Origin of the sequence: Clostridium algoriphilum, assembly GCF_020443705.1 — a bacterium.
Classification (GTDB): Bacteria; Bacillota; Clostridia; order Clostridiales; family Clostridiaceae; genus Clostridium_AD; species Clostridium_AD algoriphilum.
This window is the reverse complement of the sequence record NZ_JAIZZK010000029.1, coordinates 1-46,363: the sequence shown is the minus strand read 5'-3', so window position 1 is coordinate 46,363 and position 46,363 is coordinate 1. Positions and strand designations below refer to the sequence as shown.

Below are 46,363 nucleotides of genomic sequence, written 5' to 3'. Positions count from 1 at the left end.
ATGTTTGACATAAAAATACTCCTCCTTACAATCTTTGATAATCACTTATCTCAATTATTGCCAAGAAAGAGTACATTATATTCTGTTTACACAAAATTATTTACAGGCCCTTACAACTATATATATAAGCAATAAATTTAGGGATATCTTATCATTTTATGATTAGATATCCCTAAATCTATGTATGCTAATTAATTATTTTACTACATTAGTAGGTGTTTTATTTATAAACTTTACTAAATTGTCTACAGCTATATCCATAAGACGCTCTCTAGATTCCTTTGGCGCCCATGCAATATGCGGTGTAATGAAACAGTTTTTAGCAAGCATTAGTGGGTTATCCATTTCAGGAGGCTCTGTAGACATAACGTCTACTCCTGCGCCAGCGACTTTTCCACTGTTTAGTGCATCTGCTAGGTCATTATCAACGATTAAAGGCCCTCTAGAAGTGTTTATGATAATAACTCCATCTTTCATCTTATTAATAGTTTCTTTGTTAATCATTCCCTTAGTTTTTTCAAATAAAGGACAATGTAAATTTACAACATCAGACTCTGCGAATAATTGGTCTAGTTCAACATACTTAAAGGAATCTGATTTTAACGACTCATCCTTAGATGGATTATAAGCTAGAATAGACATACCAAATGCTTGTGCAATTGTTGCAGTTGCCTTTCCTATGCTCCCCATACCGATAATACCCATTGTTTTACCAGCTAGTTCTATTAATGGATAATTCCAAAAACAAAAATCTTTTGAATTTGTCCAATCTTCTTTGTGAACTGCTTCATTGTGTTCTCCCACATTATGGCAAATCTCAAGTAGAAGTGCAAATACAAATTGAGCAACAGATGATGTACCATAAGATGGAATGTTCGTTACGCACACACCCAATTCCTTAGCTGCCACTACATCAACAACATTGTACCCTGTTGCAAGAACTCCAATATATTTAAGCTTAGGTAACTTTTTTAAAGTTTCCATATTTAATGGTGTTTTATTAATTAAAACCATTTCGCAGTCATAAGCTCTGTTTACAATTTCCTCGTCTTTAGTTCTATCATAAACTGTTAAGTTTCCTAACTTTTCAAAACCTTCCCAGGTTAAATCCCCTGGATTCAAAGTAAAACCATCTAATACTACTATTTTCATATTACCCTCCTACATAATTATTTTACAATTTTTATTACCATAAAAATAAGGTATAGTGCTTCCACTATACCTCAAACATCATTTCAATACTTGCACCAGGTGGAACCATAGGAGACGCCATCTCATCGGCTGCAACTCTAAAATCAATTACAACAGGTCCATCCCAATCTATTGCTTCTTTTAATGCATCCACAACCTGACCGTTATGCTCAACTCTAATACCTTTTACTCCGAAACCTTCGGCAATTTTTACAAAGTCAGTATACTGCTCGAGTGTAGTACTTGAAAATCGTTTCGAATGAAACAAGTTCTGCCACTGCCTTACCATACCTAAAACCCCATTGTTTAATAATATTATCTTTACAGGTATATTATATCTTGCAACAGTTCCAAGCTCATTAAGGTTCATTCTAAAGCTGCCATCCCCTGCAATATCAAATACCATTTCTTTTTTTCCTATACTTGCACCTATTGCAGCTCCAAAGCCATACCCCATAGTACCTAACCCACCTGAACTAATAAAAGTTCTTGGTTTTGTATAAGTAAAAGCTTGAGTTGCCCAAATTTGATTTTGACCTACCTCAGTGGTTATTATAGCATTTCCTTCTGTAATTTCATATAGTTTTTTAATTACATAAAGAGGATTTACAGTCTCAAATTCATTTACTTTTATAACCTTTTCTTTGTCTTTTTTAATTAATCCCTTTGCGAGCATTGTCCATTCATTCTCTTCTCTCTCTGGAAGCGATTGTAATAAATTTTTTAAGACATCTGCTACATTTCCAATTATAAAACTATCTGCCTTTATATTTTTTGAAATTTCTGCTTCATCTATGTCTATGTGAATAACCTTAGTATTTGCTACAAAAGATATAGGATCACTGATAACTCTATCACTAAATCTAGCCCCAATTGCAATAATTAAATCACTTGAAGTTATACATCTATTAGACGCAAATGTTCCATGCATACCGAGCATTCCTGTATACATGGGATGTAGTCCACTAAATGCACCTAGACCCATCATTGTATTACATACTGGGCATTTTAATTTATTCTGAAGTTCAATCAAAACTTCCTTGGCCTCTGATATATTACATCCACCACCAACCACAATTATCGGTTTAGATGATCCCTTAATTGCACAAATTGCATCCATAATTTGATCAACGTTAACAGGTTTTCGCTTAGTTACCTTCGGAATTTCGGGAAAATATTCACCCTCTATTCCAGTAATATCCTTAGGTATATCCACAAGTACAGGTCCAGGCCTTCCACTTTTAGCAATTTTAAAAGCACGCCTTATAGCAGGAGCTAAGTCCTCTATCCTTTTTACTAAAAAGCTGTGCTTAGTAATAGGCATTGTTATGCCTACAATATCAACTTCTTGAAAGGCATCCTTACCTATTAATGGCGTTGCTACTTGACCAGTAATTGCAACCATAGGTACAGAATCCATATAGGCAGTTGCAATACCAGTTACAAGATTAGTAGCTCCAGGTCCTGACGTTGCAAGGCATACCCCTACTTTACCAGTTGATCTAGCGTACCCATCAGCAGCATGGGCTGCACCTTGTTCGTGAGAAACTAAGATATGCTTTATTCCCTCAAACGAATAAAGCTCATCGTATATATTTATTACACTTCCACCTGGATAACCAAAAATAGTATCTACATCTTGCTCTTTGAGGCATTCTAGTAAAATTCTTGCACCCCTGTATTTCATGTTAATACCTCCTTAAATGTGGCATAAAATGTTGTTTTTATTTTTTATTCTCATTTTTTCATCATAGATAAGTTTATATTCTACAGAATCCACAAGCGCTTTAAAACTTGCTTCTATAATGTCATAAGATACACCAACAGTTGTCCATGTAATAACTCCATCTGTAGATTCTATTAGAACTCTAACTTTCGCACTAGTAGCTTTATCCCCACCTATTACTCTAACTTTATAATCCGATAGATACATAGATGAAGTAGATGGGTAAAATACACTTAAAGCTTTTCTAAGTGCTTTGTCTAGTGCATTTACTGGTCCAAATCCATCTGCAGCTGTTACTTCCATTACTCCGTTAACCTTAATTTTCATAGTAACAGTAGAACTGCAATCTGTTCTAATTGGTTGATCTATCATAACCCTGTATTCTACTAATTCAAACGAAGGTTTAAAAAGTCCTAATTCCTTAATTACCAAAAGCTCAAAACTTCCCTCGGCTCCTTCAAACTGATAACCCATATGCTCAAGCTCTTTAAGTCTTTTCATTATCCTAGCTGTGCATTCACAATCCTTTGTGATAGATGAATCAACTTTATTTATAATTGACATTATTGTGCTACGTCCAGCAACCTCTGACATAAGCATAGTTCTTGCGTTTCCTACCTTAACAGGATTAACATGTTCAAACGAAATAGGATTCTTTTGAACTGCATCAATATGCATTCCACCCTTATGTGCAAAAGCACAACTCCCAACATATGCTTCACGATCACTCGGAATAATATTGCTTACTTCACATATGTATCTATAGTTTGCCACTAACTTTTCAAGGTTCTCATTGGGTATTGCGTCAAAGTTCATTTTCAGCATTAGATTTCCAATTATAGTACTCAGGTTTGCATTTCCACAACGTTCTCCAAGGCCTGTAAATGTTCCTTGAACTTGACGAACACCCGCTTCAACTGCAATCAAAGAGTTAGCCACTGCAGTTCCCGCATCATTGTGACAATGAATTCCTAAATTGTTAAAGCCTTTATTAACCAATAAATCTACTATAGGTTTTATAGAACTAGGAAGAGTTCCTCCGTTAGTATCACAAAGCACTAACCAATCTGCCCCTGCAGCTTTTGCGACAGACAATACCTTAAGTGCATACTCAGGATTATTTTTATAACCATCAAAGAAATGTTCAGCGTCAAAAATAACTTCTTTATTCCATTTTTTCAAATATTCAATGCTCTCTTTTATCATCGCTAAATTTTCTTCTAGAGTAGTTTTTATTATTTCTGTTACATGAAAGTCCCATGCTTTTCCAAAAATACAAATGACATCTACACCTGAATGGAGTAAAGCCTTTAAATTGCTATCTTCTTCAACTTTTAAATGTGCTTTTCTAGTACTTCCAAAAGCGCAAAGTTTAGAATTTTTTAAATCAATTTCTTTAACCTTTTCAAAAAACTCTGCATCCTTAGGATTAGAGCCAGGATTACCTGCCTCAATGTAGCTTACGCCCAATTCGTCAAGTTTTTTTGTAATTTGAAGTTTATCCTTAACGCTAAATGATATTCCTTGAGCTTGTGATCCATCTCTTAGAGTACTATCAAAAATATATACCTTATTATTCAAAGTTTTCCACCATCCTCTAAATTCCCTCTAATTCAGATGTCAAAGAGAACCAAGTTCAATTTTATTTTATAGAACTTGGTTCTCTAAATAGCAATTTTTTATGTTATTTTAAGTATTAAATCATTTTCTTCGAAGCTGTTAACTGATTTTATTTTTTCAACCAAGACATCATTTTTCTAAGTTCTGCGCCAACTTCTTCAATTTGATGTTCACTTTCTATTCTCTTTGTTGCATTAAAGAATGGTTTTCCAACTTGATTCTCAAGAAGCCAATCTCTAGCGAAAACTCCTGTTTGAATGTCTGTCAATACATCTTTCATAGCTTTCTTTGTATCTGCAGTTATTATTTTATTTCCTGTTATATAGTCACCATATTCTGCAGTATCACTTATTGAATATCTCATCATGCTTAAACCACCTTGGTTTATTAAATCTACGATAAGTTTCATTTCATGACAACACTCAAAGTATGCCATTTCTGGTTGGTAACCAGCTTCTACAAGAGTTTCAAAACCTGCTTTTATAAGTGCTGAGACACCACCACATAGAACTGCTTGTTCTCCAAACAAATCTGTTTCAGTTTCTTCTCTGAAAGAAGTCTCCATAACGCCAGCTCTTGCTCCACCTATTCCTAATGCATATGCTAAAGCAACCTCTTTTGCATGTCCTGAAGCATCTTGATGTATAGCAATAAGACATGGTACACCTTTGCCTTCTAAGAATTGGCTTCTAACAGTATGTCCTGGTCCTTTAGGTGCTATTAAGAATACATCTATATCTGCTGGAGGAACTATTTGACCAAAATGAATTGCAAAACCATGAGCAAATACTAAAGCTTTATTTTTTGTAAGATTTGGCTCAATGCTTTCTTTGTATAATTGAGCTTGCTTTTCATCGTTAATAAGTATCATGATAATATCAGCTTTCTTTGCTGCTTCTGCAGCAGTCATAACTGTGAGTCCTGCTTCTTCAGCTTTTGCCCAAGATTTACTTCCTACATAAAGACCAACAATAACATTAACGCCACTCTCTTTTAAATTTAAAGCATGTGCATGTCCTTGGCTACCATATCCTATAACTGCAACCGTCTTTCCCTTTAAGTTCTCTAAATTACATTCGTTTTCATAATACATTTTCGCCATTGTTAATTCCTCCTAATTTTTATATGTATATTTTAGATTATTGCGTCTGAACCTCTTTGCATTGCAATAAATCCACTTCCAACTATTTCTAAAATGCCAAATGGTTCAATTAAATTTTCAAAAGCACATAATTTACTGTTATGTCCTATAATTTGAATAATTAAAGTTGTTGGTGTTACATCTATAATAGAAACTCCAAATATCTTACCGATATTTATGATTTCCTGTCTGTTACTACCTTCTGCTTTAACTTTTATAAACAACATTTGCTTACAAACAGAGTTTTCATTATCTAATTGCTCAACTTTGTGGACATCTTCAAGTTTTCTTATCTGTTTAATTATTTGATCGATGCCTGCATCATCACTAACCTTAGTCAATAATGTTATTCTAGCAAATTTTTCATCTTCAGTATGTCCCGAGGAAACAGTGTCAAGATTAAAACCACGCCTATTAAATAATGAGCACACTCTTGTTAATACTCCTGGGTTGTTGTCAACTAAAATTGACAATACATGTGAAATCAAATAATCGCCTCCCTTTCCACGTGTAAATAATACCAAGTTAATTTGTAATTCGTACCAAACATTTTATGTATCGTAACATTTTAAAAATAAATTGTCAACGATATTCAGAATATTTTTTTTATTGACACATTGACTTATTTTATTATTCGTAGTATATTGTGGTACAAGCAATTTTAAAAAACGTTACTTATAATTTAAAAAGCTATGATAGGGAAGAGTAATCATTATGATATTCTAAAAGAGAGTGGGACTCGGTGAAAGCCCATGAATAATCAAATGATAAAAATCACCCTTGAGCTGCAGGCTGAAAAGAAGTCATAGACCTCATGTAAGCTGCGCCGGCAATGCCGTTAATTAATTAAGATATATTTGGGTGGTACCGCGGACAGACTCTCGCCCCAGGCTGGAGTGCTGTTTTTTTTATACAATTTTATAATCAAAACCGTAAGTTACAAGCTATACTTCCTCTTATAGAGGCATTTTTAGTAAAGAAGGTAATCCTGCACGAAAAAGTAATTGTGGTGTTTTATATCTATATAGAGCCAATTAATTATTTATAGGTTTAATAAGGAGGTAACAAATTAATATGGGAATGACGATGACACAAAAAATACTAGCATCACATGCTGGTTTAAAAGAGGTAAAAGCTGGTCAATTAGTTATGGCCGATCTTGATCTAGTCTTAGGTAATGATGTAACAACACCGGTAGCCGTTAATGAATTTAATAAAATGGGTGTTGATAATGTTTTTGATAAAAAGAAAATTGCTATTGTTCCAGATCATTTTAGTCCAAATAAAGATATTAAATCTGCTGAGCAATGTAAATGCATCCGTGAATTTGCATATGAGAAAGGGATTGAAAATTTCTTTGAGGTAGGCCAAATGGGTATTGAACATGCCCTATTACCAGAAAAAGGGCTTGTAGTAACTGGTGATGTTGTAATTGGCGCTGATTCCCATACTTGTACTTATGGTGCTTTAGGTGCTTTTTCAACTGGTGTTGGATCGACTGATATGGCCGCAGGAATGGCAAGTGGAAAGTGTTGGTTTAAAATTCCCGAAGCAATAAAATTTGTTTTAACTGGTAAAATGCAAAAATGGATTTGTGGTAAAGACGTAATTCTTCATATCATAGGAATGATAGGAGTAGATGGTGCACTGTATCAATCAATGGAATATACAGGGCCAGGTCTTGCTAATCTATCAATCGATGACAGATTTACAATAGCCAATATGGCAATTGAAGCAGGTGCAAAGAACGGAATATTTGAAGTTGATGATAAAACACTCGAATATGTAAAAGAGCATTCAACTAAAACTCCGATGATTTTTAAAGCTGATGCCGATGCCGTCTATTCTAGAGTAATTGAAATAGATTTAAGTACTATAAAATCAACTGTAGCCTTCCCTCACCTTCCTGACAATACTAGAACTATTGATGAGGTTGGCGAAGTAATCCTAGATCAAGTAGTTATCGGTTCTTGTACTAATGGAAGAATAGAAGACCTTAGAATGGCTGCAAGTATCTTCAAAGGTAAAACAGTTAATCCTAAAATAAGAACATTAATCTTCCCAGCTACTCAAAAAATATATCTTCAGGCACTTAGAGAAGGTTTAATTGAAATATTTATAGAAGCTGGAATTGCTGTAAGTACTCCAACTTGTGGGCCTTGCCTTGGCGGACATATGGGAATACTTGCAAAGGGTGAGCGAGCTCTATCAACTACAAACAGAAATTTTGTTGGCAGAATGGGTGATCCTGAGAGTGAAGTATATCTTTGTAGTCCAGCAGTAGCTGCAGCATCAGCAATAACAGGAAAAATTTCTTCACCAGAGGAGGTAATGTAATGTTTAAAGGAAAAGCTATAAAATATGGTAACAATGTAGATACTGATGTTATAATTCCTGCAAGATACCTTAATACATCAAACGCAAAAGAACTTGCAGCGCATTGCATGGAAGATATAGATAAGGGTTTTATAGGTAAAGTTAAAGATGGTGACATAATGGTTGCTGGTAAGAATTTTGGTTGTGGATCCTCAAGAGAGCATGCACCTCTTGCTATAAAAACTGTTGGAATTAGTTGTATAATTGCTGAAACTTTTGCAAGAATATTCTACAGGAATTCAATTAATATAGGTTTACCAATACTCGAATGCGTAGAGGCTGCCCGTGACATTGAAGAAGGTAATGATGTATCAGTAGATGTAGTTTCTGGAGTTATTACAAATAACACAAAAGGAAAAACTTATAAAGCAACACCTTTTCCAGCATTTATGCAAGAGATTATAAGTGCTGAAGGACTTGTAAATTATCTTAAAGAAAGGACTGAAGTTTAATGACAAAAATAGCTGTTATAAAAGGAGATGGAATTGGACCAGAGATAGTTCTTGGTGCAATTAAAGTATTAGATGTAATATCTAAAAAATATAATTTTCCTGTGCAATATACTGATGTTTTAATGGGTGGAATAGCTATAGACAAGACAGGAGTACCTCTTCCACAAGAAACCTTAGACATTTGTAAAAGAAGTGATGCAGTTTTACTTGGTTCTGTAGGCGGTCCTAAATGGGACAAACTTCCAGGTCATTTAAGACCAGAAGCCGGATTACTTGGAATTAGAAAAGGACTTGAGGTTTTTGCAAATCTAAGACCTGCAATTCTTTTTCCACAATTAAAGGAAGCTTCAGCGCTTAAACCAGAAATTCTTAAAGATAACATTGATATTATGGTTATACGTGAATTAACTGGTGGAATATATTTTGGTGAAAGATCCAGGATAGACCTAGAAGATGGTGGCCAAAAGGCATGGGACACAATGGCTTATTCAACTTATGAAATAGAGCGAATAGCCCGTGTTGGTTTTGAAACTGCAAGGAAAAGAAGTAAAAAGCTTACTTTAGTTGATAAGGCTAATATTCTTGAAAGCTCAAGACTTTGGAGAGAAATAGTTACTAAAATGGCAGCTGATTATCCAGATGTAACTTTTGAAGTACAATTAGTTGATAGTTGTGCAATGCAGCTTATACGTAACCCAGGTAGTTTTGATACAATTCTAACAGAAAATATGTTTGGAGATATCCTAAGTGATGAAGCTTCGATGCTAACTGGATCTCTTGGAATGCTTCCTTCTGCAAGTTTAGGTAATACAAAACTTGGCATATATGAACCAATACATGGTTCAGCACCAGATATTGCGGGCCGTGACATTGCTAATCCAATTGCAACTATAATGAGCGTAGCAATGATGCTTAGGTATAGCTTTAATATGGAAGACGCTGCAAAAGATGTTGAAGATGCAGTATCTAAAGTTTTAGATAAAAAGTATAGAACCGTTGATATTATGGCGCCTGGCATGAAATCCGTTGGAACTGTTGAGATGTCAGACCTTATAGCAAAAGAAATTAAATAATTAATTTAACAGATTTTGTGTTACAATAACTATAATAATAAATGCATTGAACAGAAGTAGTAAAAATCTCCAGAAATTCTCAGAGAGCCGAGGTAGCTGTGAATCGGTAATTTCAAGATTTTGAACTCGTCTGGGAGCTATCGCCTGAAACTAAGTAAGGTGGATCGTCTGTCCCTCGTTAACAGGACATTAAGTGAGTTTTAGAAATAAAACTAACTAGAGTGGTACCGCGAAGAAACTTCGCCTCTTGATTGAGGCGAAGTTTCTTTGTATTTATTCTAACTAAATTTAAAAGGGGTGTTATAAATGTCTTATAAAAAATATAAACCATATGGTGGTATAAATATTAAAAATCGTCAGTGGCCTGATAAACTAATAGAAAAAGCGCCAACTTGGTGTAGTGTTGATTTAAGAGATGGTAATCAATCCCTACCAATTCCAATGAACGTAGATGAGAAGGTTAAGCTTTTTAAATTACTTGTTAACATTGGCTTTAAAGAAATAGAAGTTGGTTTTCCTTCAGCCTCAAATACAGAATATCAATTTTTAAGAACATTAATAGAGGATAACCTTATTCCAGATGATGTAACTATCCAGGTTTTAACTCAATCAAGAGAACATTTAATAAAAAAAACATTTGAAAGTCTTAAGGGAGCAAAAAAAGCTATCGTTCATCTTTATAATTCAACCTCGGTTTTACAACGAAGAGTTGTTTTTAAGAAAAGTAAGCAAGAAATAATTGATATTGGAGTTACCGGTGCAAAACTTCTAATGATAGAGAAGGACAAATACCCTGAGACAGATTTCACATTTGAATACTCTCCTGAAAGTTTTACTGGTACTGAACTTGAGTATTCACTTCAAATTTGCGAAGCTATCTTAGACGTCTGGAAGCCAACTTCATCAAAAAAAGCAATTTTAAACTTGCCATCAACAGTTGAAATGGCTACTCCAAATATTTATGCTGATCAAATTGAATGGTTCTGCGCAAACGTTAAGAATAGAGAAAATATTATTATAAGTCTTCATACTCATAACGATCGTGGTACTTGTACTGCAGCCTCAGAACTTGGTGTTCTTGCAGGAGCTGATCGAGTTGAAGGCACCCTATTTGGTAATGGTGAGCGAACTGGAAATCTTGATCTTATGGTAATGGCCATAAACATGCATGTTCAAGGAATAGATCCTGAATTAGATTTTTCAAAGCTTTATGAAATTGTAGATGTCTATGAAACTTGTACTAAAATGACAGTACATGATCGTCATCCTTATGCAGGTAAACTTGTATATACTGCCTTTTCTGGTTCGCATCAAGATGCAATCAAAAAAGGTCTTAAAGCTAAACAAGATGAAGATAACAATTTTTGGGAAGTTCCATATCTTCCAATTGATCCACACGATGTTGGACGGGACTATGAAGAGATTATCCGTATTAACAGTCAATCTGGTAAAGGTGGTGCTGCCTTTATAATGGAAAATGATTTTGGTTTTATTTTGCCAAAAGCTATGCAAGGTGATTTTGGTGCTCTTGTAAAACGCAGCACTGACCTTCTTGGCACAGAACTCTCTGCAAATCAAATTTATGATTTATTTAAAAATGAATACCTAAATATAAAAACGCCGAATTTATTAAAAAGTTATACTATACAATCAGTGCAAAATGTTGAAACTGATGAAAACATAGTAAACATTCAGGCATTAATATCAGTAAGTGGGAAAGAAATGAATATTTCCGGGGTAGGTAATGGTCCTGTAGACGCCTTCTTCAATGCTCTACATGCTTCAAATATTAATGGTTATAACTTTATATCTTACGACGAACATGCTCTAGGCAGTGGTTCAAACTCCAAAGCTGCCACATATATACAGATAGAGTACAATAATAAAAGGTATTTTGGAGTTGGTGTTTCTGCAAATATAGATACAGCATCGCTAAATGCATTATTTAGTGCTATTAATAGGAAAGGTTAATATAATAAAAGGAGCTTAAGCATTTTGCTATGAGCTCCTTTTATTACTTTTATAGGTTTAATAATCACAACGCGATTGGAGGAAATTAATATGAAAATTACTGATATTGAAATAAGCTCTATTTCCGTGCCTTTAAAAAGACCCTTTAAAACTTCTTTAAGAACAGTAAATTCTGTAGAAGATATTGTTGTTATGATCAAAACAGATTCGGGTAACGTTGGTTTTGGTGAAGCCCCACCTACTGGAGTTATAACTGGAGATACTAAAGGAGCTATACTTGGAGCAATTGACGATCATATTAAAAAGACTATTATTGGTATGGACGTCGAGCATTTTGAAGAGATTCTTATTAAATTAAATAGATGTATTGTTAATAATACTAGTGCAAAAGCAGCTATAGATATTGCTCTTTATGATCTCTACGGACAGTTATACAAAACGCCTCTATATAAGTTACTCGGTGGATATAAAAAGGAACTTATAACTGATATTACTATAAGTGTTAATGAACCTAATGAGATGGCAAAAGATAGTCTCCACGCAATAGGACTTGGCTATAAAACTTTAAAAGTAAAAGTTGGGAAAGATTCAAGGACTGATATATTAAGGTTAAAGGCGGTGCGAGATATTGTTGGATATGACATAAATATAAGAATTGATGCAAATCAGGGCTGGAAACCTAAAGAAGCTATTTTGACACTTCGAAAAATTGAAGACGCAGGGCTAAATATTGAGTTTGTTGAACAACCTGTGGATGCTCATGACATAGAAGGATTAAAATTTGTAACCGACAATATTTCTATTCCAGTTATGGCTGATGAGAGTGTTTTTTCACCTATGGATGCTTTGAAAATTTTGCAAACTCACGCGGCAGATTTTATCAATATAAAATTAATGAAAACTGGTGGAATTTATAATGCTTCAAAGATATGCTCTATGGCAGAAATATATGGCACGCAGTGTATGATTGGTTGCATGCTAGAATCAAAGATTAGTGTTACAGCCGCAGCACATCTTGCGTCTGCTAAAAGTATTATAACAAAAATAGATTTGGATGGCCCAATACTATGTAGTGAGGACCCAATAATTGGTGGTGCAGTTTTTAACGAAAGTTTTATAGAACTTTCAACTGCACCAGGCCTTGGAATTAAAGGGGTAAAATCTAATTTTCTAGTGTAGATGTATTATCTGTTTTTAATGTATTATCTATTATTGATATATTAGCTGGCCTTTTGTCAAATATGTATACTAGAAAGAAAGTTACAAGGCAAAGCGGCCATTCTAAATATATTGGATGAGATACTATATGAGTTTGTGGGATAAATACCCATGCCACAAGTATTAATATACCAACAGATAAAGTCCAGACAGCTGCACTCTTTTTACATAGTTTTGGTGCAAACATCGTAAATATCACCAAAATAGTAAATGCAGTAGTTAAAGATAATCCTATAAGTAATGTATTTAAAATTCCTACAACGGTACTTGCAAGTAAATAAGTTATAATACTTATTATTAAAATAATAACGCGTGAGTATAGTAATTCTTGTTTTTTAGTTAAATCAGTTTTTACATATACTTTCATTACATCGTTAATTACTAGTGTTGCACTTCCTAAGAGTAACCCCACAGCTGTAGATACATCTGCAGCCCATAATCCCGAAAGAGTAATTCCTGCAACAAACGGATTAAGTGACATAACAACTTTGGGCAGAGCCATTGCAGCGTTTGGAAGTCCTGGAAACTCAGCGGCTGCGACAATACCATATAACGCTGCTATAAATCCCACTGGTAGTATAAACAAAGCACCAAGTAAATATCCTTTTCTTGCTGTGTTACCATTTTTAGCTGCAAACGATACTTGAACAACTGCTTGATTAGACATTGATTGAGTAATCATGACAACAAACCAAGCGAGTACCACTGCTCCACCTACACCTGCAACAGGATTGAACCAAGGAGTATTAGGATTTAGTTTTAATACTATATTACTCATTCCTCCAACATTATGAACTGCAGCTATTGCTCCTATAATAAGTCCTATATAAATAACAACAACATTTATAATATTGCTGAGCCCTGCTGCCCAATATCCACCTATAAGAGTAATACTAACAAAAACCACAGCTGTCGTAAGCATTCCAATTTTAAATGAAAATATATCTGGTAGTAACGCATTTAATATCGATGCCCCTGCAATATATTGAAGAGAAGTAATTACCATCTGAATGACTAGTTGTCCAACTACCCCCAGTAACTTACCTGATTTACCATAACAGTTACCTAATAATTCAGGAACAGTGGTTATAGTCATTTTTCTAAATTTCTTAGCTACAACTAATCCTGCAAAAGCTGCACCTGCAGCCCACGCTGCATTATACATACCTGCCGAAATTCCTTTTGTATAAGCACTTTCCGCAACACCAACTGTTGATGCACCACCTACTGCAAGTCCTGCAACCATAACAGCTACTACGGTAGCAGGCATACCTCTACCTGCTAATAAAAAGCCCTCAGCCCCTCCCTTTTTAGATAATTTAGTAGAATACCATGAAACTCCAAATAACATCACTATGTACAGTATTACTATGATCAACGGTATATTCATTATTATTCCTCCTTTATTTATCTATTATTATAGCATACCGTTGCAACTATTCTGCTCCTATCTGTCAATTTAGTGAAAATACAGAAAGTTTCACTTTGTTACTTATTTACTGTTGCTGGTGTTGCAGCATCAGGATTTGCTGAATTTGTTGATTCTGAAGGACCACATCCAATAAAAGAAAAAGGATAGACCTCATAAGGTCTATCCTAAAGTATATATATAACAAAAGCTTGATTATTCAAAAATCGACTCCCCTTTTAAATGATGCAACCTAGGAAATCTTTAACCCGTGGGTTTTCTGGGTTAATAAAGAAGGAATTCGGATTACCTTCTTCTACAATTTTGCCTTCATCCATGAATATTATTCTGTCTGCTACTTCCTTTGCAAAGCCCATTTCATGAGTTACAACTAGCATTGTCATCCCTTCCTTTGCCAACTGTTTCATAACATTTAATACATCCCCCACCAGTTCTGGATCAAGTGCAGAGGTTGGTTCATCAAACATTATTAACTTCGGTCTCATAGCAAGTGCCCGAGCAATAGCTACTCTTTGTTTTTGACCTCCTGAAAGCATTGCAGGGTAAAAATCTTTCTTATCCAGTAATCCTACTTTATCAAGTAATTCCTCAGCAAGTGCTACAGCTTCTTGCTTTTTTATTCTTTTCACCTGAATAGGTCCTTCAATGATATTTTCCAGAACTGTCATATGTGGAAATAGATAGAAATGCTGAAATACCATCCCCACGTTTTGACGCATTTTGTTAATAGCATTTTCCTTATGTACAACTAACTCTTCTTCAAAATATATTTGTCCACTCTCACTCTTTTCAAGAAAATTAACGCATCGTAGTAATGTACTCTTTCCAGAACCACTAGGTCCTATAATTACTACAACTTCTCCTTCATAAACCGTCAAATCAATATCATGCAAAACTTGATTTTTTCCAAAGCTTTTATTAATATTAGAAACTCTTATCATTTTTTTATCACTACTTTTGACCACTGTAACCACACCTACCTTTCACTGACCGCAAGCCTTTTTTCAAGTTTATTTACAAAAATACTTAAAACTCCTGTTATTATTAGATAATAAATTCCAGCAAGCACTAAGTACTCCATAAAACGAAAATTAGAAGAACCTAACTGTTGAGCTTTTAGTAAAAGCTCACCAACAGCAATAGTACTTGCCAAAGATGAATCCTTTATGGCAATTATAAATTGATTACCAAGGTTTGGAACTGCTCGTTTGAAAGCCTGTGGAAGTACAATTCTCCTCATAGCTAGAAAATTAGACATTCCTATTGAGCGTGCTGCTTCCATCTGTCCCTTGTCAATAGATAGAATTGAACCACGAAATATTTCCGCTATATATGCAGCATTATGAGCTCCAAATGCAATTACCGCTGATGGGAATGGGTCAAGCCTTACGATATTTGCCAGACCAAAATATACAATAAAAAGCTGTAAAATGATTGGAGTTCCACGAATTATAGTTACATACAGCGTTGAAATATAATATATTATTTTAATTTTTGATAGTCTACCAAATGCAATAATTAATCCAAATATTACGCCTACTAATATAGCAGCTGCTGAAATTTCAAGTGTTTCAATAGCAGCTGGAATAAATATAGGAAACTTCTCAAAAATTATACTAAAATCATAATTCAAATAAATTCCCCCTAGAGTATAAACCATTCTAACAGAATATGTTATACCAATTTTCTACTTTAAATCATTTATACTTTTTATCTTTGAGTCTTTTGGTACAACTAACTGAGCACCTGAGTAACAATATGGATCAGTGAAATTTACTACTTTAAGTCTTTCAGGAGTTACCGCCATACTACCAAAAATAGCATCATAACGACCGCTTCTTAAGCCTTCCAGAATTCCACTCCAATCAGTAGTTACTGCTACATACTTAACACCTAATCTTTTAGCTACTTCTTTTCCTATTTCAACATCGAAACCTGTTAATTTGTCATCAGACGAAATAAAATTAAATGGTGGATAACCTCCACTTAAAGCAAAAGTAATTTTTCCTGCCTTCTTTACTCGTGCCAAACTACTATCCTCTGCGGGCACATCCTTTGCTTTTGCAATTGTTTTTTCATATTTTACTCCTTCAAGAATATCTTTACCAAAATACTTTTTGCTGATTTTCGCATATGTACCATCTTCTATTATTGTCCCTATGGTTGTGTTAATCGCTTGGCGCAGACTATTATCCTCTTTCCTTACAGCAACTGCAATTGTTTCCGTATAAATCAAAGCTCCAGCAAGTTTTAAATCTTTATAATTTGCTTGTTTAATTCCATAGAGAGCAACTAGCTTGTCTGTTATTACACCGTCAATCCTTTTGTTTGCTAATTCCTGTAGATTTAAATTATCATCCTTATATGACTTAACTTCTGTTATTTTACTGTATTCTTTTGCTTTTTCTCCATATGTAGTTCCAGTAACTACACCAATTTTTATACCTTTGCTGGCACAAGCGGTAATTAGTCCCCCAGTTACAACTACTGTCAATATGATACAAAGAGTTTTAAATGAATTTTTCATTATTAACCTCACTTTATATTTTTTTTAACCACAAACTTAAATTATTACTAATTTTTTTTAATAACCTAATTTAATTTAACCATATTAATAAATTTTATTCTATAAAAAAAACTGTAGAGAAGCTCCACGGTTTTTACCAAAATAAGTATAGTAAAAATAATGCATATAAATTACTTCTCTTTCAACGCTTACGAGGTTAGCTGACGGATTCGGATTAAAAGAATTACCCTACCTAAACTTAATTAGGATTCACCCCTGAAAGATTGGTTTCCCCGTTCTTTATGATTTAGCGTATGCTATATTTTTATGTTTTTTATGTTACTTTCCCATGTTACATTTTTTGATGTAACAACTTGATTATAATCTATAAGTTGCTTCATGTCAAATAAACCAATTAAATGTCAAAGACCAACAAAGAAATTCAAATTTCGATGTTGGTCTTTATTTTTTTATATCTTTATAATATTTACGCTCTAATGTGTAAACGAATTTGTTATGCTAATATTCCTGCCCAATATCCGAATATTCCCAATGCAAATAGTCCAAATATTATAGCTACTGCGCTTACCTTTTTCTTTAATAACTTCATGCATAAAAAAGTTAATAATAATGGTAATGCTGCAGGTAACAACGAATCTAATTGACTTTGTACTGTATTAATTACAACTTTCCCATCTGCACCAGTAATTCTTGAAATTACTAGCGGTACATTAATACTTGTCCATTTAGCTACTAGTGATCCCATTACAAATAATCCCAATATAGAAGCACATTCAGTTAGCTTAGCTAATTTATTACCAGAAACATCAGTAACTATTTCAGTACCTTTTTTATATCCATAGTTTAACCCAAGCCAAAGTGTAGCTAACCTAAGTGCATTAAATAATACGAAGAATATTAACGGTCCTACTATACTCCCAGTAAGTGCTATTCCGGCACCTATTGCTGCTATAACAGGTCTTGCTGTTCCCCAAAATATTGGATCCCCAACTCCTGCGAGTGGCCCCATGAGTCCTACTTTTACACTGCTTATAGATGCATCATCTATTGGAGCACCATTTGCTTTTTGTTCCTCCATAGCTGCTGTTATTCCCATAATAGGCGCCGCAATAAAAGGTTGTGTGTTGAAAAACTCTAAATGTCTTTTTAAAGCTGCCGCTTGATCTTCTTTTTTTGAGTATAGTCTTTTTATAGCAGGAATTAATGTAACACAAAACCCTATTGACTGCATTCTCTCAAAGTTAAAAGACCCTAGAAGGAAATTAGAACGGATAAACATATTTTTAAGATCACCTTTAGTTAACTTTACATCCTTATGTTCTATATCCTTATCTTCAATATCTTTATGTTTTATATTTTCTTGTTTTAATTTAACATCACTCATTTTATATCCCCCTTTTATATTTAATCTAATTCATCTACAACTTCAGAAGTTTTGCTATATTTAGGATTCAATTGAATGTATGCTATGCCACAAATTAATCCGAGCATTCCTAATCCAACAAGAGTAAAATTTGTAAATACTGCTATTAAGAATCCTGCAAAGAAGAATATCATTAAATACTTTGCTTCCATCATATTTATTACCATTGCATAACCAACAACAACGATAAATCCTCCTGATACCTGTAACCCTTTTGTAACAACTTCTGGTATTGCCGCAAGCATTGCATTAACTGTACCCGTGCCCGCAACTGCTGCTACTAATACAGCTGGAATGGCAACTCGTAATGCTTGTAACGTTAAAGCTATGATATGACACATCTCTATTCCCCTAAAATTGGCTTCTTTAGCATATCTGTCTGCAAGATGTTGAAAAAACACTGTTATTGTTCTAACAAAAATAGTAAGAACTTGACCTGCAACTGCTATAGGAATTGCTAGAGCTATTCCAGCTCCTATAGATTGTTTTCCAACTATTACTAAAATTGCTGCTATAACACTAGCAAGTGCAGCATCTGGAGCCATAGCTGCTCCAACATTCATCCATCCAAGTGCTATAAGTTCTAAGGTACCACCTAATATAATTCCTGTTTTCAAATCTCCTAAAACTAATCCGATAAGTGTACATGCTATTAATGGTCTATGAGTTTGTGCTGAATCCAGAACACTCCCCATCCCAGCTATAGCTGCAATTATAAATACTAAAATTATTTGTAATGTACTCATTAATATCCCCCCGTTTTATTATATTTCGTGATTTTATAATATTGAAATTTTACTCATTAAATCAACCTTTGGATCACGGGCAACTTGTCTTATCTCTAATTCAATTCCTAACTCATGTAATTTTTTAAAGGCTTCTATATCCTCAGTGCCTACAGATACTGCTCCAGATATTTGTGTTTTTCCTTCTTTAAAGCACATTCCACCAACGTTTACTGATTTTATATCTACTCCGCCTTCAATCAATCTTAAAATATCAGTAGGATTCGTAGTCAAAAATAAAGTTTTAAAATCATTATATTTAGGATTTTTATATGCCCCAATTGCCTTATCAATAGGCATAACATATGCTTTAATGCCAGGAGGTGAAACCTGAAGTAATAAGCTTTTTCTTAACTTATCATTAGCTACCTCATCACTACACACAAATATTTTGTTGCATTTTGACTCTTTTGACCAAACAGTAGCTACTTGTCCATGTATTAACCTATCATCAATTCTTACAAAACTTATTTCCATTTTATAATTCCTCCTCAACATTTTCATTAAAATTTGCTTTAAATGATTTAATAGAATTTTTTCCAGAATCTATAGCAGTTAATGTAACTTCGTCTAAACTACTAGAATCTCTCGAAGCAAAAACTTCGAGTAACATTGGTAAATTAGCTCCAGTAACGATATCAATGTTTTTATTATTTATTGCTATCCTACTAGCTGCATTAAATGGACTCCCACCAAACAAATCAACCATAAAGAGTAATCCTTCATCAACATCAAGTTTACTGATTACCTTTTCGTACTTTTTAACAAGATCATCTGCGCTTTCTCCTGTTTCAAAAGTTACACATTCAATATTTTCTTGTTTTCCAAATATCATTTCTGAAGACTTTAATAATTCCTGCGAAAATTTGCCGTGAGTTCCAAGTATAATAGCTATCATCATTTAATCCCCCTTAAAATATAACATAATTCATTTTATGGTAACGTTATCAATTAGGCCTGATTGATTTATGTCTTAAATATAGTATAGACTAATTTAATATTGTCTTCACCTATATTTTGTCATATAAACCATTACATTTGTCACTTAAATTATTACAATTGTCATTAAATCCCTATAACATAGAAAATGGTGTACCCAAAGCTTATGGGTACACCATTTTCAATTTATTAATTCTACACATACGTTAACTTAAATATACACTGATTACCCTTAAATAAAACAATTAAAATTATTGCAATCGATTGTCCCACTACCTAATTAGACTTAGCTAAATATAGACTACATTCTTATTTACTTAGCTTCAAATCTTTAAATACAACATTACTATCTATTGAAAATATTCCCCATATATGATTTTTCATAGTAAACATCCGTGAACTTAACGCAGCTTTATTGTTTATGTATAGAACAGAAACTGAATCATCTGTCAGCAATGTAAAATCCAAAGTATCATTTTCTTTAAATTCCAGTGGCATTACTGATTGAGGATCTGAACTTAAAATTTTATCAGTTGGTACGTTATAGAATTCGAGTTGCTTTGTTTCATTGTTAATAACAATATTTAGAGGAGAAATGCTATCTTTTCCCACATCAAACATAAACCCAAATCTGCTGGTTTTAGATTTGATCTTTATTTTTCCTGTAATTTTATTTATTCCTTCAATTTCTGGGAAAGTTACTACCTCATAACCCTTTCCCGAAAAAGAATAATCCCGCTTGGAAGCTTTTATTGTTTGAGTTTGAGTAAGTGCATCAAGCTTAACAGAGTGATTGAATTTTTTTACGATTTTCTCAATAGGAGAAGGATAAAGTTCACCGTTTTCTTTCTGCTTAATCTGGTGTACTACTAAGTTCCCTGCCCAGTCATAATTCTTTGAGTCATCATAATCCACTTTTGTTGGTGTCCACCCAAACAAATACAGATTCTTAGAATCCTTTTCAAGTCTTCCTGCATAAAAACCGTTACCGTCAAAATAATCCAGTTCTGGCTTATTAAATGGTCCCCTTGAATCCTTTGCTATTCTGTAATGAACAACACGTTTTTCTAACTGATCGGAGAAAGTTAAATACCAATACTCTCCGTATTTAATCAAGGTAGGGCATTCCATATTTGAATCATTACCCATATCATTTGTAAATAAAACACCTTCATCTGTCCATTTTTTCAGATCCGGTGATTGATATAATGCTATTACACCCTTATTGTTTTGTCTAGTTGTTATAAGCATCCAATATTGTTTATAATCCTCATTATAAATAACATACGGATCTCTAAAATCATCAGCAGAATACTGCTCTGAAGGAAAAAATGTGTCTGCTGGTATCTTAGTCCAATTTTTAAGGTCCTTGCTTGTAGCACTCATAATTGCTTCTTTCGGTACTTTCGTTGGATTATGTCCTGTATAGAAAGCATGATATAACCCGTCCTTATCTTTTATTACAGAACCGGTACCTAATGCAATATCTTGATCCGATGTATTTTGAGAATATGGGATAACATTATTTACGTTTTTATAACTGTAAAAATTATTGGTTGTAAATAAGCTCCATGGATGATATCCCGCATCACCATTTCTGAGGTCTTCCAAATAAAACACTTGAAAGTTCTTACCATCAAAAAAAGGCATAGGATCTCCTACCCAGCTTTGTTTTGATTTTGGGAATATAGATAATCCATCTTGATTAACGCTTCCACATCCTGATAACATTAATCCTATCAATATGATAAAAAGCATAGGAACTGTTTTTTTTGTCATCCTGCTTATCTCTCCTTTTAAAAAGCACTTTATTTAATTCCTTGCTATGAGCATATTCTTTAAACTTTATTGTGAAATAAAAAAATCCAGTATAGTTTAAAATTATACTGGATTTGTATCAAAACTGACAATTATTTTATTCCTAATTGTGTTTTTACTTTTTAATCACTGACTTATTTTCTCAGTTCATTATTTATTAGTTGTCAGTTGTCCTTGTGGAAGGATGCTATTTGGTACAACCGATGTTTTTTCTCCTTTGATGTTCATTAAAAAGCTTGGAGCAAAGGTAGATTTTTTGTCTGCAAAGAAACCTCTGTTCGTCATATAACTTGTAATGACCACATTATTACCTTTTGCTTGTGGTACAGCAAAGTGAGAGTATGTGAACGTTGGATCCATAGGGTCTTGATCCATGCTTAATACAAGACCGGTTTTATTTAATGGTTTGTATGGTCCTGTTAATGAATCGGCTACAAATCCTAACATGTATACATCTTTATCGCCTACTCCATCAATAGTCATTTTAGATCCTCTAGAATCTGTGAACAAATACCATTTACCATTCATTTTAAATACATTAGCTCGTTCAATTTCATCTGTTATTGTATTAGATGTAATCAATGGTTTCATTACTTTTTTTAGAGTATAATCATCATTTATTTCAATTATACCTAGTGCACCATTGGCTACAGAGGCATAATCTTTTTTAGGGCTTTGCAACAATTTACTTTTTTCAGTTTGGAAAAAGGCATTACTTGAACCATAGTAAGCTTGATTATATAGAGATTTCTCTCCTTGGTACCCATCTTTTGTTCCAGTATTAGCTTCAAAAACAAGGTATTTATGACCATTTTCTTCAACATAGTGGGGATCTCTAAATGTATGATTGTCCTTATCCACTCCCACACTTTGTAAAACATTTTGATACATTTCACCGTCTGCTCCGTCAAAGATAGATTTTTGATCTTCTACGCCATCAACTTTCAAGGTATCCGCAGTTGGCTGAGATAAATTTACTTGAGCTGTTGTTAAAATTTGTTTACCATAAGTAGGTGCATTAGGTGACTGTCTATCTGTATAAAATAAACGAACTTCTCCATCAGATGTTAAAGTTGCAGAACCTGACCATTCTTCTTTTTGATCTTTTAGAAAAGCATCATTTGGAACTTCTTTATCGGTATCCTTAAATGCTCTACCTGCACTTTTCCAACTATCAATGGATGTGTCTCCGATTTTTTGATAGAAAATGTGAACAAACGTATCGCTTGGATTTTTAGGGTCTCCTGCTAGTGCAAAATTAATATTGTAGCCCTTATAATTTGCAACTGTTCCATCAGCATTCTGAAGTGGCCAGCTATCCCAAACATCTAAATCAATCGTATTGCCATCTTTGTCTTTACCTTTTGCTGATTCGATATTTTTTATTGTTGAGAAATCAAATTGTGGAACCTTAAATTGTTCACTTTTTTGTTGTTCAGGTATTTTCAGCATGTCAGAACGAGTCATATGGGAAGTATCATAAGTTTCTTTGTAATCTGCACTAACGTTCTTGGCAAAAGCTAGAGATCCAGGTCCTCCTAAAAGTAATGCTGCAGTTAAAGTGAATACTGTTGATTGTTTGATAACATTTTTTATATTCATGCATATTCTCCTCTTTTTGAAACATTTGATAACAAATGTTTTCTCATTTTTTTTATTAGAAACTTCTCTTTAACATGGATTTTGACTGTTAGCTTGTACAATAAATAATATTCATTGTAGTGAGTCCAATTAAGGACACATATTAATAATGTTTATAATTACTTATTTATTCTAAATTACTCCTATGTGGGAATGATACCACACCTAACTAATAATTGCAATTTTTTTGTCGAATTGTACAGATAGTGTAATTCATATGTGATAGTAAAAAGATAAATGGAGATTGAGAAACTTGAATTTTGTCTTATTCCTTTAGCAGAGGAATTAACTTTCAAATAACAATTCAGGTACTGCTTTGCAGTACCTGAATTGTTAACTATTACTTTTATCCGACTATTTAAAAGTACTTATTGCTAATTTTTATAAACATGCTGGAATACAGATGTACCATTCCATACATTGAATCCACAATATCCTCTGGTGTATGTTCCATCATTGATATTTATGACAGGGGATGCTCCGTTATTGAAAAACACCTGGATGTTACTTCCGCTACCAACAACCTTTAGATGGTATACGGTATTCTGCCTGATTGCTGTATTGTAAATACCGATTTGTCCAACTCCTGTTTTCCACAGCTTAACGCACTGGTTTGTTGCATCAACGTTGGCAACATAACCGGTTGAACCGTTTGAACTTGCCCTGAACATAAGGCCTGCTGCTCCGCCACCAGTTACCTTAAGGTCACCTTCTAAATTGAAGTCCGTTGTAGTCCGGCTTGAAGACATATAAAATGCGTCTCCGCCTGCAAAGGTTCCTTGTTGTCCAGCATTTGTTAATGTCCATGTTCCATTTGTAGCTGTCCATGAACCAGGCAGGTTAGTGCTAAATCCAGCTGCTGGAAGCTTAGTGCTATTTGAATAGTTAACATTCTGGAATACTGATTTTCCGTTCCAGGCATTGAGGCCAAAGTAACCGCTTACATAGCTTGAATCATTTACATCTATAACAGGCACTGAGCCACCATTATAGTATACCTTTATATTGTTACCGTTAGCTATAACCTTCAAATTATAAAGAAGATGTTTTTTAATTGTTGTCTGATATTGGCCGAGTACGCCTCCGCCTATTTTCCAAAGCTTTACCAGGCCATTATTTGAATCAATATTCGCTACATATCCTGTAGTAGCAGTTGAGTTAGCCCTGAATACCAATGAGCCTGCTCCACCTGATCCTACTCTTATATCACCCGAATACGTAAAGTTTGATTGTGAAGCTGCCGTTGAGATTGCAAATCCATTTCCATTACCATTGCTGTTGCCAACCATACCCTCAGTGTTAGCTGCCCAGATTCCGCTTTTTCCACTAAAGGTTCCGCAGTTTGTAGTAAATTTATCCGCTGGAATGTTTGACTTTGCATTTGAATTAATTGGATAGAACGTTAATGAGTTTAATGTTACATTCCCACCTATAGAATAAAGTTCCATACCCATATCAGTAGAATTCGGGAAAATCTGATCAGTTATAGAAGCGACACCGTCATTCCCCAACACTTCAACTGATGACCAGTCTACTAAAAATCTCATCTTTACCTTACCATTCTGAGCTCCCATGCTCTGTGCGTTTGAACTTGGGAAATCAGGATTGAAGCCGACATTTCCTGAGGATCTCCGGTCCACAAAGATTTCAGGCACAGATCTATTATAGCCTATGGTTGTGAAGTTCGTTCCTCCCTTACGTACCTTAAATCCATACTCGAATGCAGTGGCAGTAGAATCCTGAAATTCCGCTACAACTTCAAATTGTTTGCTGGAAATTCCCGACAAAATATTGCTTCCGGGTGTAATTGTCTGGTTTGTAAATGTCGTAGCTGTTCCACGATAGGTAGCAATTTCATTTACAAAATCCTGAACTACAAATTGGCCGTTTGGAAAAGTCTTAAGCGACAGTGTACGTGGTGCTGTAAACGCGCTTCTCCAAGGTGTTGTAGGTGTATCCTGTGCATAGTTCCAGTTGCTCATCCACCCGATAAAGTTGCGCCTTCCGTCTGGAGTATTGGACCAGCTTACGCCTGCATAGTTATCCTTGCCAAAGTCAAGCCATAATGCTGTTGCATCAGGGTTTGAGTTTGTAAATGTGATTCCGTTGAAATCACCCACAAAGTACTGGGTGCCTGAGCCACCTGCTGGCGCACCAGGATTTTCGTTTACAGTAAGAACCCATTTAGTAGTGGCTCCACCGTCAAGCTGAAGTGGAAATATATCAGGACATTCCCAAACACCACCGTGGTTTCCCGCAGCGGCTCCAAAGTCGCTGGCAAAAGTCCAGTTCTTTAAATTAGGTGAAGTATAGAATTTTACTCTGTCATGTGCAGCAATCACCATAACCCACTTGTTGATTTGTGAGTTCCATGAAACCTTTGGATCACGGAAATCAGCTATACCAGGGTTAGTTATTACAGGGTTTCCATCATATTTAGTCCAAGTCCTTCCTTTATCATTGCTGTATGCAATACTCTGATGCTGTCCAGAAGGACCGTTATGTGTAAATATGGAAATCATTACCTTCTCAGTTCCAGTTTGAAAGCCTGAGGTATTGTTTGTATCAACTACAGCACTACCTGAGAATATATCTCCCAATTCATCAGGGTATAATCCGATAGGAAGATTTGTCCACTTTACCATGTCAGTACTTACTGCATGCCCCCAATGCATAGGTCCCCATACAGTGTCATAAGGGTGGTACTGATAGAATAGGTGGTATTCTCCCGAATAGTAAACCATGCCGTTAGGGTCGTTAATCCAGTTTTCAGGAGAAGTGAAATGAAACTGTGACCTGTAGTTTTCATCGTAGGTAGCCGCTGCTAAAGCCGGAATTATTATAATACCGGTTAAAATTAAGAATGACGCTAACGTTAATAAAACCTTTAATATACTTTTAGCTTTCACACTTTTTCCTCCTTATTATATATAGTTTTAATAAGAGTATACCTAATACTAATATAATTTTCTCAGAGCTTACATATTACCTTTTTTGATAAATATCTGTAGGTAATAACTAATATCACAGTAATCTTTTAACCTAAATTTTGTCATCTGACTTATCGCAATTGTCACCCAATTCAAACAGATATATTGTTTTAAATCCAACTATTATTACAAATCTAAAACCTTTTAACATAAAAAATAGTGTACCCATAGCTTTATGGGTACACCAAATTTGACTTATTAACCAATTTTACAGGAACGTTTATATACTTTTCAATTTTTATTCCTTTCAACTTTTTTAAAGCAGTTTCTGCAGCAGTCTTTCCAATTATATCTGGTGACTGTGCTGCCGTTGCTGTAAGTTTTTCGTTTTCAATCATTGCTAAAGCATCATCAGCTCCATCTACTCCGTAAATATACACACTATTATTTTTTTTATTATTCTCTAAAGCTGCAATAACCCCGAGCGCTGTTGGATCATTAAGACACATAACAGCATCTATGTGTTTATTAGTTTGAATTACACTATCCATAACTTCCATAGCTAATTCAAGTTGACCATTTGACGATTTTCGTTCAACAACCTTAATCTCACCATATTTTTTTATAGTATCCTCAAAACCTTGAATTCTTTGAATAGCTGATTTAGCAGTTGGATGTTCGATAATAACAACATTTCCTTTGCCCTTTAACTTTGCTACTAAATCTTTTGCACATAAAACTCCTGCATTATAATTTTCTGAAACCACCGTGCAATCAACTAGGCCATCATCAAAAACGGGAGAATCAATAACTATAACAGGTATTTTAGCTTTTTTTGCAGCTATAAGTGCTGGCTTTATTCCTTTCCAATCTACAGTATTTAAAAATATAACATCCACTTTTTGAGCTATTAGATCATCAACTTGAGATATTTGTTTTGATACTTCAAGTTGGGCATCCAGTGCAATGAGTTTTCCATTCTGATTTTCAACAGTCTTTTTTATACCATCATTTAATTTAACAAAATACGGATTATTCATATTCATATAGGTTGCACCAAACTTTAATCTTTTTTCACCAAATGGAGAATCCTTCATAAAGCTCAAATATACACTGAGTACACCTGTGAATAAAACCATTAAAATTATTAAAATTGTTACAATAGTTTTTTTAGGCATTTGCTTCCTCCTAATATTTAGCTATGGTTTAAGAAATTCATTTAATTTATAGTTTAATTTGGTTAATGCCTCTTGGACATCTGCCCCACTATTAATTAATTGAAATATGTCCTTATCGGCAATATCCATACCTTCCTCATATTTATGAAAACTTGGTGTTACAATAGATTGTTCTACTACTTGGCTTAAAGCCTTCTTATTAATAAATATTTTTCCTTCTATATTATACTTAGAGAGTTCTTTATCAGTTTCCCTTGATTCCAGTACTTCCTTTACAACAGGCATTCCATGAGAATATTTTAAAATATCCATTTGAATATCTTTATCATTTGTTAAAAACTTTAAGAATTTCCATGCCTCTTTTTCATGTTTTGTTCTTGAACTAATTCCCAATAGTAAACTGTTAAGTTGTCCAGCATTTTTCCCCTCTGGGCCTTTAGGTAACTTTATACACTCCCATTCAAATTGTCCATATTTCATTACTTTATATGGGTATACCTTATACGCTCTATATGTAGAAAATGGGAAAGGTCTAAATGCAACCTTACCATCATCAAAATCTTTAAGATTAACTATATAATTTTTATTTAATTTATTAAGTAATATGATAAATTTTATAGCTTCAGATACTCCTTCGTTATCAAAGGTTGCTTTATTACCATTTGTATCAAAAAGCTTCTGACCGTTAGTATATACAGCTTGTTGCCAGTTAAATCCTACGGTTCCAAATTGATCTATCACACCATCTTTATCTGTATCCAGAGTTACTTTCTTGCATATTTCATAAAAATCATTCCATGTCCAATCTACGCTAGGTAATTCTATTCCCTGCTTTTTTAATAAGGTTTTATTTACAAACATTAATTCTGGATCTACTTCTTTTGCAATTGCAAATTGAGAACCTTGATATTTTCCTGATTTTATGGCCGTACTATATTGCTTAGATAAATCTAATGTTTTATCATCTTTAATTAAATTACTAAGATTTTTTAATTCTCCAATGGAGGCAAAAGTATTAAAATCACCAGGCAAAACGCAAAATAAATCAGGTTCATTGCCTTTTAATATATTTTGAGATAACTGCTCTGAGTAATCGCTCTTTAATATTCCACTTTTATACTTAACCTTAATACGAGGATTTTCTCCTTCAAACTTATATATTGCTTCATCTAAGGCTTTATAAGATTGCCAATCAGGAACATCATACATACTTCCAACAAAGGTACCAAACTCCAATACAACTGTTTTATTTTTATATTTATAATAAACATAGGAGCTAAAAGTTATGATTAAGATAATAAGAACTATAATCATAGTAATCCTTCTCGGATTATCTTTCAATATTCTAATTTTCAACTCTTTTCAGCTCCAATTTAGATTGAATTGCAAAGATGGCTATCTGAGTTCTATCCCTTAATCCTAGTTTACTTAAAATATTACTTATATAATTTCTCACAGTACCCTCACTAAAATTAACATCTGAAGCTATTTCTTTATTTGACATTCCCCTACCTATTAACTTAATTATTCTCAACTCATTTTTACTTAAATTATTAAATTCTAACTCATCTACATTTATTTTAAAGTTTTCAGTCTCAGTTTCATGGAAAAATTCAACTACTTTCACCGCGATATTCGGATTTATAAGAGCTCCTCCATTAAATACCGTTCTAATAGCCCCAACTAATTCTACAGAAGATAGACCCTTTAATAGGTACCCACTTGCTCCATTTTTTAGAGCATTAAACACATATTCATTATCATCAAAAGTTGTAAGCACTATAATTTTTATTTGTGGTAAGATCTCTTTTATAATTTTTATACATTTTACTCCATCTATTTCAGGCATACGTATGTCCATTAAAATAATATCTGGAATTAGTTTTTGAGCTAATCTAACAGCTTTCTTACCATCTTCTGCAACACCAACTACTTTTAAATCAGGCTTATTTCCAAGAATTATTTCTAAACTTTGACTAATAATTTCTTGATCTTCTGCTATTAATATTTTAATCATTTTTAATTTCCCTCCTTATAGGCAAGTAAGCAGAAATAACAAATCCACCTGATGGAATCCCCCCAAAATTCACTTTTCCACCTAACATATCTACTCTCTCCTCAATATGCCTTAATCCAAAACCTTTTTTAATTTCGTCTGAGCCTATTCCATCATCCTTTATTTTAATTTTCAACTTGTTTTCTGCAAATTCTAAAGCTACTATAATCTCACTTGCAGCACCATGCCTTACTGCATTGGTTATTCCCTCTTGCACTATTCTATAAACTATTTCTTCTTCATCAGCAGCCATTTTATGAGCTTGTCCTTTAATTTGAATTATAACTTTAGTATTTGTACACTCATTTATATCTTCAGATAACTTAGAAATTGCTGCAATTAGTGAAAATCTTTCAAGTGCATCTGGTCTTAGTTCACTCATAGACCTTCGCACATCTAATAGCCCCGATCTTGCAAGCGCTGATATTTTTGTCATTTGAATTTTCATCTTACTTATATTAATTTCTGATAATTCTATACATGCTTCTAAACCAATGGCTATACCCGTAAGTGTATGACCGATAGTATCATGAATTTCCCTTGCTAATCTATTTCTCTCTTTAATTTTAGCTGCTTCCTGAGATTTTCTAGCATAGTCTTGTAATTGAATATTTATAACTTCTAATTCTTCTGAGGATTTGTATAGTTCACTGTATAGCTCAGAAATTTTCTCATTTTCATCCTTTTCACTTTGTATAACTTGAATCATAAACAATATAAAAATAATTTCATTTGTGGAATTAAGTATATTCTTAATACTAAAGAAATAAAGCCTTTGCATGGACGTATAGTATTGGACATAATCATTTATATTAAACATATTAACTTTAATGGACAAAATATTATAGTCTAATGTTATATAAATAACAATTATTACTAAAATGAATACACTTTTTCTTTTTTTTCCATCAATATAAGTAACTATATTTGCTATTGCTATGAGTAATATTCCTTTGTAGTCCATATTAAGATAACCCATTATACCAATACATAATAAAATATCAAAAATGCAAAAAATATAAAGCGCAAGTTGATTTTTCATAAAAAACTTTTCTCTAACTACTACACCTAAGCTAAGCATAAATAAAAGTAGCATAGAAAATACAGGCATTTTCCATGCTATTGTGGGAACCGATTTAATTTTTTCAATAAATTCCCTTGCCATACTATTCTCGCAGATAAGTCCTATTGTGTTAGAGCTAACTATAGACATAAATACAATCACTAAAAAATTTATAATAAATAACGTAATCCTAGTTATGGATGTATTTTGCCATCTTTTTTCATCTAGTTTCTCCACTATTTTACCCCCATAAAAATTGTTAATCGTTTTCGTTAACACTTATTTGCTGATTTTTTGTCGTGTTTCAGTTTTCTGCCTTGATTTACAATATTACACTTTTATTGTAACACCTTATATAAGTTATTTCCACAAATAATAAATGTATATAAGCGATAATTCACAATTTTCTTTCTAATACAAAAAAACACCTAATAAAACTTATTAGGTGCCATTTAAATATTTAACCATAATAAAAAAGGTTCAAGATATATTCTATTTTTTTGTATCACCTCGTCTAAACCATCTTCATCATTAGAAAAAGTTATCTCATTAACATACTGTTTTACTCCATCTATAGCTATTTTAATAGAGTAACCTCGTCACTAGTAATATTTACATTTCTAAATTCTGAAGGTCCATTCCATACAATTAATCCAAACTTTCCTGTTTCATAATAATTTTGTTGTATATTATCACACACTAATTCTCCATTTATCCAGAAACTAATTCGGTTTACTTCTAATTTTACTTTTAACTTATATTTATTGTATTGCGCTTCACCAACCTTACCGCCTGCAAGGTTAACCTCTTTAATATTACCATTCTCGTCTTTCACATGTGCAATCAAATTATACGAACCCCATTTATTAACATTAGCCACAATACCTCCATCTCTAAATAGATCGTCACTTTGAGAGAATAATACAATTCCCATAGTATCACCATTTGCTGGATTATCAGCATGCCAATCTCCTAAAACTTTAGAATCTATTTCTAAGGTATATATATTTTTGTTAATATCTATTTCTTGATCTGAAATCGCCACACCAGTCTGCTGTTTTCCATTATCTACCACATAACTATCATTAGCCACATGTAAATTTCCTGGTGTTTGGTCAAAAGTTAAACCTGAACCTTCAATATTTGTATGATCAATTGATGTGGTACTCTTAAAAGTTACATTTTTAAATTCTGTTGTTCCACCAAACACATTTAATCCAAATCGTCCTGTTTTATAATAATCTTGATTAGTATCACATACTAATTCACCATTAATCCAATAACTAATATGGTTTCCTTTTAATTCCACTTTTAAATTGTACTTGTTATCTTCTGTTTTTGGAACTATACCCTCTACCAAATCCTTAACTTTTGGATTACCATTATCATCAAATTCTCCTGTAAACACAAATACTCTATAATTACCATATTTATTAACATTTGCTATAATAGATCCTTTTTTAGGATCTTCATTTTGTGATAATAATACAATCCCAGCGGTATTACCTGTATCTAAAAGATTAGCTTCAGCCTCTAAAGTATACGTTAATTTTTTATCAGCATTTGTTTGTTCTGCTACTGTGAATCCATCACCTTCATTGTTTCCTACATAAGCACCCTTCTTAACATACCAAGATCCACTAGTGCTAAAATTAGTTAAATCTTTAATAATATCACTTGTGTCCTTACCGTAAACATTTAAGTTAGCTGTTTTTTGGGCCTTTGCATCTTTAGAAGTAGCAGTTAAAGTTGTACTTCCTACTTTTTTTGTTTTAAATGTGGTCTGTGTATCATCTTGACTTACAATTTCTAATACCTCAGGATCTGAAAATTTCCATGTAACACCTTGAGATACTGTTGTAGGAATCGTAGTTGTATAAATAGAAAATTCATCGCCTACAGTCTTTTCTAGTTCTTCTTCACTTAATGATACTAAAACAGAGCTCTTTCCCTTAATATCATTATTCCAAATACCACTTAATGGGTAATATTTAATTGTAGCTTTTGTTTTTCCTCCAAGTGAGTATACTTCTATTCCTTCACTAGAACGATTAGGGAAAATTTGAGTTGCACCACATACCTCCCCGTTATTTCCATATAATTCTACAGATGATGAATCTACAAAAATATTCAATTGAATTTTACCATCTTTTGTTTTATTTACCTTACTACTATATGACTGTAAGAAAACACTTGAATTACTTGGTGACTTTCCTGATTTTGAACGATCAATTGTTATCTTTTCAGTTTGAGTATTATATTTAACTATTGTTTCTTGCCCTGCACCAACACGTAATTTAAATCCAACTTCTGTTGTATTTTCATCTGGTTTAAACTCTGCAACAATTTCATATTGACTTCCTGATAAATCACTCAGAATATTAGGCTTATCTTGAGAAATTGTAACATTTTCAAAGTTCTTGACACCTTTACGTAGTTTTTTATATTCTTTGATTGGTTGTTGAGTTAAACGTATTCCTTCATTTGTATTAACTAGTTTTAATTCGCTTTGTAAAGTAAATTGTCCATTAAATGTTTTTGTTATTGGAGCAATGTTATTACAGTAATCCCAATTATTCATCCAGTTAATCATAATTCTTCTTCCATCAGGTGTACCATTTTCATCTGTGCCAGAGTAAGTTTGAGCTGCATATGAATCTTTAGCAAAATTCATAACACTACGCTCATCATTATCAGGAACAAATTTCCAAACACCATCTACCAACTTAAAATCACCAACACGATAATATCTTCCGCCTTCACTTAATACCCATTTGTTTTTACCACTATCTACTACTTCTAATTTAAATAAATCTGGACATTCTGTTTGAATTTCTGGTTGCATTCCCTCGGGTTTCCAATGCTTTAAATCAGTTGATGAGAAGAATCGTAGTGGTCCACCTGCGACTACCATCATCCACTTTCCAGATTCTTCATGATAGAATACTTTAGGATCCCTAAATGCCCCATTATTTAATGGATCATTTTCTGTTGAAATAACAGGATTACCTTCATATTTAGTCCATGTTCTTCCATTATCTTTACTGTATGCGATACTTTGTTTTTGTTTTTCTGTACCCTTATCATTTAGATAATCTTGAGTATAGATTGCAACTAATCCGCCACCTTTAATTCCATCAAAGAAACCACTAGTATTATCTTTATCTACAACTGCTGATCCTGAGTAAATTGTTCCGCCTTTATCTGGATTCAAAGCAATTGGTAGTTCTTTCCAATGAATTAAGTCTTTACTAACTGCATGTCCCCAATGCATTGGTCCCCATACAGCAGCATCTGGATTATATTGATAGAATAAGTGATATTCCCCCTTAAAATAAACCATTCCATTCGGGTCATTTGCCCATGCCTTAGCGGGGGAATAATGATACTGTTCACGATAATTTTCTAAATAATCGGTTGTAACGCCCTTATTACTACTCGGACTGTGTTTTTGACTTAGTGATGATTTGTATGAAATATCTGACTTAGAAGTTTTTCCCTCTGCTAACGCTCTTATTGAAGAAATAATTGTTGTTGTCATAATCATAAGTACAATTATTATTAGTTTTATTGTTTTTCCCTTATTCATTTTATATCCCCCCCAAATTTAGTTCGAAAACTCAATTGTATAAACAATTCCTCCCATAACTGTGATTGCACTATTTTGTGATAACGTTTTCAGTTAAGCCAAATTGAATAATGCTATAAATATATTATGAACCTATTTAATGTTATTTTCGCCTGTATTTTGTCATTGAAATCATTACAATTGTAATGATTCTGAAAAGTTTCTTAATAGAAATCTGTGTTTTCCTAATGAAAGTAAGGTAAAAACTATTAAAAAATACTTTTCGAAAAATTACAAAGAAGATGTTGTAAAGTTCATTAACACAGCTAAAGGCAAAACACCTAATATAATTTATTAGATGTCTTCCTAAATTTTAGCCATAATAAAAATCGGCTAAAATATAACGTATTTTTTTATTGCATCAGCTACACCATCTTCATCATTAGAAAAAGTAATGTCATCAGCATATTGTTTCACTTTGTCTGGGGCATTGCCCATAGCAATTCCAATACCTGCGAATTCAATCATATCAATATCATTATAATTATCTCCTATAGCAATTATCTCTGATCTTTGTATATTAAGCTTTTGCATCAAGATCTCTATAGCTGAAGTTTTTGAAGCATTATTGGGCATTATTTCTAGATACGTAGGCTTTGAGGGATATACATTTAAATCACTTGAGTGAACACTTTTAATTTTTGCATTCAATAATTTTATGTCATTTGGTTTTCCCATACATAAAATTTTATTAGGTCCAGAATTTTCATTTTCCCACGTATTAAATAGATCAGTAAAACTTGTAATATTGGGGGTGATATTAGTTATTTCACTCTCCTGCTTAGCCCACTCATCTAACTCTTCAATATACCATTCATCATCTTTATATAAACTCATATGAACATTTAATTCTTTAACAAAACTATATACTTGTGTGACATCTAAAATTGCTATACCGCTACTTGATAAAATGTTAGCTTTGGCGTCTATAACTAAAGCACCACTATAACAAATAATTGGTTGCCTTATATTAAGTTCTTTTTGCAAAAATAATATTCCCTTTGGCATTCTTGCAGACACCAATATTACTGGAATTTGTTTTTCATTTGCAGCTACTCTAATTATATCATTTGTTTTTTGTGAAATCTTATGCTGAGAATTAAGCAATGTCCCATCAATGTCCAAACATATCATTTTAATTTTATTCATAATTATATTTCCCCCTTATTCTATAATATTCAACTCAATATTATGATATTTAATAATGTCCACATATAAAGTTGGTGGTATGCGGTCAGTAATAATGATATCGATTTGATCCCAGTTCAATCCTTTATAATAAGCAGTTTTTCCATACTTTTCAAAGTCTGCAAGTAAAATAACTTTATCAGACTGTTTTGCAGAGGTTTGCTTAATGAAAGCGTCTTCATGGTTAGCATAATAAATTCCATCCACCGTTATGGCAGCGGCACCTAAAAATGCTACATCAAAATGAATTCCTGAAATAGAATTCTTATAGTCTATATTGTAGAAAAAGCGATTGGCTTTGTTAAGACACCCACCTATGCAATGAACAGAAACCTCTTTGTTTTCTGAAAGTATTTCTATATTATCAAGAGAGTGAGTAAATATTGTAACATTTTTATTTAGTCCCTTTGCAAGATAACTTACTGTTGTAGATACATCAAAGAAATAATGTTCATTATCTTTAATAAACATTAAAGCTCTTTTAGCTATCTCTTTTTTTTCTTCTGAATGAGCTTCAAGTCGCTGCCGATAATTTCTAATTGTATCTACTAAGCCAGGAAGAGTAACCCCCCCATGAGTACGAATTACAGTACCTTCTTCTACAAGTTTTACTATATCTCGCCGCGCTGTATCCCTAGAGATAGTAAACATGTTGCATATTTCATGAACAGATAGGTTACTTGAGTATTGTAAATATTCTAGTATTTTTAAAAGCCTCTCCTCTTGATACATATAATCACCTCATAACTAATTATAAGTATATATAAGTACATTGTCAATATATTAAGTATATGTAAGTATATACTTAACATGATTTATTTTAACTTAAAAGTTTTTGGAGCTACCCTGTAAATCACAATTAACGCAACTGCCATGTATACAACAGTTGTTATAATAATTCCTGTAGTGAAATAATATGAAGATGTCCTAATTTGAAGACAAAGATAGCTAGCAAAATACATAACTGTGTTTATTATTTTAAATAATGGACTTTTTACCGTTAGCTGTTCTGTATAAGGCTGTAATACATAATACATAAATAAATGATGTATAGAAAAAAAGCAAGCTAAGCAAATTATACACAAAAACAAAGGGATCATTTTAATAAGTTGTGAGCTATCGCTAGCTATTATAATACAGGCTATAGCGACGCATAAAGTTAATGCTGGTATAATGTTAATAATAACTACCCTCTTAAGCCTTGAAGTGAAGTTGGATAAGATTACATTTGCCTCTCTATAATAAGCATATCTTAATAAACTTACGTCACAATTATAAAACATAGCTTTGCAGATTCTTTCTCCCGTTGATATACTGTACATTATAAACACCAACATTGGAATACTATCTTTAATTGTGTTCACTAATATTCCACGCTTACTTGCCATAAAAAATACAAAGTACAGCGCAATTAAAAGTAAAATAAATATTAATATAATTCTTTGCTTTATTGGATTAATCATTATTCTTCTAAAACGCAGAAAAAATAATGAGTTTAGATATTCATACCCCTGCTTTTCGTCATATTGTTTTGTATTTAAATCTTCCCTACTCATTCTCTCTTCATCTATTTTCACAGTTGCAAATGTAATTCCATTTTTTATATTTTCTATATTATATAAATTTTCCTTAGTTAATAATACTTTTGCAATTTGTGTATATCTCTTATATCTCCATATATATATATAAGAGGCGACCCCGATACCAAGTACAGTAATAACAACATAAGAGTTAAATAATATTAAATTAAAATCAATAGTGTACCCTAATAGAGGTAACCCATATGCAAGAAAAAGCCCACCAATAATTACGGCTGACATATATAATCCTTTCTGTTTTAACATTACTTCAGTCTTATCATATATGAAAAGCTGTAACCACTCTCCAATTAATCTAAAAGCTATTACTTCCCCAATAAGCATTATAGCTCTTAGTGGAGTATAGCCTATAATTAAATCTATGATCATTACAGGAATTACAAAATAAATAAAGTTAGTAATGTTTCTATATAGTAGTTCCCCAAGATAATAGTCTCTTGCGTCAGCCTTCATTAAGGTTATCATATTAAAGGCTGCTATATTGTTTTCATCAAGTATTATAGTTTTCATAAGTGGTCCCATAACAAGACTTAAAAAGAAAAATATGTGTATAAAAGCAGGTTGTAATTTTGTAATGTCATGAGTGATTAAATAAGATGGTAAAATAATCATTATGCCCAAGTATATAACTTTTCCTATGAATCCACCAAACACTCCTAATATACTGCGTATAACACCTATAATTAATTTAGCATGTGTTCTTTTATATAAATTATCGGGTATTTTTTTGCCAAGAATGGGTAATCTTTTAAGGAAATATATAAAAGTATTAGCTTGCTCTACGAAAGAGACCTTGAAGCTATTTATAAATAGACTAATCATTGCCTTTCTCCTTTAATATCTCAACAATTTTTTCTTCAAATTCAACACTCTTTAAAACCTCACTATCTACTTCTTCTAAAATATAATTATTTAGAACCAATATTTCATCACATAAATCTGTAGCTAGTTGAAGAATATGTGTAGAAAAAATAATAATGTGCTCACTTTTCATTTTTATGATTAAGTTTTTAATTTCTAATGCCACCACTACATCGAAAGAAGTCAAAGGTTCATCTAGTAAAATTACAGGAGGTTTAGTTATCAAAATACAAATCATTTGCATTTTATTTTTCATTCCGTGAGAATATCCCTTTATTAAGCGATATCTATCTTCCTCATTGATCTTTATAATATCAAAATACTCATCTATGGTGAGTAACTTTTTAATCTTATCCTTATTTATATCAATATAAAACCTTAGAAATTCATATCCGGTTAAAAATTCCGGAAGGGCAGGTTCAGAAAAAACATATCCTACCTTTCTATAGTTTATATCCTCAGTTTCTTTTCCATCTTCAATAATAGTAACATTACCATTATCATACTTAATTTCTCCACTAATACAGTTAAAAAGAGTTGTCTTACCTGCTCCATTTCGCCCCAACAATCCATAGATTTTCCCTTTTTCAAATGTATATGATACTTTTTTTAGTACTTGTTTATCACCATAACTTTTATCTATGTTTTTAAGTACTAATTTCATTTTTTTTGCCCCCTAATTACTATTACGTGAATTATATTATAATAATTGTTTTTTCTCACATGAATATTATACCATTAATTAATGAATCCGTTATTGCATTTTTTCCCGAAAACATTTTCTTTACAAGTGCTTATTAAAAATTAATTTCTTGGTAACTAAATCATTTCAACCTTTTACTCATAAGTCCTTTAATAATATGATAAAATATATAAAATAAGGTGAAAAATAAAACTTTACCATGTCACTGGTTAGGAGGTATTAATTATTGATCAATGTTTTGATAGTTGAAGATGATCCCATGGTAGTAAAATTCAACAAATATTATTTAGAACATGTTGGTGGTTTTCAATTAAAAGGTGTTGCTGCTTCAGCTGAAGATGCATTTAAAATTTTAGAGGAAGATCCTATAGATTTAATATTATTAGATATATACATGCCTGGAATGGATGGGCTTGAGCTACTCTCACAGCTTAGAAAAACCGATAAAAATATTGATGTTATTATAGTAAGTGCTGCAAAAGACAGCGCAAGTATAAAAAAGGCGCTCCAAAATGGGGCTGTTGATTATCTAATTAAACCTTTTGAATTTGAACGTTTTAATTCGGCATTATCATCTTTTAAAAACAGAGAAAAGTTTATGAATAGTTCTAAAAATATAAGTCAAGAGGAATTAGATAAGCTTTTACTTCACAATGAGAAACCCTCTAACCTTGAATCCTTTCCTAAAGGCGTTGATAGAAACACATTAAAGCTTGTATGGGATAAAATATTAGAAATAAAAGATACAGCTTTTTCAACAGTTGAATTGGCAGTTCTTTTAGGAATATCAAGGGTCTCTATTCGAAAATATCTAAACTTTCTAGAAGAAATAAACGTTTTAAAAAAAGAATTGATTTATGGTTCTCTCGGAAGACCAATTTATAAGTATAAATTATTAAAGTCAAATACTAATTTTATTAACAGGTATTTATAATACACTAGGTAGTTTATCTATGTAAGCATATAAAATATATAACCTTATGGGTCTATATGTTTTATATGCTTACTTTAATTACAAAACACTTTATAAAGTTTAATATACTACTAAAGTTTTTCTTATTGTTTTATAATTTCATTATAATAATTAAATGCAATAATAAAATAGGAGGTATTTCATATGAAATCTGATGTAAACGTTAAACCCAAAAACTCACCGAGTTTTATATCTAAAATTACTACTTTAAAGATAGGTGTTATTCCATTACCCTTGTACTTAGTTATATCATGTGTTATCTTTGCCGCTTCTTTTTATGGAAAACTTCCAGCAGATATGATTGGTGGTTTTGCGACAATTATGATTATGGGTATACTGTTAGGTGAGGCAGGAAAGAACATACCAATATTAAAAAATATTGGTGGTCCAGCAATATTAGCATTATTTGTTCCATCTTATATGTTATATGCAAACCTTTTAAATCCGAGCACTGTGAAATCGATTGTTGCAGTAATGAAAACCTCAAACTTTCTATACTTATATATTTCTGTTTTAGTAGCGGGAAGTATACTCGGAATGAATAGAAAGGTATTGATTAAAGGATTTACTCGTATGTTTGTTCCCCTGATTGTTGGAACAATTGCAGCTGTATCCACAGGTATACTTGTAGGATTATTATTTGGATATACACCTTATAGAACCTTCTTTTTTATTGTAATGCCAATTATTGGAGGAGGAATAGGTGAAGGAATACTCCCTCTAACATTATCGTATTCGGAAATTCTTCATCAAGGTCAACAGGTATTTATAGCTCAAATGATTCCAGCTGCATTGCTTGGAAATGTTGTAGCAATTATTTCAGCAGGCTTATTAAAGCGTTTTGGTGAAAAAAGGCCAGAACTTACTGGTAATGGTACATTAGTTAAAAGTGGTGATGATAGTGAAATGTTAAATGATACGACCCCAGATAAGGCTATAGATTTCTCCTTAATGGGAGCTGGACTATTAATCGCTTGTACTCTTTTCATATTTGGTAGCCTTTTAAGTAAATTCATTCCAATTCCCGGGCCAGTTATTATGATCTTTACAGCGGCGATATTAAAAATTTTAAAGCTAATGCCAGAAAAAATGGAACAAGGTGCATATCACTTGTATAAATTCATATCTGGGTCCTTAACCTTCCCACTAATGATTGGCCTTGGAGTATTATACGTGCCATGGGGAGAATTAGTAAATGCCATTACTCCAGCATACATTACAATATGTGCATCTACAGTTTTAGCTATGATTTCCTCAGGTTTTTTTATTGGGAAATATGTAAATATGTATCCTGTAGACGCTGCAATTGTAACAGCATGTCACAGTGGACTTGGTGGCACAGGAGACGTAGCAATATTATCATCTTCAGACCGTATGGAATTAATGCCTTTTGCACAGATTGCTACTAGAATTGGTGGAGCTTCAATGGTAGTAATAGCAGCGTTATTAATGAAATTTGTTTCTTAGTAACTTAGTTAAGTGGAGGAATAAATTTAGAATCAACAACTTAAATATACAAAATAAAGAGGTGCTTTATTGCATCTCTTTATTTTTATATATAAAAGTTTGATAAAAAAATATATAATAGATATAAGACAGAAATAAAATTACAGGAAATGAGGTAATAACAGTGAAAAAAACGATTAGGTTGCAAACAAAGCTCACCATATTAGTGATACTAGTTGTCTTTATTTCCATCTCTATAATTATATTATTTGTAACCTCATGGATGACAAATAATATAGAAAGTAAGGTTAAAACAAATATAATGAATGTTGCTGAAATTGTCGCGCATTCACCAGAAGTAAAAAAGGCATTAGAAATAAAAGATAAAAATAAAATCATAGGCATTTATGTAAATTCTTTGTTAAAAGAAGTAGCCCAAATAGAATATATTATTGTAGTTGATATGAATGAAATAAGATATTCCCATCCTAATCCACAAATGATAGGTAAAAAGTTTACTGGTGGTGACGAATATAACGTTCTAAATAAAGGAGAAACTTATATTTCTGAAGCTAGCGGAACCCTTGGAAAAGCATTAAGAGCTTTCACTCCGATATATGATATTAATAATAAACAAATAGGTTTTGTAGCTGTAGGAACCCTCACACACAGTATAGAAAAATCAAAACATACAGCTATTATGTATTTAATTCTTATTACTTTAGGAGCTTTAACTGTAGGAATCATAGGAGCTTTTTTATTAGCTAAGAACATAAAAAAGACATTACTTGGGCTAGAGCCACAGGATATAGCAAAACTTTATAATGAAAAAATGAGTATAATTGATGCCATTCACGAAGGCTTGGTAGCAGTTGATAAGAATGGACAAATAACACTCATTAATGACTCTGCATTAAAAATATTACAATTAGAAAATGAATATAATAAAAATCAAATAATAGGACAAAAAATGGATGTTCTATTTCCAACTACTCGTTTATTATCCATAACACAATTAGGATTATCTGAATATGACCAAGAACAATATATAAATAACACTTTAATTATGACTAATAGAGTTCCAATAAAAGATAAGCAGAAAATCATTGGTGCGATTGCCACTTTTAGAGATAAAACTGAGGTAACTAATCTTGCTGAAGAGCTAACTGGTGTAAGGCAAATCGTTGAAGCGCTTAGAGCAAACAATCATGAGTTTATGAATAAGCTTCATGTCATACTAGGATTGATACACATTGGAGAATTAGATGATGCTAAAAAATATATTACTAACATAACTGAGAAAACGCAGAAGCTTTTAAGTGAAGTTACAAATAAAATTAAGAATCCCACTATTGCGGCATTAATGCTAGGGAAATTTAGCAGAGCAAAAGAATTAAAAATAAATTTAATCATTGATGAAGCTACAAATCTCGAGAATAACCTTAGAAATATTTCTAACAATGCCTTAGTAACCATAATAGGAAATTTAATAGAAAATGCAATGGAAGCCGCTAGCAAAAGTATAAAAGAAGATAAATATGTTAATGTTAGAATTCAAGAAAGCACTAAAGAAATTAAAATTATGGTTCAAGATTCAGGAATTGGAATAGAACAAAAATATCTTAAAACAATATTTGAAAGAGGATATACTACAAAAGCAGGTAGTTCTGGAATTGGTCTAGCCCTGGTTAAAGAAGCCATTGATAATTTAGAAGGTAAAATAACTGTGACATCTCAAATAAACAAAGGAACAATAATCACAGTAATATTGCCTAACTATAATACTCATATATAAGCTATTCATCCCTTAACTTATAAAGAATGAATAGCTTGGAATTAAATTAGAAACTTTAATGATGGTTCCTACTTATAAAAAAAATTATGATAGGCTTGTAAGAAGCCTATCATAATTTATACATAAAACAAGAGGGGCATCAATTAACTAACTTAATGAATATACAAAAACTAGTTCCTTTGTCTAATTCACTACTTACATAAATTTCTCCCATATGGGCATCTACTATAGACTTTACTATAGATAAACCTAGCCCGTATCCCCCATACTTTCTTGACCTATGGGCCTCACTTCTGAAAAACCTATCAAATATATCAAATAGATCTTTTTCGGGTATACCTGTTCCGTTATCTTCAATCTTAAGAACTAAAAAAGATCCTAAAGGCTTATCAATGGAGTTCACACTAATACTAACAACTCCATTTGTTTCATCTGTATGTTGTATTGCATTTTGTACTAAGTTATAAATTATTTGTTTGATTTGATTTTTATTCACTTTAACTAACAAGTTATTTGTTAATTTTAATTGTATTTTTCTTTGACCAGCGAGTATTTTAAGTTGGGGATATACTTCTTCTATAATATCCTTAATATTTTCGTTTTTCATTTCAACTTTTATCTGTTGATCTAGCTTAATAAGCATTAAAAGTTCATTAACTAACTCAGTAAGACGTTCGCTCTCTATTAAAATACTATTTAAAGCTATATTTAACTGGTTTTCATTTTTAGCTGCTCCACGAAGTAAAACCTCAACAAAACCATGAATAGACGTAAGCGGAGTCCTCATTTCATGAGAAGCATCTGAAATAAATCTTTGCATCTTATCCTTTATAAATTGTTCCTTTTCAAAAGATGTTTCTATCCGTTTAAACATACCATTAAAAGCGTCAGAGAGACTATCTATTTCAAACTGACCATTGTCTATAGGTAATCTCAAATTTAATTGTCCTACTGTTATTTTATCTAATGTGTTCGTCAAGTTATACAAAGGTTTTAAAGTATATTTTAAAACTGTTATTCCAATTAATATACCTAAAATTATTATTACAATAGAGGCCACAATATAAAAATATACTTGCTTGCGTAACATTGTATTTATTGGTTCTACCGTGGTGCTTATTTGAATTAGACCAAGTGTTAGAGGTCCAGAACTAATTTTTTTAAATTTAAGCATATCCCTATTGTGAGTCTTATTTTCAATTATTTTATAGTTTTCTCCATTTCCACTTTCTTTAAGTAACCTTTTATATTCCTCTCGTGTTAGATTAGGGGGTGTTATATCTCCATTTATTCCTTTACTTTCAGATAGAATTTCACCTTTTTTATCAACTATAACCACACTAGTATTACGGTCAGAAATTAAATTAACAAGAAACTTCGCCTTTAATTTAGAATTGTTTGAGGATTTTGACTCTTGCAGATCGTCTTTATCCAAATCATGTAATCTAGCCTCAAGAACTTGGTTTTTTCCTGATAATAAATAACTTCTAGTAATAAAGAATTGAGATATCCCCATAATAATGAGCAAAAGCATTAGCATTAAAGACCATCTAATTAATAACTGCCATTTTAAACTTTTTGATTTAAATGCCGCTTTAATCCTTGTCATAATATTACAGCCTTATATCCAACTCCACGTAAAGTGCAGATAACGTTATGTCCCTTATCATGAATTTTATCTCTCAAGTATCCTATGTATACTTCAACAATATTTTCCTCACCATTAAAGTCATAACCCCAAACTTTTTCTAATATAATTCGTTTACTTAATACTAAACCGTTATTAACTATTAAATATTTAAGTAAGTTATATTCAGTTAGAGATAACATCAAGAGCCTATCCTGATAAATAATTTCATGTGCACCATCATCTATAGAAAAATCTCCTACTCTAATAATATCTAATAATTCTGGAAACGTGCTTCTAAGTCTAGCATTAATTCGAGCTACTAATTCTTTAAAACTAAAGGGTTTAACCATATAATCATCTGCACCTAAATTAAGTCCTCGGACACGGTCATCTATTTCATCTTTAGCTGTTAACATTATTATAGATGTTTTTATATATTTTCTTATTTCTAAACATGCTTCATAACCACTAATTCCAGGTAGCATTATATCAAGAATTATAATATGAGGTCTTATTGCTTTTGCTTTATCTACTGCCTCTATACCGTCATATGCAGTATGGATAGTAAATCCTTCAGCCTCTAATCCCATTTTTATGAATTCAACTATACTTTCCTCATCATCTACTATTAAAATATTTATTTGTTTTTTTTCTTGTATGCTCATATTCTTCTAATTCTGTAATTCTTTAAAATTTCATCCATAACCCAAGTTGTTCGTGCAGCACTAACCCCTTTACTCGGGCTTACTCCGACACCGTTAAGTTCATTTACGATTACTTGAATTAATTGTTGTTGTATATGAACTGGCTTTAAAATGTGCAGCGGAGTGGTCTTCTCAAGAGTTGTAAGTAAAATCGGTTCTTCTCCATAAGTTGAAAATGATATCTTTCCGCGACTTCCGACAATTTCATTCATATCATAATCTGAAAAACTTGAAAAACACCAGGCCCCAGTTCCTTTTACTCCAGATTCAAATGAAAGTGAAGCTGTAACAATGTCTTCTGCTTCATACAGTTTTGCCTGGTTACCTGCATGACCAACTGCCTCTTTAATTGGTCCCAAAATATAATCTAAAGTATCAAGAGTATGAGAAGCAAGATCCAAAAATTGTCCTCCACCTGAAATTTCTGGTATTACTCTCCATGGAAATTCTCCAGATTTCGGATCACATTTAACTGCTTTCCTGTATAAAACAACTGTAACTAAACGTACTTCTCCAATTTCCCCAGAATCAATCAATTCTTTAACCTTGTTGAAACGATCCAAAGCCCTTCTGTAATACGCTACAAATAATGGTACACCAGCATTTTCACATGCCTCAATCATAGCTGTGCATTCTTCAAAATTTCGTGCCATTGGTTTTTCAACATAAACTGGTTTTCCTGCTTGTGCACATTTCAATGTATACTCTTTATGAAATGCAGGTGGAGTAGCTACGTAAACTGCATCAACATCAGGGTCATCTATTAATTTTTGCGCATCATCATACCACTTTGGCACGTTATGGCGCAATGCATAATCTTTAGCTAAATCTCCATTACGACGCATTACGGCCACTAATTGAGAATTTTTAGAATTTTGAAAACCAGGTCCACTCTTAACTTCAGTAACATTCCCACATCCAATAATTCCCCAGCGTATCGTCTTCATTTTAATCAATCCCCTTATTATATTATATTATTTACGTTTTCATTATACTTACTCTAATTGCACCTAAAAATATTTTAATATAAGTATATCAAAAATATGAATCATTAGTAAAGGACTTTAATGATAGTATCTTTATAAATAAAAAAAAGATGACAAAAGCCATCTTTTTTAACATTTCCACAAAATAAAACCACTAAGATAAACTTAGTGGTTTTTTATAACCTGGCGACGACCTACTCTTCCACAAGGTTACCCCTGCAGTACCATCGGCGCATTGAAGCTTAACCTTCGTGTTCGGTATGGGAACGGGTGTTACCTTCAGGCCATAATCAC

Annotated in this window: 36 protein-coding genes, 1 rRNA gene, 1 riboswitch and 2 other annotated features; of the genes, 8 read left to right on the top strand and 29 right to left on the bottom strand. The window is 32.6% G+C overall.

The features are described from left to right. Positions 1-195: 195 nt before the first annotated feature. The 5 genes from LGK95_RS17435 to ilvN form a co-directional block, all read right to left on the bottom strand. Positions 196-1,152, bottom strand: a complete 957-nt coding sequence (locus tag LGK95_RS17435; RefSeq protein WP_226126188.1) for a D-2-hydroxyacid dehydrogenase — start codon at positions 1,150-1,152, stop codon at positions 196-198. Between the two features lie 64 nt (positions 1,153-1,216). Beyond that, the gene (ilvB, locus tag LGK95_RS17430; protein ID WP_226126187.1) at positions 1,217-2,878 is read right to left on the bottom strand and encodes a biosynthetic-type acetolactate synthase large subunit; all 1,662 of its coding nucleotides are present in this window, start codon (positions 2,876-2,878) and stop codon (positions 1,217-1,219) included. Positions 2,879-2,890: 12 nt separating this feature from the next. Next, positions 2,891-4,498, bottom strand: a complete 1,608-nt coding sequence (gene cimA, locus LGK95_RS17425; RefSeq protein ID WP_226126186.1) for a citramalate synthase — start codon at positions 4,496-4,498, stop codon at positions 2,891-2,893. 148 nt (positions 4,499-4,646) lie between these two features. Beyond that, entirely contained in the window at positions 4,647-5,639 is a 993-nt protein-coding gene (ilvC, locus tag LGK95_RS17420) for a ketol-acid reductoisomerase (protein WP_226126185.1), read from the bottom strand. A 32-nt stretch (positions 5,640-5,671) separates the two neighbouring features. Next, positions 5,672-6,166, bottom strand: coding sequence for an acetolactate synthase small subunit (gene ilvN, locus LGK95_RS17415; RefSeq protein ID WP_226126184.1), 495 nt, complete (start codon positions 6,164-6,166; stop codon positions 5,672-5,674). A 195-nt stretch (positions 6,167-6,361) separates the two neighbouring features. After that, positions 6,362-6,570, top strand: a binding site (T-box leader). A gap of 182 nt (positions 6,571-6,752) precedes the next feature. On the opposite strand from ilvN, the gene leuC reads away from it, so the two are divergent. The 5 genes from leuC (at position 6,753) to LGK95_RS17390 (ending at position 12,729) form a co-directional block, all read left to right on the top strand. Then, a complete protein-coding gene (gene leuC / locus LGK95_RS17410) occupies positions 6,753-8,015 on the top strand; it encodes a 3-isopropylmalate dehydratase large subunit (protein WP_226126183.1) in 1,263 nt (420 codons plus the stop codon). Continuing rightward, positions 8,015-8,506, top strand: a complete 492-nt coding sequence (gene leuD / locus LGK95_RS17405) for a 3-isopropylmalate dehydratase small subunit (protein ID WP_226126182.1) — start codon at positions 8,015-8,017, stop codon at positions 8,504-8,506. The genes leuC and leuD overlap by 1 nt, the downstream gene beginning before the upstream one ends. Further along, positions 8,506-9,579 carry a 3-isopropylmalate dehydrogenase gene (gene leuB, locus LGK95_RS17400; protein WP_226126181.1) on the top strand — a complete coding sequence of 358 codons (1,074 nt, stop codon included), beginning with the start codon at positions 8,506-8,508 and terminating at the stop codon, positions 9,577-9,579. The genes leuD and leuB overlap by 1 nt, the downstream gene beginning before the upstream one ends. A 37-nt stretch (positions 9,580-9,616) precedes the next feature. Then, positions 9,617-9,830 (top strand) — a binding site (T-box leader). Positions 9,831-9,885: 55 nt separating this feature from the next. Next, positions 9,886-11,550 (top strand): 2-isopropylmalate synthase, encoded by a 1,665-nt coding sequence (leuA, locus tag LGK95_RS17395; protein ID WP_226126180.1) that lies wholly within the window; start codon positions 9,886-9,888, stop codon positions 11,548-11,550. 90 nt (positions 11,551-11,640) lie between these two features. After that, the gene (locus LGK95_RS17390; RefSeq protein ID WP_226126179.1) at positions 11,641-12,729 is read left to right on the top strand and encodes a dipeptide epimerase; all 1,089 of its coding nucleotides are present in this window, start codon (positions 11,641-11,643) and stop codon (positions 12,727-12,729) included. Here the strand turns inward: LGK95_RS17390 and LGK95_RS17385 are convergent. The 20 genes from LGK95_RS17385 to LGK95_RS17290 all read right to left on the bottom strand — a co-directional run bounded on the left by LGK95_RS17385 (position 12,713) and on the right by LGK95_RS17290 (position 38,496). Then, the gene (locus LGK95_RS17385) at positions 12,713-14,158 is read right to left on the bottom strand and encodes a sodium:solute symporter family protein (RefSeq protein ID WP_226126178.1); all 1,446 of its coding nucleotides are present in this window, start codon (positions 14,156-14,158) and stop codon (positions 12,713-12,715) included. The two genes, LGK95_RS17390 and LGK95_RS17385, sit on opposite strands and share 17 nt — an antisense overlap. Before the next feature lie 257 nt (positions 14,159-14,415). Further along, entirely contained in the window at positions 14,416-15,138 is a 723-nt protein-coding gene (locus LGK95_RS17380; RefSeq protein ID WP_226126190.1) for an amino acid ABC transporter ATP-binding protein, read from the bottom strand. A gap of 35 nt (positions 15,139-15,173) precedes the next feature. Continuing rightward, positions 15,174-15,830 (bottom strand): amino acid ABC transporter permease, encoded by a 657-nt coding sequence (locus tag LGK95_RS17375; protein WP_226126177.1) that lies wholly within the window; start codon positions 15,828-15,830, stop codon positions 15,174-15,176. 54 nt (positions 15,831-15,884) lie between these two features. Then, a complete protein-coding gene (locus LGK95_RS17370; RefSeq protein ID WP_226126176.1) occupies positions 15,885-16,724 on the bottom strand; it encodes a transporter substrate-binding domain-containing protein in 840 nt (279 codons plus the stop codon). A gap of 171 nt (positions 16,725-16,895) precedes the next feature. Then, positions 16,896-17,026, bottom strand: a riboswitch (cyclic di-AMP (ydaO/yuaA leader). Positions 17,027-17,217: 191 nt separating this feature from the next. Then, positions 17,218-18,108, bottom strand: coding sequence for a PTS mannose transporter subunit IID (gene manZ, locus LGK95_RS17365; RefSeq protein ID WP_226126175.1), 891 nt, complete (start codon positions 18,106-18,108; stop codon positions 17,218-17,220). Positions 18,109-18,128: 20 nt separating this feature from the next. Further along, a complete protein-coding gene (locus tag LGK95_RS17360; protein ID WP_226126174.1) occupies positions 18,129-18,893 on the bottom strand; it encodes a PTS mannose/fructose/sorbose transporter subunit IIC in 765 nt (254 codons plus the stop codon). 33 nt (positions 18,894-18,926) lie between these two features. Next, complete coding sequence (locus LGK95_RS17355; protein ID WP_226126173.1) at positions 18,927-19,409, bottom strand: mannose/fructose/sorbose PTS transporter subunit IIB; 483 nt, start codon at positions 19,407-19,409, stop codon at positions 18,927-18,929. 1 nt (position 19,410) lies between these two features. After that, positions 19,411-19,830 (bottom strand): PTS sugar transporter subunit IIA, encoded by a 420-nt coding sequence (locus LGK95_RS17350; protein ID WP_226126189.1) that lies wholly within the window; start codon positions 19,828-19,830, stop codon positions 19,411-19,413. A gap of 350 nt (positions 19,831-20,180) precedes the next feature. Further along, on the bottom strand, positions 20,181-21,650 hold the full coding sequence (locus LGK95_RS17345; protein WP_226126172.1) for a glycoside hydrolase family 32 protein: 1,470 nt from the start codon (positions 21,648-21,650) through the stop codon (positions 20,181-20,183). 189 nt (positions 21,651-21,839) lie between these two features. After that, positions 21,840-23,291: a glycoside hydrolase family 68 protein gene (locus LGK95_RS17340; RefSeq protein ID WP_226126171.1), complete on the bottom strand. Its 1,452-nt coding sequence runs from the start codon at positions 23,289-23,291 to the stop codon at positions 21,840-21,842. A gap of 413 nt (positions 23,292-23,704) precedes the next feature. Then, positions 23,705-26,239 (bottom strand): GH32 C-terminal domain-containing protein, encoded by a 2,535-nt coding sequence (locus tag LGK95_RS22705; RefSeq protein WP_226126170.1) that lies wholly within the window; start codon positions 26,237-26,239, stop codon positions 23,705-23,707. A gap of 254 nt (positions 26,240-26,493) precedes the next feature. Next, on the bottom strand, positions 26,494-27,438 hold the full coding sequence (locus tag LGK95_RS17330) for a sugar ABC transporter substrate-binding protein (RefSeq protein WP_226126169.1): 945 nt from the start codon (positions 27,436-27,438) through the stop codon (positions 26,494-26,496). A 21-nt stretch (positions 27,439-27,459) separates the two neighbouring features. Further along, positions 27,460-28,794 (bottom strand): extracellular solute-binding protein, encoded by a 1,335-nt coding sequence (locus tag LGK95_RS17325; protein WP_226126168.1) that lies wholly within the window; start codon positions 28,792-28,794, stop codon positions 27,460-27,462. Beyond that, entirely contained in the window at positions 28,784-29,455 is a 672-nt protein-coding gene (locus LGK95_RS17320; protein WP_226126167.1) for a response regulator transcription factor, read from the bottom strand. The genes LGK95_RS17325 and LGK95_RS17320 overlap by 11 nt, the downstream gene beginning before the upstream one ends. Then, entirely contained in the window at positions 29,448-30,794 is a 1,347-nt protein-coding gene (locus LGK95_RS22700; RefSeq protein WP_226126166.1) for a sensor histidine kinase, read from the bottom strand. The genes LGK95_RS17320 and LGK95_RS22700 overlap by 8 nt, the downstream gene beginning before the upstream one ends. A gap of 340 nt (positions 30,795-31,134) precedes the next feature. Continuing rightward, the gene (locus LGK95_RS17310) at positions 31,135-34,146 is read right to left on the bottom strand and encodes a GH32 C-terminal domain-containing protein (protein ID WP_226126165.1); all 3,012 of its coding nucleotides are present in this window, start codon (positions 34,144-34,146) and stop codon (positions 31,135-31,137) included. A gap of 372 nt (positions 34,147-34,518) precedes the next feature. Next, complete coding sequence (locus LGK95_RS17305) at positions 34,519-35,334, bottom strand: Cof-type HAD-IIB family hydrolase (RefSeq protein ID WP_226126164.1); 816 nt, start codon at positions 35,332-35,334, stop codon at positions 34,519-34,521. Positions 35,335-35,349: 15 nt separating this feature from the next. Further along, the gene (locus LGK95_RS17300; protein ID WP_226126163.1) at positions 35,350-36,105 is read right to left on the bottom strand and encodes a DeoR/GlpR family DNA-binding transcription regulator; all 756 of its coding nucleotides are present in this window, start codon (positions 36,103-36,105) and stop codon (positions 35,350-35,352) included. Positions 36,106-36,188: 83 nt separating this feature from the next. Then, positions 36,189-37,793 carry a SoxR reducing system RseC family protein gene (locus tag LGK95_RS17295; protein WP_226126162.1) on the bottom strand — a complete coding sequence of 535 codons (1,605 nt, stop codon included), beginning with the start codon at positions 37,791-37,793 and terminating at the stop codon, positions 36,189-36,191. Next, complete coding sequence (locus tag LGK95_RS17290) at positions 37,786-38,496, bottom strand: ABC transporter ATP-binding protein (protein ID WP_226126161.1); 711 nt, start codon at positions 38,494-38,496, stop codon at positions 37,786-37,788. Before LGK95_RS17290 ends, LGK95_RS17295 begins: the two co-directional genes overlap by 8 nt. Positions 38,497-38,761: 265 nt before the next feature. Between LGK95_RS17290 and LGK95_RS17285 the strand changes: the two genes are divergently transcribed. The 3 genes from LGK95_RS17285 (at position 38,762) to dcuS (ending at position 42,749) form a co-directional block, all read left to right on the top strand. Continuing rightward, positions 38,762-39,469: a response regulator gene (locus LGK95_RS17285; protein WP_226126160.1), complete on the top strand. Its 708-nt coding sequence runs from the start codon at positions 38,762-38,764 to the stop codon at positions 39,467-39,469. Positions 39,470-39,652: 183 nt separating this feature from the next. After that, on the top strand, positions 39,653-40,975 hold the full coding sequence (locus LGK95_RS17280) for a 2-hydroxycarboxylate transporter family protein (protein ID WP_226126159.1): 1,323 nt from the start codon (positions 39,653-39,655) through the stop codon (positions 40,973-40,975). Between the two features lie 163 nt (positions 40,976-41,138). Next, the gene (gene dcuS / locus LGK95_RS17275) at positions 41,139-42,749 is read left to right on the top strand and encodes a DcuS/MalK family sensor histidine kinase (RefSeq protein ID WP_226126158.1); all 1,611 of its coding nucleotides are present in this window, start codon (positions 41,139-41,141) and stop codon (positions 42,747-42,749) included. Positions 42,750-42,888: 139 nt separating this feature from the next. Here dcuS and LGK95_RS17270 read toward each other — a convergent pair whose 3' ends face one another. The 4 genes from LGK95_RS17270 to rrf all read right to left on the bottom strand — a co-directional run. Next, the gene (locus LGK95_RS17270; protein ID WP_226126157.1) at positions 42,889-44,358 is read right to left on the bottom strand and encodes a HAMP domain-containing sensor histidine kinase; all 1,470 of its coding nucleotides are present in this window, start codon (positions 44,356-44,358) and stop codon (positions 42,889-42,891) included. Next, positions 44,355-45,044 (bottom strand): response regulator transcription factor, encoded by a 690-nt coding sequence (locus LGK95_RS17265; protein ID WP_226126156.1) that lies wholly within the window; start codon positions 45,042-45,044, stop codon positions 44,355-44,357. Before LGK95_RS17265 ends, LGK95_RS17270 begins: the two co-directional genes overlap by 4 nt. After that, positions 45,041-46,030, bottom strand: a complete 990-nt coding sequence (locus LGK95_RS17260; RefSeq protein WP_226126155.1) for a Gfo/Idh/MocA family protein — start codon at positions 46,028-46,030, stop codon at positions 45,041-45,043. Before LGK95_RS17260 ends, LGK95_RS17265 begins: the two co-directional genes overlap by 4 nt. 220 nt (positions 46,031-46,250) lie before the next feature. After that, a 5S ribosomal RNA gene (gene rrf, locus LGK95_RS17255) occupies positions 46,251-46,363 on the bottom strand; the annotation flags it as partial.

Coding starts and splice junctions, on each gene's coding strand:
- LGK95_RS17435 (WP_226126188.1), bottom strand. CDS start 1,152: ATGAAAATAGTAGTATTAGATGGTTTTACTTTGAATCCAGGGGATTTA.
- ilvB (WP_226126187.1), bottom strand. CDS start 2,878: ATGAAATACAGGGGTGCAAGAATTTTACTAGAATGCCTCAAAGAGCAA.
- ilvC (WP_226126185.1), bottom strand. CDS start 5,639: ATGGCGAAAATGTATTATGAAAACGAATGTAATTTAGAGAACTTAAAG.
- leuC (WP_226126183.1), top strand. CDS start 6,753: ATGGGAATGACGATGACACAAAAAATACTAGCATCACATGCTGGTTTA.
- leuD (WP_226126182.1), top strand. CDS start 8,015: ATGTTTAAAGGAAAAGCTATAAAATATGGTAACAATGTAGATACTGAT.
- leuB (WP_226126181.1), top strand. CDS start 8,506: ATGACAAAAATAGCTGTTATAAAAGGAGATGGAATTGGACCAGAGATA.
- leuA (WP_226126180.1), top strand. CDS start 9,886: ATGTCTTATAAAAAATATAAACCATATGGTGGTATAAATATTAAAAAT.
- LGK95_RS17390 (WP_226126179.1), top strand. CDS start 11,641: ATGAAAATTACTGATATTGAAATAAGCTCTATTTCCGTGCCTTTAAAA.
- LGK95_RS17385 (WP_226126178.1), bottom strand. CDS start 14,158: ATGAATATACCGTTGATCATAGTAATACTGTACATAGTGATGTTATTT.
- LGK95_RS17380 (WP_226126190.1), bottom strand. CDS start 15,138: ATGATAAGAGTTTCTAATATTAATAAAAGCTTTGGAAAAAATCAAGTT.
- LGK95_RS17370 (WP_226126176.1), bottom strand. CDS start 16,724: ATGAAAAATTCATTTAAAACTCTTTGTATCATATTGACAGTAGTTGTA.
- manZ (WP_226126175.1), bottom strand. CDS start 18,108: ATGAGTGATGTTAAATTAAAACAAGAAAATATAAAACATAAAGATATT.
- LGK95_RS17360 (WP_226126174.1), bottom strand. CDS start 18,893: ATGAGTACATTACAAATAATTTTAGTATTTATAATTGCAGCTATAGCT.
- LGK95_RS17355 (WP_226126173.1), bottom strand. CDS start 19,409: ATGGAAATAAGTTTTGTAAGAATTGATGATAGGTTAATACATGGACAA.
- LGK95_RS17350 (WP_226126189.1), bottom strand. CDS start 19,830: ATGATAGCTATTATACTTGGAACTCACGGCAAATTTTCGCAGGAATTA.
- LGK95_RS17345 (WP_226126172.1), bottom strand. CDS start 21,650: ATGACAAAAAAAACAGTTCCTATGCTTTTTATCATATTGATAGGATTA.
- LGK95_RS17340 (WP_226126171.1), bottom strand. CDS start 23,291: ATGAATATAAAAAATGTTATCAAACAATCAACAGTATTCACTTTAACT.
- LGK95_RS17330 (WP_226126169.1), bottom strand. CDS start 27,438: ATGCCTAAAAAAACTATTGTAACAATTTTAATAATTTTAATGGTTTTA.
- LGK95_RS17320 (WP_226126167.1), bottom strand. CDS start 29,455: ATGATTAAAATATTAATAGCAGAAGATCAAGAAATTATTAGTCAAAGT.
- LGK95_RS17310 (WP_226126165.1), bottom strand. CDS start 34,146: ATGAATAAGGGAAAAACAATAAAACTAATAATAATTGTACTTATGATT.
- LGK95_RS17305 (WP_226126164.1), bottom strand. CDS start 35,334: ATGAATAAAATTAAAATGATATGTTTGGACATTGATGGGACATTGCTT.
- LGK95_RS17300 (WP_226126163.1), bottom strand. CDS start 36,105: ATGTATCAAGAGGAGAGGCTTTTAAAAATACTAGAATATTTACAATAC.
- LGK95_RS17295 (WP_226126162.1), bottom strand. CDS start 37,793: ATGATTAGTCTATTTATAAATAGCTTCAAGGTCTCTTTCGTAGAGCAA.
- LGK95_RS17290 (WP_226126161.1), bottom strand. CDS start 38,496: ATGAAATTAGTACTTAAAAACATAGATAAAAGTTATGGTGATAAACAA.
- LGK95_RS17280 (WP_226126159.1), top strand. CDS start 39,653: ATGAAATCTGATGTAAACGTTAAACCCAAAAACTCACCGAGTTTTATA.
- LGK95_RS17270 (WP_226126157.1), bottom strand. CDS start 44,358: ATGACAAGGATTAAAGCGGCATTTAAATCAAAAAGTTTAAAATGGCAG.
- LGK95_RS17265 (WP_226126156.1), bottom strand. CDS start 45,044: ATGAGCATACAAGAAAAAAAACAAATAAATATTTTAATAGTAGATGAT.
- LGK95_RS17260 (WP_226126155.1), bottom strand. CDS start 46,030: ATGAAGACGATACGCTGGGGAATTATTGGATGTGGGAATGTTACTGAA.